At 67.1% G+C, this 56968-nt stretch carries 49 protein-coding genes and 1 riboswitch (2 of these 50 only partly in view); of the genes, 16 read left to right on the top strand and 33 right to left on the bottom strand.

The annotated features are described in order from the left end of the window. Both L0976_RS07835 and araD read right to left on the bottom strand, forming a co-directional pair. A protein-coding gene (locus L0976_RS07835) for a DUF2793 domain-containing protein (protein ID WP_234186830.1) crosses the window boundary here: on the bottom strand, positions 1-1320 show its 5' portion. 78 nt of this gene lie to the left of the window's left edge; the window shows 1320 of its 1398 coding nt (coding positions 1-1320); its start codon is at positions 1318-1320; its stop codon lies beyond the left edge, outside the window. A gap of 168 nt (positions 1321-1488) precedes the next feature. Beyond that, positions 1489-3231, bottom strand: a complete 1743-nt coding sequence (gene araD / locus L0976_RS07830) for an L-arabinonate dehydratase (RefSeq protein WP_234186829.1) — start codon at positions 3229-3231, stop codon at positions 1489-1491. Positions 3232-3404: 173 nt separating this feature from the next. Between araD and L0976_RS07825 the strand changes: the two genes are divergently transcribed. After that, entirely contained in the window at positions 3405-4334 is a 930-nt protein-coding gene (locus L0976_RS07825; RefSeq protein ID WP_234186828.1) for a LysR family transcriptional regulator, read from the top strand. A gap of 141 nt (positions 4335-4475) precedes the next feature. Here L0976_RS07825 and L0976_RS07820 read toward each other — a convergent pair whose 3' ends face one another. The 8 genes from L0976_RS07820 to L0976_RS07785 all read right to left on the bottom strand — a co-directional run bounded on the left by L0976_RS07820 (position 4476) and on the right by L0976_RS07785 (position 13662). After that, positions 4476-6446, bottom strand: a complete 1971-nt coding sequence (locus L0976_RS07820; RefSeq protein WP_234186827.1) for a 3-hydroxyacyl-CoA dehydrogenase NAD-binding domain-containing protein — start codon at positions 6444-6446, stop codon at positions 4476-4478. 11 nt (positions 6447-6457) lie between these two features. After that, positions 6458-6853, bottom strand: coding sequence for a RidA family protein (locus L0976_RS07815; protein ID WP_203317078.1), 396 nt, complete (start codon positions 6851-6853; stop codon positions 6458-6460). Positions 6854-6962: 109 nt separating this feature from the next. After that, complete coding sequence (locus L0976_RS07810) at positions 6963-8150, bottom strand: acyl-CoA dehydrogenase family protein (protein ID WP_234186826.1); 1188 nt, start codon at positions 8148-8150, stop codon at positions 6963-6965. Between the two features lie 2 nt (positions 8151-8152). Then, the gene (locus L0976_RS07805) at positions 8153-8995 is read right to left on the bottom strand and encodes an enoyl-CoA hydratase family protein (protein WP_234186825.1); all 843 of its coding nucleotides are present in this window, start codon (positions 8993-8995) and stop codon (positions 8153-8155) included. An 11-nt stretch (positions 8996-9006) separates the two neighbouring features. Then, the gene (locus L0976_RS07800) at positions 9007-9777 is read right to left on the bottom strand and encodes an SDR family NAD(P)-dependent oxidoreductase (RefSeq protein ID WP_234186824.1); all 771 of its coding nucleotides are present in this window, start codon (positions 9775-9777) and stop codon (positions 9007-9009) included. Continuing rightward, a complete protein-coding gene (locus tag L0976_RS07795; protein ID WP_234186823.1) occupies positions 9774-12092 on the bottom strand; it encodes a bifunctional salicylyl-CoA 5-hydroxylase/oxidoreductase in 2319 nt (772 codons plus the stop codon). The genes L0976_RS07800 and L0976_RS07795 overlap by 4 nt, the downstream gene beginning before the upstream one ends. A gap of 178 nt (positions 12093-12270) precedes the next feature. Beyond that, positions 12271-12795: a MarR family winged helix-turn-helix transcriptional regulator gene (locus L0976_RS07790; protein ID WP_203317073.1), complete on the bottom strand. Its 525-nt coding sequence runs from the start codon at positions 12793-12795 to the stop codon at positions 12271-12273. Between the two features lie 102 nt (positions 12796-12897). Further along, positions 12898-13662: a GntR family transcriptional regulator gene (locus L0976_RS07785; RefSeq protein ID WP_234186822.1), complete on the bottom strand. Its 765-nt coding sequence runs from the start codon at positions 13660-13662 to the stop codon at positions 12898-12900. A gap of 159 nt (positions 13663-13821) precedes the next feature. Here L0976_RS07785 and L0976_RS07780 point away from each other — a divergent pair, with 159 nt between their 5' ends. From L0976_RS07780 to kynU, 4 genes are all read left to right on the top strand, one after another. After that, positions 13822-14808: an ABC transporter substrate-binding protein gene (locus tag L0976_RS07780; RefSeq protein WP_234186821.1), complete on the top strand. Its 987-nt coding sequence runs from the start codon at positions 13822-13824 to the stop codon at positions 14806-14808. 64 nt (positions 14809-14872) lie between these two features. After that, positions 14873-15652, top strand: a complete 780-nt coding sequence (locus L0976_RS07775) for an ABC transporter ATP-binding protein (RefSeq protein WP_234186820.1) — start codon at positions 14873-14875, stop codon at positions 15650-15652. A gap of 5 nt (positions 15653-15657) precedes the next feature. Further along, complete coding sequence (locus L0976_RS07770) at positions 15658-16581, top strand: ABC transporter permease (protein WP_234186819.1); 924 nt, start codon at positions 15658-15660, stop codon at positions 16579-16581. 14 nt (positions 16582-16595) lie between these two features. Then, positions 16596-17843, top strand: coding sequence for a kynureninase (gene kynU, locus L0976_RS07765; protein WP_234186818.1), 1248 nt, complete (start codon positions 16596-16598; stop codon positions 17841-17843). Between the two features lie 14 nt (positions 17844-17857). On the opposite strand, the gene L0976_RS07760 is transcribed toward kynU, so the two are convergent. The 7 genes from L0976_RS07760 to L0976_RS07730 all read right to left on the bottom strand — a co-directional run bounded on the left by L0976_RS07760 (position 17858) and on the right by L0976_RS07730 (position 24912). Continuing rightward, entirely contained in the window at positions 17858-18544 is a 687-nt protein-coding gene (locus L0976_RS07760; protein ID WP_203317067.1) for an ABC transporter ATP-binding protein, read from the bottom strand. Further along, a complete protein-coding gene (locus L0976_RS07755; RefSeq protein WP_234186817.1) occupies positions 18541-19290 on the bottom strand; it encodes an ABC transporter ATP-binding protein in 750 nt (249 codons plus the stop codon). Before L0976_RS07755 ends, L0976_RS07760 begins: the two co-directional genes overlap by 4 nt. Then, on the bottom strand, positions 19283-20254 hold the full coding sequence (locus L0976_RS07750; RefSeq protein ID WP_234186816.1) for a branched-chain amino acid ABC transporter permease: 972 nt from the start codon (positions 20252-20254) through the stop codon (positions 19283-19285). The genes L0976_RS07755 and L0976_RS07750 overlap by 8 nt, the downstream gene beginning before the upstream one ends. A 7-nt stretch (positions 20255-20261) precedes the next feature. Next, entirely contained in the window at positions 20262-21182 is a 921-nt protein-coding gene (locus L0976_RS07745; protein ID WP_234186815.1) for a branched-chain amino acid ABC transporter permease, read from the bottom strand. 95 nt (positions 21183-21277) lie between these two features. Next, the gene (locus tag L0976_RS07740; protein WP_234186814.1) at positions 21278-22414 is read right to left on the bottom strand and encodes an ABC transporter substrate-binding protein; all 1137 of its coding nucleotides are present in this window, start codon (positions 22412-22414) and stop codon (positions 21278-21280) included. 40 nt (positions 22415-22454) lie between these two features. Then, positions 22455-23291: a tryptophan 2,3-dioxygenase gene (gene kynA / locus L0976_RS07735; RefSeq protein ID WP_234186813.1), complete on the bottom strand. Its 837-nt coding sequence runs from the start codon at positions 23289-23291 to the stop codon at positions 22455-22457. Position 23292: 1 nt separating this feature from the next. Continuing rightward, positions 23293-24912: a benzoate-CoA ligase family protein gene (locus tag L0976_RS07730; protein ID WP_234186812.1), complete on the bottom strand. Its 1620-nt coding sequence runs from the start codon at positions 24910-24912 to the stop codon at positions 23293-23295. A 310-nt stretch (positions 24913-25222) separates the two neighbouring features. Here L0976_RS07730 and L0976_RS07725 point away from each other — a divergent pair, with 310 nt between their 5' ends. Then, positions 25223-26053 (top strand): alpha/beta hydrolase, encoded by an 831-nt coding sequence (locus L0976_RS07725; RefSeq protein ID WP_234186811.1) that lies wholly within the window; start codon positions 25223-25225, stop codon positions 26051-26053. 46 nt (positions 26054-26099) lie between these two features. On the opposite strand, the gene L0976_RS07720 is transcribed toward L0976_RS07725, so the two are convergent. From L0976_RS07720 to L0976_RS07690, 7 genes are all read right to left on the bottom strand, one after another. Continuing rightward, the gene (locus L0976_RS07720) at positions 26100-27542 is read right to left on the bottom strand and encodes an APC family permease (protein WP_234186810.1); all 1443 of its coding nucleotides are present in this window, start codon (positions 27540-27542) and stop codon (positions 26100-26102) included. Positions 27543-27618: 76 nt separating this feature from the next. Continuing rightward, complete coding sequence (locus L0976_RS07715; protein ID WP_234186809.1) at positions 27619-28107, bottom strand: flavin reductase family protein; 489 nt, start codon at positions 28105-28107, stop codon at positions 27619-27621. A 22-nt stretch (positions 28108-28129) separates the two neighbouring features. Further along, positions 28130-29473: a glutamine synthetase family protein gene (locus L0976_RS07710; RefSeq protein WP_234186808.1), complete on the bottom strand. Its 1344-nt coding sequence runs from the start codon at positions 29471-29473 to the stop codon at positions 28130-28132. Between the two features lie 2 nt (positions 29474-29475). Continuing rightward, the gene (locus L0976_RS07705; protein WP_234186807.1) at positions 29476-30153 is read right to left on the bottom strand and encodes a TetR/AcrR family transcriptional regulator; all 678 of its coding nucleotides are present in this window, start codon (positions 30151-30153) and stop codon (positions 29476-29478) included. Further along, positions 30150-31442 (bottom strand): alpha/beta fold hydrolase, encoded by a 1293-nt coding sequence (locus L0976_RS07700; protein ID WP_234186806.1) that lies wholly within the window; start codon positions 31440-31442, stop codon positions 30150-30152. The genes L0976_RS07705 and L0976_RS07700 overlap by 4 nt, the downstream gene beginning before the upstream one ends. Positions 31443-31445: 3 nt before the next feature. Next, a complete protein-coding gene (locus tag L0976_RS07695; RefSeq protein ID WP_234186805.1) occupies positions 31446-32756 on the bottom strand; it encodes an acyl-CoA dehydrogenase family protein in 1311 nt (436 codons plus the stop codon). 22 nt (positions 32757-32778) lie between these two features. Further along, positions 32779-33828 carry a peptidase M29 gene (locus L0976_RS07690; RefSeq protein WP_234186804.1) on the bottom strand — a complete coding sequence of 350 codons (1050 nt, stop codon included), beginning with the start codon at positions 33826-33828 and terminating at the stop codon, positions 32779-32781. Between the two features lie 311 nt (positions 33829-34139). On the opposite strand from L0976_RS07690, the gene L0976_RS07685 reads away from it, so the two are divergent. The 5 genes from L0976_RS07685 to ppk2 all read left to right on the top strand — a co-directional run bounded on the left by L0976_RS07685 (position 34140) and on the right by ppk2 (position 40492). Next, entirely contained in the window at positions 34140-35081 is a 942-nt protein-coding gene (locus L0976_RS07685; RefSeq protein ID WP_234186803.1) for an HD-GYP domain-containing protein, read from the top strand. Positions 35082-35344: 263 nt separating this feature from the next. After that, positions 35345-36718: a diguanylate cyclase domain-containing protein gene (locus L0976_RS07680; protein ID WP_203317052.1), complete on the top strand. Its 1374-nt coding sequence runs from the start codon at positions 35345-35347 to the stop codon at positions 36716-36718. Between the two features lie 80 nt (positions 36719-36798). Then, a complete protein-coding gene (locus L0976_RS07675; protein WP_234186802.1) occupies positions 36799-38355 on the top strand; it encodes a globin-coupled sensor protein in 1557 nt (518 codons plus the stop codon). Positions 38356-38365: 10 nt separating this feature from the next. Beyond that, positions 38366-39289 (top strand): sensor domain-containing diguanylate cyclase, encoded by a 924-nt coding sequence (locus L0976_RS07670; protein WP_234186801.1) that lies wholly within the window; start codon positions 38366-38368, stop codon positions 39287-39289. 102 nt (positions 39290-39391) lie between these two features. Then, positions 39392-40492 carry a polyphosphate kinase 2 gene (gene ppk2 / locus L0976_RS07665; protein WP_203317049.1) on the top strand — a complete coding sequence of 367 codons (1101 nt, stop codon included), beginning with the start codon at positions 39392-39394 and terminating at the stop codon, positions 40490-40492. 50 nt (positions 40493-40542) lie between these two features. Here the strand turns inward: ppk2 and L0976_RS07660 are convergent, their stop codons facing one another. The 8 genes from L0976_RS07660 to L0976_RS07625 all read right to left on the bottom strand — a co-directional run bounded on the left by L0976_RS07660 (position 40543) and on the right by L0976_RS07625 (position 50305). Then, a complete protein-coding gene (locus L0976_RS07660; protein WP_234186800.1) occupies positions 40543-41793 on the bottom strand; it encodes a M20 family metallo-hydrolase in 1251 nt (416 codons plus the stop codon). Positions 41794-41809: 16 nt separating this feature from the next. Next, positions 41810-43246 carry a dihydropyrimidinase gene (hydA, locus tag L0976_RS07655; RefSeq protein WP_234186799.1) on the bottom strand — a complete coding sequence of 479 codons (1437 nt, stop codon included), beginning with the start codon at positions 43244-43246 and terminating at the stop codon, positions 41810-41812. Positions 43247-43374: 128 nt separating this feature from the next. Continuing rightward, positions 43375-44145, bottom strand: coding sequence for an SDR family NAD(P)-dependent oxidoreductase (locus L0976_RS07650; protein ID WP_234186798.1), 771 nt, complete (start codon positions 44143-44145; stop codon positions 43375-43377). Further along, the gene (locus L0976_RS07645; protein ID WP_203317045.1) at positions 44142-45059 is read right to left on the bottom strand and encodes an NAD(P)-dependent oxidoreductase; all 918 of its coding nucleotides are present in this window, start codon (positions 45057-45059) and stop codon (positions 44142-44144) included. The genes L0976_RS07650 and L0976_RS07645 overlap by 4 nt, the downstream gene beginning before the upstream one ends. Then, positions 45056-46711 (bottom strand): ABC transporter ATP-binding protein, encoded by a 1656-nt coding sequence (locus L0976_RS07640; protein WP_234186797.1) that lies wholly within the window; start codon positions 46709-46711, stop codon positions 45056-45058. The genes L0976_RS07645 and L0976_RS07640 overlap by 4 nt, the downstream gene beginning before the upstream one ends. Then, complete coding sequence (locus tag L0976_RS07635; protein ID WP_234186796.1) at positions 46708-47553, bottom strand: ABC transporter permease; 846 nt, start codon at positions 47551-47553, stop codon at positions 46708-46710. The genes L0976_RS07640 and L0976_RS07635 overlap by 4 nt, the downstream gene beginning before the upstream one ends. A gap of 8 nt (positions 47554-47561) precedes the next feature. Continuing rightward, on the bottom strand, positions 47562-48602 hold the full coding sequence (locus L0976_RS07630) for an ABC transporter permease (protein ID WP_234186795.1): 1041 nt from the start codon (positions 48600-48602) through the stop codon (positions 47562-47564). Between the two features lie 71 nt (positions 48603-48673). Further along, positions 48674-50305, bottom strand: coding sequence for an ABC transporter substrate-binding protein (locus L0976_RS07625; protein ID WP_234186794.1), 1632 nt, complete (start codon positions 50303-50305; stop codon positions 48674-48676). 226 nt (positions 50306-50531) lie between these two features. Here L0976_RS07625 and L0976_RS07620 point away from each other — a divergent pair, with 226 nt between their 5' ends. Both L0976_RS07620 and L0976_RS07615 read left to right on the top strand, forming a co-directional pair. After that, the gene (locus L0976_RS07620; protein WP_234186793.1) at positions 50532-51281 is read left to right on the top strand and encodes a GntR family transcriptional regulator; all 750 of its coding nucleotides are present in this window, start codon (positions 50532-50534) and stop codon (positions 51279-51281) included. 237 nt (positions 51282-51518) lie between these two features. Continuing rightward, entirely contained in the window at positions 51519-52499 is a 981-nt protein-coding gene (locus L0976_RS07615) for an asparaginase (protein ID WP_234186792.1), read from the top strand. A 98-nt stretch (positions 52500-52597) separates the two neighbouring features. Here L0976_RS07615 and fdhA read toward each other — a convergent pair whose 3' ends face one another. Further along, on the bottom strand, positions 52598-53788 hold the full coding sequence (gene fdhA / locus L0976_RS07610; protein ID WP_234186791.1) for a formaldehyde dehydrogenase, glutathione-independent: 1191 nt from the start codon (positions 53786-53788) through the stop codon (positions 52598-52600). A 181-nt stretch (positions 53789-53969) separates the two neighbouring features. Continuing rightward, a riboswitch (cobalamin riboswitch) is annotated at positions 53970-54172 on the bottom strand. Positions 54173-54391: 219 nt separating this feature from the next. Between fdhA and L0976_RS07605 the strand changes: the two genes are divergently transcribed. The 3 genes in view from L0976_RS07605 to L0976_RS07595 are tightly spaced (at most 9 nt apart) and all read left to right on the top strand, a layout consistent with a single transcriptional unit that may run on beyond the window. Then, positions 54392-54907: a (2Fe-2S)-binding protein gene (locus tag L0976_RS07605; protein ID WP_234186790.1), complete on the top strand. Its 516-nt coding sequence runs from the start codon at positions 54392-54394 to the stop codon at positions 54905-54907. Further along, positions 54904-55920 carry a xanthine dehydrogenase family protein subunit M gene (locus L0976_RS07600; protein WP_234186789.1) on the top strand — a complete coding sequence of 339 codons (1017 nt, stop codon included), beginning with the start codon at positions 54904-54906 and terminating at the stop codon, positions 55918-55920. The genes L0976_RS07605 and L0976_RS07600 overlap by 4 nt, the downstream gene beginning before the upstream one ends. A 9-nt stretch (positions 55921-55929) precedes the next feature. Then, on the top strand, positions 55930-56968 hold the 5' end (the start) of the coding sequence (locus L0976_RS07595) for a xanthine dehydrogenase family protein molybdopterin-binding subunit (RefSeq protein WP_234186788.1). It continues 1214 nt past the right edge of the window; the window shows 1039 of its 2253 coding nt (coding positions 1-1039); the start codon lies at positions 55930-55932; the stop codon falls past the right edge of the window.

Genomic DNA, 56968 nt, shown 5'->3' with positions numbered 1-56968 from the left:
GATGACGCCGTTGGTCTCGGCGATGTAGCGGCTGCCGGTGGCGCTGCCGACGATCACCGGATTGAGCAGCGAGACGGTTCCCGAATTGCGGGCCGCGATGAACTGGGTGAAGGCCGGCGTGCCGGTCAGCGTGAAGGTGCGGCCCTCCCCGACCAGCAGGCCGGCCCCGATATTCATGTGCCGGCGCGCGCCGCCGGTGATGGCGTAATTCTCCTCCAGCACGATCCGGCAGGGATTGTCGGAGAAGATGTGGTCGGCATTCGCGCCGACGGCGCCGAATTCCATCTTGCCGAGCCTGAGGCTCACGCCGTTGCCGACGGAAAGTGCGTGCACGAGGTCCGATGCAATGGCGATGCGGATGCCGGAGACGCGCAGCTGCGCGCCGTTGGAAAGGACGAGGCCGCCCGTGAGCACCACGGAGGCCGGCGTCGTCTCGTTGCCCTTGATGAAGAGCGTGCCGCCGCCGAGGAGCGGGCGGGCGACCGTCGCGCCGGCGTAGCTGCCGTCGGCAAGCTGGATCGTCACGTCGTGGCTGGCGCAATCGAGCCCGTGCGCCTCGTCCACCGCCTTTTGCAGGGTGGCGAAGGGCGTGGCCGCCGTCAGGCCGTCATTGCCGTTGCTGCCGCCGGCGGCGACGTAGTAGGTGCGGCTTGCGGAAAGCTGCGGCCGCAGGCCCACCACGCCCGCGGGGAAGCTGACGCGCCCGGTCGCCGGATCCGCCACCATGGCGTCCACGAAGGACGAACCGTTCGCGCTCACCTTGACGCGGAAGGCATCGCTGCCGGCAAGGCCCATCTCGGCGCGGCCGGACCAGCCGGTCTGGAAGAGCAGCGAGGCGGTATCGCCGGCACTCGCCTTGTTGACCTTGATCTGGTGCCCCGCGCCGTCGTTGGTGAAGAGGGAGGCCGGCGAGGCGACGGCCAGCCGGTTCGTCGCATCCGCCGTCGCGTTGATGCCGATCCTGTCGGGCAGGGTGATGTCGAAGCTGGCGGGCGCCCAGGCGCCGCCCTTGAAGGCCAGCATGACGTTCTCGTCGAGCACATAGGCAAGCCAGCCGGCGCGCGGCGGATAGAAGGTCCAGGCATCGTCCTGAAAGGCGGCGACCGCCTTCGCCTGGCCGGTCCAGGCGCCGCCCGCGCCGGCCGGCACGATATAGCGATCCCCGCCGGCCGGACTTGCCGGCGGGCTCGAAAGGGTGCGGCTGAGGACGGCGAGATGCAGGATCGCATCCAGCGCCTTGATCGCCTCGTTATGGGTGACGTGCTTCTGTGCCTGCGCGGGCAGGATATAGGGAAGGTTGAGGTTTTCGGTCGCGTCCATTTCGTCAGGCTCCTGTCTTGTCGGTTCCCGACGAGTATAGGAGGCTGGCTGGAGGCGGGGAAAACGCGGCTTCGAAAAGCCTGTCCGTCGGCGGGAACAGATGCGCGGCGGCCGGATGGACGGCCGCCGCATTTCCCGAAGGGCGATCCCGGGGGACCGCCTTGCCGGTCAGTGCGAATCCTTCGGCACCGCGTTGCCGCGGGCGCCACGCAGGAAGTCGAAATCGGCCCCGGTATCGGCCCCGGTGACGTGGTCGTGGTAGAGCATGCCGTAGCCGCTGGCGGGGCGCTCGACCGGGCTCTTCCATTCGGCAAGGCGGCGCTCGATCTCGCCCTCCGGAAGGTCGAGATGCAGGCGCCGGTTCGGCACGTCGAGCTCGATGAAATCCCCGTCGCGCACGATGGCGAGCGGCCCCCCGGCAGCGGCTTCCGGGCTGGTGTGCAGCACGACGGTGCCGTAGGCGGTGCCGGACATGCGGGCATCGGAAATGCGCACCATGTCGGTGATGCCCTTCTTCAGCACCTTGGGCGGCAGGCCCATATTGCCGACCTCGGCCATGCCCGGATAGCCGCGCGGGCCACAGTTCTTCAGCACCATCACGCAGGTCTCGTCGATGTCGAGATCGGGATCGTCGATCTTGCGCTTGTAGTCGTCGATGTCCTCGAAGACGACGGCGCGGCCGCGATGCACCATCAGCGAGGCGGTTGCGGCGGAGGGCTTCAGCACCGCGCCCTTCGGCGCGAGGTTCCCCTTGAGCACGGCGATGCCGCCCTGCCGCGCCAGCGCCTTCTCCGCCGGCAGGATGACGTCCTCGTTCCAGTTGGCGACGTCCTTGACCTCGTCCCAGATCTTCTCGCCGGAAACGGTGAGCGCCTCCTTGTGGAGGAGACCCGCCTCGCCGAGGCGCTTCAGCACCACCGGCAGGCCGCCGGCATAGAAGAACTCCTCCATGAGGTACTTGCCCGACGGCATGAGGTTGACGATGGTCGGCACGTCGCGGCCGAGGCGGTCCCAGTCGTCGAGCGTCAGATCGATGCCGACCCGGCCGGCGAGCGCCAGGAGGTGCACGACGGCATTGGTCGAGCCGCCGATGGCGCCGTTGGTGCGGATGGCGTTCTCGAAGGCTTCGCGGGTGAGGATGTCGGACGGCTTCAGGTCGTCCTTGACCATCTGCACGATCCTGCGGCCGGTGAGCTGCGCCATCACGCGGCGGCGGCTGTCGACGGCGGGGATGGCGGCATTGCCGGACAGCGCCATGCCGAGGGCTTCCGCCATGGAGGCCATGGTGGAGGCCGTGCCCATCGTGTTGCAGGTGCCCGACGAGCGGCTCATCGCCTGCTCGGCGTCGAGGAAGTCCTCCTTGCTCATCGTGCCGGCCTTGATCGCCTCCGACATCTGCCAGAGCGCCGTGCCGGAGCCGACGCGCTCGCCGCGGAACCAGCCGTTCAGCATCGGCCCGCCGGTGACGACGATGGAGGGGATGTCGGTGGAGGCCGCGCCCATCAGAAGCGAGGGCGTGGTCTTGTCACAGCCGACGAGCAGCACCGCGCCGTCGATCGGCTGGGCGCGCATCGTCTCCTCCACCGCGAGCGCGGCGAGGTTGCGGTACATCATGGCCGTCGGCCGGTAGGTGTTTTCCGAGGCCGAGAAGACCGGAACCTCCAGCGGAAAGCCGCCCGCCTCCCATACGCCGGCCTTGACCTTCTCGGCAAGCTCGCGAAGGTGGCCGTTGCAGGGGGTGAGGTCCGACCAGGTGTTGAGGATGCCGATCACCGGGCGTCCGTCGAACAGGTCGTGCGGGTAACCCTGGTTCTTCAGCCAGCCGCGGTGATAGATGTTGTCGCGCGAGGTGCCGCCGTACCACTCCTGCGAACGCAGCCTGCGCGGCCAGGGGGAGGGTTTGAATGTCATTGTCGTGCCTTGCTTTCTGTTCTGCGGGCGATGCGGAACGCGCGCTCGCGCGCAAATCGCCATCCTCCCTGTGACCTACAGGGAAACGCGGAACTCACATAACAGTCAAATCATCAATCCGGATCATTGCATATCAATTGCGTCATGATAACGCCGCCGCTAGACTGGCCGCGATGAAAGCGCACTTCCTCAAGCTCAACCAGCTCCGGTTCATCGATGCCCTCAAGCGCAAGGGCAAGCTCAGCCTTGCCGCCGAGGAGATGAACATCTCGCAGCCGGCCGCCTCGCGCACGCTCGCCGACATCGAGGCGCTCGTCGGCCAGCAGATCTGCACGCGCAACGCGCACGGCTTCGTCTTCAACGAGTTCGGCGACGTGCTGGCGGCCCGCGCGAGCCGCGTTGTCGCGGAGGTGGAGAATATCGGCCGCGACATCCGCGAGGTGGCGGACGGCCTGCGCGGCCGGGTGCGGATCGGCGCGGTGACGGCGGCGGCCATCGCCTATGTGCTGCCCGCCTCGGTGGCGCTGCGCGCGCAGGCGCCGCAGGCCCAGCTCCAGGTGGATGTCGAGCCGAGCCTCACGCTGATGCAGCGCATGCGCGCCGGCGAATACGATTTCGTGCTGGCGCGCCTCAGCGCAACCGACGACCCCGCGGCCTACGACGTGCGCCCGATCGGCGAGGAGGTGCTGAGCTTCGCCGTGCGGAAAAGCCATCCGCTCGCCGGGCGCGGCAGGCTCGCCTTCCGGGACCTGTCACCCTATGACTGGATCATCCAGCCGGCCGGCTCGCCGATCTGGTCGACGGTGGTCGACGCCTTCAGGGCCGAAGGGGCCGACTTTCCCGAACGGGTGACCTATTCCGCCTCGGCGCTGCTGACGCTGGCGACCGTCGCGCGGACCGATGCCATCGCTCCCTTCGCGCGCGAGGTCGCCGGCCTGCTGATGGCCGAGGACCTCGGCATGCGCATCGTCACGCTCGACATGGCCCGGCCGGCCAGCGTGCCCGCCTACAACCTCATCCTCGACAAGGGCGCGCTGCTTTCCCCGCTCGCCCACCGCTTCCTGTCGCTGATCGAGGCGGAAATGCCGCGTGCCATCCGCTGATCCTCACACCCGCAGAAGAGCCCGTCAGGGGTGATGGAGGACGCGCCGTCGACCGTCAGGCAGGCGGCATTCATGGCGGGGAATTCGTCCGAGATCGTGAACAGGACGAAGCGGAAGACCTGCTTTCGTCCGCCCGCACGATCAGGCGTGCACCTTCCCGGCGGCGAACATCGGACCGCCCTTGTGCGCGGGGAAGCCGTAGCCATTGATCATCACGAGATCGATGTCGCCGGGGCGAGCCGCGACGGCCTCGGCAAGGAGCGCCGTTCCCTCGTCGACCATCACCTTGAGAAGGCGGTCGATGATCTCCCTTTCGGTGAAGTGGCGCGGGGCGATGTTCTTCGCCGCCCGCGCCGCTTCGATCACCGCCGTCACGGCGGGATCGACGGTGCGCTCCCCGCCCGGATAGGCATACCAGCCAAGCCCGCTCTTGCGGCCGAGGCGGCCCGCCTCGCAGAGCCTGTCGGCGATCTCGACATAGCGCTCCAGGGGGTCGCGGGTGGCGGCCTGCCGCTTGCGGCGCGCCCAGGCGATCTCGAGGCCCGCCATGTCGTTGACGGCGAAGATGCCCATCGGGAAGCCGTAGGCCTCCAGGGCGGCATCGATCTGGTGCGGCAGGGCGCCGTCCTCCAGCATGAATTCCGCCTCGCGCCGGTAGGCGGAGAAGACGCGGTTGCCGATGAAGCCTTCCGTGGCGCCGCAGACGACCGGAAGCTTGCCGAGGCGCCTGGCGAAGGCAAGCGCGCTCGCCAGCACGTCCGGCGCGGTCGCCGCGCAATCGACGACCTCCACGAGCCGCATGACATTGGCAGGCGAGAAGAAGTGCAGGCCCACCACGCGGGAGGGATCGGCCGTCGCCGCGGCGATGGCATCGGGGTCTAGATAGCTCGTGTTGGTCGCCAGAATGGCCTGCGGCCCGACGATGCCGTCGAGTTCCCGAAACAGGTCCGTCTTGACCGAAAGGTCATCGAAGACGGCCTCGACGACGAGATCGGCCGCGGCGACATCGGCGGGCGCGGCGGTCGTTTCGAGCCGGGCGAGGCATTCATCGCGCCCCTCCCCGGTCAGACGCCGGGCCTGCACGGCCTTGTCGAGAAGCCCGACGATGCGGGCGCGTCCGGCATCGGCGGCCTCCCGCGTCCGCTCCAGCGCGATCACGCGGTAGCCGCCCGCAAGCGCGCAGACCGCGATGCCGGAGCCCATCAGCCCGGTGCCGACGATCGCAACGGTATCGATCCGCCGCGGCGTAGTGCCGGTGAGCCTTTCGACCTTGCCGGCGGCGCGCTCGGCCAGGAAGACGTGACGCAGGGCAGTGGATTGGGCGGAATCGCGCAGCCGCAGGAACGTGGCACGCTCCTCGGCCAGTCCCTCCGCAAGGCCGAGCCCGCCGGCCGCCTTCACGAGGCGAACGGCCTCCGCGGGGGCGGCCTGGCCGCGGCTCCTTGCGATGATCCTGGCTTCCGCCGCGTCGAGGGCGGCGGCATCCGCGGGGGCGACGCCGAGCATGCCGGTCCGGCGGAGCGGCCGTCCGGCAAGGTCGCGCACGGCCGCAATCGCCACGGCGAGAGGATCGGCGGCGATGCGGTCGGCAAGGCCGAGGGCGACGGCTTCCTCCACCTTGACCGTGCGTCCCGTTCCGATGAGATCGACGGCCGCGACGGTGCCGATCAGACGCGGCAGGCGCTGCGTCCCGCCGGCGCCGGGGACGAGGCCGAGCTTGACTTCCGGCAGGCCGAAGGCGGCGTTCTTCCCGGCGATGCGCCCGTGGCAGGCGAGCGCGACCTCGCAGCCGCCACCCAGCGCGGCCCCCTCCACGGCGCAGGCCACCGGCTTGCCGAAGGCCTCGATACGGCTGACGACGTCGGGAAGCGCGGGCTCGACCTGCGGCTTGCCGAACTCCGTGATGTCAGCCCCGCCGATGAAAATGCGGCCCGCGCCCGAAAGGACGAGCCCGGCGATGTCCGGCTGGCCGGCGGCGTGATCCAGCGCCGCGACGAGGCCGGAGCGGACATGCGCCGACAGGGCGTTGACCGGCGGGTTGTCGATGACGACGACGAGGACACCGTCCTTTCGGCGGGCGGAAACGCTCTGCGAAAATCGCATCTCGGACATGCCGGCAAGCCTCATTCGGGAAGGACGGCCGTGGCCTGGATCTCGATCTTGGCGCGGTCCTCGACCAGCGCGACCACCTGCATCGCCGCCATGGCGGGATAGTGCCGGCCGATGATGTCGCGATAGGCCTGGCCGATGCCGCGCAGGTTGCCGAGATATTCCTGCTTGTCGGTGAAGTACCAGGTCATCGAGGTGATGTGGCGGGGTTCGGCGCCGCCCGCGGCGAGCACGGCCACTACGTTCTTCAGTGTCTGGCGCACCTGCTCGACGAAATCGTCGGTCTCGAATTCCAGGCGTTCGTTCCAGCCGATCTGGCCGCCGACGAAAAGCGTGCGGCCCGTCGCCGCCACGCCGTTGGCGTAGCCGATGGGCTGTGCCCAGCCTTCAGGTTGCAGGATGGTGTGCATGAGGCGTCTCCAGATGATGGGTCGGTGCGGCGCGGACAGAATCCGGCCGGGCAGGAAGGGCGTGGGTGTCGCGTGAAACGCGGCGGGCGGGGTCCTGCATGGCGGGCACCTATCGCGCCGCGCCCTTCATCAGCTCGCGGCCGATGATGAGCTTCTGGACTTCCGTCGCCCCCTCGTAGATGCGCAGCGCGCGGATTTCGCGGTAGAGCCGTTCGGTGATCTCGCCGGCGCGTACGCCCCGGCCGCCGAAGAGCTGCAGGGCCTGGTCGATGACCCATTGCGCATTCTCCGTCGCCGTCATCTTCGCCATGGCGGCTTCGCGCGTCGTCGGCCGTTTCTGCACGTCGCGCCGCCAGGCGGTGCGGCAGGTGAGGAGCGCGGCGGCGTCGATGGCGGTCGCCATCTCGCCGAGCGTGCCCTGGGCGGTCGGCAGGTCGGCGAGCGTGGCGCCGAACATCCTTCGGCTTTTCGCATGCGCCACCGCCTCGTCGAGCGCGCGGCGGGCAAAACCGGTCGCGGCGGCCGCGACGGAAGGGCGGAAGATGTCGAGCGTGCGCATCGCGATCTTGAACCCCTCGCCCGGGCTTCCGAGAAGCTGCGAGGCGGGGATGCGGCAGGCCTCGAAGCGGATGCGGGCGAGCGGATGGGGCGCGATCGTCTCGATCCGCTCGGCGACGGTGAAGCCGGGCGTATCGGCGAAGACGACGAAGGCGGAGATGCCGCGCGTGCCGGGCGCCTCGCCGGTGCGGGCGAAGAGCGTGTAGACGTCGGCGATGCCGCCGTTCGAGATCCAGGTCTTCTCGCCGTCGAGCACGAACTCGTCCCCCTCGCGCCGGGCCGCACAGGCCATGGCGGCGACATCGGAACCGGCATCGGGCTCGGAAAGCGCGAAGGCGGAAAGCCATTCGCCGCGGGCAACCCTCGGCAGGACCTGTTCCTTCAGCGCCGGCGACCCGGAAAGACTGATTGCCCCCGTTCCGAGGCCCTGCATGGCGAAGGCGAAGTCGGCAAGCCCGTCGACATAGGCGAGCGTCTCGCGGACCAGGCAAAGCGCGCGGCTGTCGATCTCCTCGCTCGCCCCGCCAAATGCCTTCGGTACGCAATGGCGCAGAAGGCCCGCGGCGCCCAGCGCCGCGACCAGGTGCCGGCACGCGGCGTCGACGTCGCCGTGGTCGATGCCGTCCAGCCCCCCGCGGCCGACGAAGCCGTCCAGCTCGGCGGCAAGGGCGCGGTGGCCGTCATCGAAGAACGGCCAGTCGAGATGCTCGCGCGTCGGCGCCTTTGCCTCCGGAGCCATGTTCAGTTTCCCTCGAAGGCGGGCCGCGCCTTGGCGGCGAAGGCCTTGAAGGCGCGGGTGAAGTCGCCCGTCGCCATGCAGATCGCCTGCGCCTGCGCTTCCGCCTCGATCATCTGGTCGATGCCCATCGCCCATTCCTGGTCGAGCATCTTCTTCGTCATGGCATGGGCGAACCAGGGGCCGTCGGCGATGGTGCGGGCGAAGCGCTGCGCCTCGCCAAGCAGCGAAGGGCGCTCGTGAAGGGCATTGTAGAAGCCCCAGGCCAGGCCCTCCGCCGCCGTCATGGCGCGGCCGGTGAAGAGGAGCTCGGCGGCGCGGCCCTGCCCGACGATGCGCGGGAGGATGCCGCAGGCCCCCATGTCGGCGCCTGCGAGCCCGACGCGGGTGAAGAGGAACGCCGTCTTCGCCTCCGGCGTCGCGATGCGGAAGTCGGCGGCCATCGCAAGTATAGCGCCGGCCCCGGCGCAGATGCCGTCGACGGCGGCGACGATCGGCTGGGGGCAGGCGCGCATCTGGCGCACCACCTCGCCCGTCATGCGGGTGAAGGCGAGAAGGTCGGGCATCGCCATGCGCGTCAGGGGTTCGATGATCTCGAAGACGTCGCCGCCGGAGGAGAAATTGTCCTTCGCGCCGGTCAGCACCACCGCACGCACATCGCTCGCCCGGGCGAGCGAGCGGAAGAGATCGCCGAGCTCCTCGTAGCTCTCGAAGGTCAGCGGGTTCTTCTTGTCCGGGCGGTTGAGCGTGATCGTCGCGACGCGACCGTCGGCATCCGTCTCGAACAGGAAGTGCCTTGCCGCATGATTCCTGAAGGGGCGCTGCCGGGCCTGCATGGGGTTCGTCATGTCGTCTTCCTTCACAGTATTTCGCCGCCGGCAACCGCGATGGCCTGCCCGGTGATGGCGCTCGCCCCCTTCGAGGCGAGCCAGGAAACGGTGTGGGCCACCTCGAACGGCGTCACCAGGCGGCCCTGCGGATTGGCGCGTGCGAGGCCGGCGCGCGCCTCCTCGCGCGAGCGGCCGGTCTTCCGGCTGATCGTATCGAGCGCGTTGTCGACGAGCGGCGTATCGGTGAAGCCGGGGCAGACGGCGTTGACGGTGACGTCGGTGCGCGCCAGTTCCAGCGCGAGGGCCCGCGTCAGGCCGATGACGCCATGCTTCGACGCGCAATAGGCCGAGACATAGGCGTATCCGGTGAGGCCCGCCGTGCTTGCCACATTGACGATGCGGCCATTGCCGGCGCGGCGCACGGAGGCGAGGGCCGCCTGGGTCACCAGATAGACGCCCGTCAGGTTGACGGAGAGCACGCGCTGCCAGAGCGCGAAATCGGTCTTCTCGAAGGGCGCCGAGGGTGCCTCGCCGGCGCAATTGACGAGCACGGCGATGTCGCCGGCCGTTTCGATCGCGGCCGCGATGCCGCTTTCGACGGTCCCGGCATCGGTGACATCGAAACCGTCCTGCACGAAAGCCTCGCCGCCCGCCGCGCGGATCTCATCGCGCACCGCTTCGAGCGGGCCGGCACGGCGTCCGGCGAGGCTGACGACGTGGCCGCCGGCAGCGAGCTCCAGCGCGATGGCCCTACCGATGCCGCTGCCCGCACCCGTAACGAAGGCATGCCGCCTGCTCATGGCTTGCCCGCCGTCGCCGCACGCGCGAGGTTGTTCACATATTGCGCGCGGGCGGAATGATATTGCTTCAGCCAGGGCTGGCCGTCATAGCCGATCTTCGCCGCCTCGTGCATGACGAAGGACGGGTCGGCCAGATGCGGCCGGGCGATGGCGCAGAGGTCGGCGCGGCCGGCCGCGATGATCGAATTGGCGTGGTCGGCTTCCGAGATCGCCCCGACGGCGATGGTGGGGACCTGGATCTCGTTGCGGATCTTGTCGGAGAAGGGCGTCTGGAACAGGCGGCCGTAGACCGGTTTCTCCTCCTTGACCACCTGGCCGGACGAGCAGTCGATCATGTCCGCGCCGGCCTCCTTGAAGAGACGCGCGAAGATGGCGGCATCCTCCGGGGTGTTGCCGCCCTCGTGCCAGTCATGCGTCGACAGGCGCACGGAGATCGGCCTGTCCTCGGGCCAGACGGCGCGGATCGCCTGGAACACTTCGAGCGGAAAGCGGGCGCGCGCCGCATGGTCGCCGCCATAGAGGTCGGTGCGCCGGTTGGTCAGCGGCGACAGGAAGCTCGACAGCAGATAGCCGTGCGCCACATGCAGCTCCAGCATGTCGAAGCCGATGTCGCGCGCCCGTTCGGCCGCCTTGACGAAATCCCCGGTGACGCGATCCATGTCGGCGCGGGTCATTTCGCGCGGCGTCTGGGAATGGGGGAGATACGGCAGGGCCGAGGCCGAGAGAAGCGGCCAGGCGCCCTCGGCGAGCGGCTGGTCGATCCCCTCCCAGGCCAGCTTCGTCGCGCCCTTCCGCCCCGCATGGCCGAGCTGGATGCCGATCTTCGCGGGCGTCTGGCGATGGACGAAATCGACGATGCGCGCGAAGGCCTGCTGCTGCTCGTCGTTCCACAGGCCGAGGCAGCCGGGCGTGATGCGCGCATCGGGCGAGACGCAGGTCATTTCGGGAAAGACCAGCGCCGCACCGCCCATGGCGCGCGCGCCGAGATGCACGAGATGGAAATCGTTCGGAATGCCGTCCGTCGCCGAATACATCGCCATGGGCGAGACCACGATGCGGTTCGCCAGCGTCAGGCCGCGCAGCGTGAAGGGCGTGAACATCGGCGGCGGCACCGCGCCGTTTTCCCCGGGCTCAACCCCTGCCCGGGCGGCGAACCAGCGCTCGAAGCCTTCGAGCCAGTCCCTGTCGCGCAGGCGAAGGTTCTCGTGGCTGATGCGCTGCGAGCGGGTCAGCATCGAATACATGAACTGCTCGGGCTCCAGCGTGTCGGCATAGCGCGTGCCGACGACCTCGAACCACTCCATGGCATTGCGCGCGGCGTTCTGGATGCGCGCGACATCCACGCGGCGCACCTCCTCGTAGGCGGCGAGCACGGCGGGGATGTGCGCCGTGTCATGGCCGAGAAGGTCGAACTGCCGGGTCAGCTCGATCGCATCGTCGATGGCGAGCTTGGTGCCGGAACCGATGGCGAAATGGGCCGTATGCGCGCTGTCGCCCATCAGGACCACATGGCTCCGGCCGTTGAAATGGCTCCACTTCCCGCAGATCAGCCGGCCGAAGTTCAGCCAGGCCGAACCGCGCAGGTGCCGCGCATTGGTCATCAGCCGGTGGCCGTCCAGCGTGCCGGCGAAGAGGTCTTCGCAGAAGGCGATGGACTGTTCCTGGTCCATCCGGTCGAGCCCGTGGGCCTTGTAGACCTCGTCCGTGGTCTCGACGATGAAGGTCGAGGTCGTCTCGTCGAAACGGTAGATATGCGCCTGGAACCAGCCGTGCCCGGTGCGCTGGAAATCGAAGGTGAAGGCGTCGAAGAGCTTGTCCGTGCCGAGCCAGATGTAGCGGTTCGGCCGCATGACCATCTCGGGCCGGAAGACGTCGGCATATTCGTTGCGGATGCGCGAATTGACCCCATCGGCGGCGATCACGAGGTCCGCGTCGGGAAACTCCTTATCGCTTTCCACGTCGCGCTCGAAGGCGAGTTCGACACCCAGTTCCAGGCAGCGGTCCTGTAGGATATTGAGCATCTTGCGGCGGCCGATGCCGACGAAGCCGTGGCCGGTCGTGCGGATCTTGCGGCCCTTGAAAACCAGCTCGATGTCGTCCCAATGGTTGAAGGAGACCTCGATGGCCTCCGCCGTCTGCGGATCCCATTGGCGCATCGACTGCATGGTCGCATCCGAGAAGACCACGCCCCAGCCGAAAGTGTCGAAGGGCCGGTTGCGCTCGACGACCGTGATGTGGTGCTCCGGGTGCTGTCGCTTCATCAGAAGCGCGAAATAAAGCCCTGCCGGCCCACCACCGATACAGACGATCCGCATGTCGTTCTCCTCCCGAGGTCCGGCCGCGCGCGGCGCCGGATACCGTCTGCCGGCAACCCGCACCGCGAAAGGTAGCGTGGACTCGTTCGGAATAAATTTCAAGCTTAAAATTGTTTTCGGCGCGACGACGCCCCGTCAATCCGGCATAGACCGCAGCGGCGATGAAGGAGGAGGCGCCTCAGGCGCCCCGGGCAAGGGACGCGACGATGGACCGTTTGAGCTTGGCGAGCTCGTCCATCAGCACGCCGCCCTCCTTCGCGGCAAGGCCCGCGAAAAGCTCGGAGATCCAGTCGGCATGCCGCGCCGCCATCTTCTCGAATTCGGCGCGGCCGAACGGCGTCAGGGCGATCACCTGCACGCGCCGGTCCGTCTGCAGGGTCGTGCGGCTGATATGGCCGCTCTCCGTCAGCCGCTCCACCAGGACCGTGATGTTGCCCGGCGAGACCATCATGCGCTTGGAGACCTCGCCGAGCACCATGCCGTCAGGCGCGCGCTCGAGCTGGGCCATCAGGTCGAAACGCGGCAGCGTCGAATCGAATTCCTCGCGGAGCCGGCGCCGGACCTCGCTCTCGACAAGGGTCGTGCAGGTCAGCAGGCGCAGCCAGAGGCGAAGCTCGGCGCGATGATCGTTCGGCGCCTCGAGAGCCTTGGTTTCGCCATCCACCCAGCCCGGCGCGATGTCGAACGTGTCGTTACCCGTCATTCCAAACGTCCGCTTCCTATCCTTCGCGACAGGCGAAAGTCGCTGCGCTCCCTCGTCTTTTAGAGATGTTTGCCGCGCTTGGACAGGCCGCATGCCCTGCCGTCATTTCGACGCACGGGCCTTCGGTGCCGCAGGCGCGGCATGGCCGCCATCCTCGGACCGAGCGTAGACGTCGATCGTGAAGCCGATATGGGCCTCCATCAGCGTCCGGGCGCGCGCGGCATCCCGGTCGAGCGCCGCCTCCATCAGTTCGGTATGGTGCGCGATCGCCATGGCGTCGTGCAGGGCCGCGACGGCTTCGCGGTAGCCTTCGTGCATGCCCTCGGCCGCGCGCAGCGTCGGCGCGAGGCTGAGGAAGCGGTGGTGGCGGCGCATCTGGTCGGAAATCGTCTGCTGGAAACGGGCAAGCCAGCTCGACCGCGCCGCGCCCACCAGCGCCGCATGGAAGACGGCGTGCTTTTCGTCCCATTCGTCGATCTGGCTTTCGGTGGCGCTTTCGACGGACAGGGTACAGCGCGACAGCCGGTAATGCGCTGTCACGACCGCCGATTCCCATTCGCTGCCGCCGTTCTCGATGGATTCGAGCAGAAGCGGGATCTCGACGGCCATGCGGGCGCGGGTAAGGTCCTCCAGCGCCGCGCGCGAGACGGGGGCGACCGCGAAGCCGCGATTGCTGACGGCGGTGACGAGCCCCTCGGCCTCCAGCCGCGACAGCGCCTCGCGCAGCGGCGTCCAGCCGATCTCGTACCGGTCGCGCAGCGCGCCCAGCTTCATCGGCGCGCCCGGCCTCAGCCGCGTCGCGAGAATGTCGCGCCGCAGGAGCCGGTAGGCGGATTCGGTTTTGGTCGACTGCCCTTGATCTTGCATCGAGTTTCCTTAGCGCCTGCATCTGATCGAGACAAATATATATACTTCAGCCATCTTGAGTGAAATATATATATTAGTTTGACAAGATTTCCGAGCACCGTCATGATCCGGGTACGCCGCCGGAGGACGGCGGGCGCTTGTCAGATCTGGGAGGGATTCATGAGCAGGCTTGAGAAGACGTGGCTTTCGGGACTGGTCGTCGCCGGGGCCCTCGCATGGGGTGCGGCAACGGCGGCTGCGGAGCCGATCCGCATCGGCATCGCCAATTTCGGCGAGCACCCGCAGCTCAGCGCATCGATCACCGGCTTCAAGAAGGCGCTGTCGGAGAACGGCTTCGTCGAGGGAACCGACGTCGTCTATACCGAAAGCCATACCAATTTCGACGCATCGCTCGTTCCGCAGATGATCGCCAAGCTGCAGGCCGAGCAGCCGAAGCTGATCTACACGATCACCACGCCGGTCTCGCAGATCGCCAAGAAGGCCCTTGCCGGCTCCGGCATCCCCGTCGTCTTTTCCGCCGTCACCGATCCGGTGGCCGCCAAGCTGGTGCCCTCCTGGGAGGCCGGCGACGACGGCATGACCGGGGCGACGGACCTTCAGGACGTGGCCGCCGTCATGGCCTTCACCCGCAAGCTCCTGCCCGAGGCCAAGCGCTTCGGCGTGCCCTACAATCCCGGCGAGGCGAACGACACGGCGCTGCTCGACAAGATCAGGGAGGCCGCGCCCGCGGCCGGCTTCGAGGTCGTGGCCGTCGGCGTCGACAATGTCAACGACATCCAGCAGCGCATCGCCTCCTTCGCCGGCAAGGCCGACGTGATCTACACGCCGGCCTCCAACCTGCTCCAGCCGGCGATCGCCGCCGTCTCGGCCGCCGCCCGCCAGGCGCAGATCCCGATCGTCAATTCCGACGACGGCGCCGTCCGCGACGGTGTCGTGCCGGCCAGCTTCGCCGTGAACTACGAGCAGGTCGGCCTCCATGCCGGCCGCATCGCCGCGGAAATCCTCAAGGGCAAGGACCCGAAGTCCATCGCCCCGTGGCGCCCGGCCTATGAGGATCACCAGCCGCTGATCTCGAAGAAGACCCTGGCCGCCTTCGGCGTCGAAGTCCCAGGCTCGCTCGCCGATTGCGGCTGCGTGATCGACTGACCGACGCGGGGTCCAACAGACGGCGGCGCCGAAAGCGCCGCCGTCCATAAAAAGGGGGGAGCCAATGCTGGAAATCAGGTCGGCCCGCAAGGTGTTCTACAAGGGACAGGCGGATGAGAAGATCGCGCTCGACGGTCTCAGCCTGCGTCTCGAAACAGGTGAATTCGGCGTCGTCATCGGCTCGAACGGCGCGGGCAAGAGCAGCATGCTCAATGCGATTTCCGGGGCGCTGGTGCTCGATGCCGGGACGGTGCTCATCAACGGCGACGACGTGACGGCCATGCCCGTCCACAAGCGTGCCGTGCGGCTCGCCCGCGTGTTCCAGGACCCGATGCGCGGCACCGCCGCCAGCATGACGGTGGCGGAGAACATGCTGCTGGCTGAGCTCCGGAGCAAGAGGCGGACCCTCGCCCGCGGGCTCAACCCGGCGCGGCTCGCGTCCTACAGGGAGCGCCTCTCGCTCCTCGGGCTCGGCCTGGAAAACCGTCTCGACACGCGGGTGGAGCTGCTGTCCGGCGGACAGCGGCAATCGCTCTCGCTGATCATGGCGGTCGGCGGCTCGCCGGAGCTGCTGCTGCTCGACGAGCACACGGCGGCCCTCGATCCGCGCACGGCCGACATCGTCATGCAGGCGACCGTCCGCACCGTCGAGGCGCTCAGGCTGACGACGCTGATGGTGACGCACAACATGCAGCACGCCGTGGACTTCGGCCACCGGGTCGTCATGCTCGATGCCGGCCGCGTGCGCCTGGAGATCGCCGGCAGGGACAAGGCCGAAATCACCGTCCCGGACCTGATCGGCCATTTCTCCGTCAAGACCGACCGCATGTTTCTGGCGAGCTGACGACCATGGATCTTCTTCAGAACACCGTCGCGAGCTTCCTCTCGCTCATCCCCGTCACGCTGGCGCAGAGCCTCATCCTCGCCTTCGTCGTCCTCGGCATCATGATCCCGTTCCGCATGCTGAGCTTCCCGGACCTGACCAGCGAGGGCGCGTTCCCGCTCGGCGGCTGCGTCTGCGGCGTCCTCATGGCGGCCGGCATGTCGCCGCTTGCGGCAATCGCCGTCGCCCTTCTGGCGGGTTTCGCGGCCGGCTGCTGCACGGCCTTCATCCATCTGCGCTTCCGCATCCACACGCTGCTTGCGGGTATCCTGATGATGACGATGCTCTATTCGATCAACCTGCGCATCATGGGGCGCTCCAATCTCTCGGTCTTCGGGTCGGCCACCGTCTTCGACTGGGCGCCGTTCCTGCAGCCGGGCTTTCCCGCCAGCAAGATCGCCGTCGCCGGCGGGATCGGCCTCCTCGTCTTCCTGCTGCTGCTTTATTTCTTCCGCACGGAGAAGGGCACGGCGGTGCGCGCGGTCGGGGCCAACCCGGACATGGCCGAGGCGCAGGGCATCAATGTCTGGCTCGCCACGATCGGCGGCGTCGGGCTTGCCGGCGCCTTCTCGGCGGCCGGCGGCGCGCTGATGGTGCAGTCGCAGGGCTTTGCCGACGTCAATATGGGCCTCGGCATCCTGATCAACGGGCTTGCCGCGCTGATGATCGGCGAAGCCATCGTCGGCAAGGGCAGCGTGCCGCGCCAGCTCGCCGCGCCCTTCGTCGGCGCCGTCGTCTATTACCAGCTCGTCTCCTTCTGCCTTGCCGCCGGCATGCCGCCGCCGGACCTGAAGCTGGCGACCGGTCTCTTCGTCCTCGCCATGCTGGCCCTGCCGAGCCTCAAGCGGAGCCGCGGGCCGGCGCCCGCCCGCGAAACCGTCCGTGAATAAAGCAAGGACCGCCGATGACCGCACTTCCTGATTTCGCCGCCATCGAGGCCATGGATGCCGCCGATGCGCTGCGCCCGCTTCGCGACCGCTTCATCCTGCCGCCCGATCTCATCTATCTCGACGGCAACTCCCTCGGCGTCGCCTCGACCGCCGCCTTCGCCGAGCTTCGCAGGGCGGCGGAGGAGGAATGGGGCCAGGATCTCATCCGGAGCTGGAACACGGCGGGCTGGTTCGACATGCCGCTGGACCTCGGCGACCGGGTCGGGCGGCTGGTCGGGGCGGCGGCCGGCCAGACGGTCGTCTGCGACACCACGTCGATCAACATCTACAAGGCCCTGCACGCTGCCATGGCGCTGCGGCCGGACCGCTCCGTCATCGTCACGGAGGGCAGCAGCTTCCCGACCGACATCTACATGGCCGAGGGCGTGGTCTCGACCCGGCCGGGCGCTTCGCTGCGGCTCGAAGGCGTCGACGCGCCCGCCATCGAGGCGCTGATCGACGGCGACGTCGCCGTGGTGCTCGTCAACCATGTCAACTACAAGACCGGCGAACTGCGCGACATGGCGGCGCTGACGCGCAAGGCGCACGACAACGGCGCGCTGGTCATCTGGGACCTCTGCCACACGGCCGGCGCCCTGCCGGTCGACCTCGACGGGGCAAGCGTCGATTTCGCCGTCGGCTGCACCTACAAGTACCTGAACGGCGGCCCGGGCTCGCCGGCCTTCATCTATGCCGCCGCGCGGCATCATGGCGGCATCCGGCAGCCGCTCACCGGCTGGTGGGGCCATGCGCGGCCCTTCGCCTTCGAGACACGCTATGCGGCGGGCGACGGCATCCGCCGCTTTTTGTGCGGCACGCAGCCGATCCTCTCGCTTCGCGCGCTGAAGGGCGCGCTCGACATCTGGGACGAGGTCGACATGACCGCGTTGCGCGAGAAGAGCCTCCGACTCACGGACCTCTTCATCACGCTCGTCGAGGAAAAATGCGCCGGCCACGGCCTCGAACTGGAAAGCCCGCGCGATCCGGCACGGCGCGGCAGCCAGGTCTCGTTCCGCCACCCGAACAGCTACGAGATCATGCAGGCGCTGATCGCCCGCGGCGTCATCGGCGATTTCCGCGCGCCCTCGACCATGCGCTTCGGCTTCACGCCGCTCTATGTCGGCTATGCCGACGTGTGGCGGGCGGTCGAGATCCTGGAGGACATCCTGCGCACGGGAACATGGCGGGACGCCCGCTTCGCCGTCCGGGCCGCGGTGACCTGATCGGCGGGAACCGGTCAGACGCCGAGATAGCGGTCCTGCAGCGCCGGCGTCAGCGCCGCCGGCGGGCCTTCGAAGACCGTCGCACCCTTTTCCAGCACGAAGCACCGGTCGGCCACGGGCAGGAGTTCCGCGAGCGTCTTGTCGACGACGAGGATAGACTGGCCGGCGGCCTTCAGCGTGCGGATCGCCGACCAGATATCCTGCCGGATCACCGGGGCGAGGCCTTCCGTTGCCTCGTCGAGGACGAGCAGGCGGGGATTGGTCATCAGCGCGCGGCCGATGGCGAGCATCTGCTGCTCGCCGCCCGAGAGCGTGCTGGCATACTGGTCGCGCCGCTCGCCGAGGCGCGGGAAAAGATCGACGACCTTGCCGAAGGTCCACTCGCTGCCGCGGGCCGTGGCCACGAGGTTCTCCAGAACCGTCAGGTTGGGAAAGCAGCGCCGCCCCTCGGGAACGAGGCCGAGGCCGAGCCGTGCGATACGGTGCGGCCGCATGCCCGCGATCGCCCGGCCCGAAAAGCCTATGGAGCCGGCGCGCGGGCGCAGGAGGCCGATGATCGAGTTGATCGTCGTCGTCTTGCCCATGCCGTTGCGCCCCATGAGGGCGACAACCTCGCCTTCGCGCACATCGAGATCAACGCCGAAGAGCGCCTGCGAGGCGCCGTAGAACGTTTCGAGGCCCTTGATTTCGAGGAGGCTCATGCGGCGTCTCCGAGATAGGCGCGGCGCACGTCGGGATCGCGGCGGATCTCGTCCACCGTGCCCGTCGCGATGATCCGGCCGTAGACGAGGACGGAGACGCGGTCGGCCAGCGCGAAGACCGCGTCCATGTCGTGCTCGACCAGCAGCATCGGCGCCTCGTGGCGCAGGCCGTCGAGGAACGACGTCAGTTGCCGGGAGCCTTCCGGCCCCATGCCCGCCATCGGCTCGTCGAAGAGGAAGGTCTTCGGCGAAAGCGCGAGTGCGATGGCGATTTCGAGCTGCCGTCGCTCGCCATGGGAGAGCTCCGCCGCCGGCACATGGGCGCGGGCGGCAAGGCCGGCGCGCTCCAGCATGGCCATTGCCGGCCCGGTCAGATCCCCGTCGCCCGCCACCTGCCTGAAGAAGCGGAAACTGCTGCCCTGCCGCGCCTGCACCGCCAGCATGACATTGCGCAGGGCGGAGAATTCCTGGGCGAGCGAAGAGATCTGGAAGCTGCGCGCAAGGCCCATTCGCGCCCGCGCGGCCATGTCGAGCCCGCCGATGTCCTTGTCGAGGAAGCGGATCGTGCCGCTGTCGGCCTTCAGCGAGCCGGCGATCTGGTGGATGAGCGTGCTCTTGCCCGCGCCGTTCGGGCCGATCAGCGCATGGATCTGGCCGGGATGGAGATCAAGGCTCACCCCGTCGGTCGCCTTCAGCGCGTCGAAGGACTTGCGCAGGTCGCGGATTTCGAGAACGGGCTCAGACATGGCGCGGCCTTCCCGAAAGGAGGCCGAGCAGCCCGCCGCGCGCGAAAAGCACGATGCCGAGCAGGATGAGGCCGAGGAAGAACTGCCAGCGCTCGGTGATGCCGCCGAGAACGTATTCGAGGCAGACGAAGATCATCGCCCCCGCGACCGGCCCGAAGAGCCGGCCCTTGCCGCCGAGGACGATGAGGACGATGAGCTCGCCCGACATGTGCCAGGACAGCATGGACGGGCCGACGAACCGGTTGAGGTCGGCGTAGAGCGCGCCGGCAAGCCCGGTGACCATGGCGGAAAGGATGAAGGCGACGAGCCGGATGCGGAACGGCTGGATGCCGACGGCGGCAAGGCGCGTGCCGTTCTGCCGTGCGGCCGCAAGCGCGCTGCCGAAGCGCGAGCCGGCGACGAGGCGGAACAGCAGGAGCATTGCCATGAGAACGGCGTAGCAGACCAGGAAATAGGGCAGCGGCTGCGCCGTATTGATGCCGGGAAAGGCATTGCGCACATAGATCGACAGGCCGTCCTCGCCGCCATAGGCCGGCCAGGAGATCGCGAAATAATAGATCATCTGCGCGAAGGCGAGCGTGATCATGATGAAGTAGGCGCCTGTCGTGCGCAGGCTGATCGCGCCGATCGGCAGGGCGACGAGCCCGGCGACCGCGACGGCGACCAGCCAGATGAGCGGCATCGACGTCGTTGCGGGAATGCCCGCGACCAGCGGCTCGGCATTGAAGGCGTGCGTCGCCAGAATCCCCGCGGCATAGCCGCCGAGGCCGAAGAAGGCGGCATGCCCGAAGGAGAGCAGGCCACCGAGGCCCAGCGCCAGGTTGAGGCCGGTAGCGGCGAGCGCGAGCACGGCGACACGGGTGGCGAGCGTCACGTAGAAGGGCTCGCCCATCCCGGCCGCGACGAGCGGGAAGCCGAGGAGAAGGAAGGCGAGCATGAGGTTGACGGCGGTTTCGCGGCTCATGAGCACCTCACGACTGCGCCGCGAACAGGCCGCTCGGCCGGAAGGCGAGGATGAGGGCCATGACGACATAGATCAGCATCGAGGCAAGCGCCGCGCCGATCGTCGTGGCCTGCGAGGCCGGCATCGCCAGCGCGAGCAGCGAGGGAAGCAGGAAACGGCCCATCGTGTCGATGACGCCGACGATGACGGCGCCGACAAGGGCGCCCTTGATGGAGCCGATGCCGCCGATCACGATGACGACGAAGGCGAGGATCAGCACCGGCTCGCCCATGCCGACCTGCACCGACTGGAGCGCGCCGACGAGGGCGCCGGCAAGGCCCGCCAGCGCCGCGCCGAGCGCGAAGACGACGGTATAGAGCGTGCCGATGTCGACGCCGAGGGCGGCGATCATCTCGCGGTCGGATTCGCCCGCGCGGATTCGCATGCCGAGCCGGGTCCGGGAAATGAGGAGATAGAGCCCGGCGGCGACCGCGATGCCGACGGCGATGATCGCCAGCCGGTAGAGCTGGTACCGGCCGCCGCCCGGCAGCGGCACCGCCCCCTGGAGCTGCCCTGGAATGTCGAGATAGAGCGGAAAGGAGCCGAAGAGCCAGCGCGTGCCTTCCGACAGGATCAGGATCAGGGCGAAGGTGGCGAGCACCTGGTCGAGATGGTCGCGGTCGTAGAGCCGGCGGATGACGGCGACCTCGATGAGCGCGCCGACGCCGGCGGCGGCCGTGAGGCTGGCTATGAGGCCCAGCCAGAAGGAACCGGTGGCCGCCGCGACCGTCGCGCAGGCGAAGGCGCCGACCATGTAGAGCGAACCGTGCGCGAGGTTGATGAGGCCCATGACGCCGAAGATCAGCGTCAGGCCGGCGGCCATCAGAAACAGCATCACGCCGAGCTGAAGTCCGTTGAGCAGTTGTTCGATCAGGAGTGCGGTGAACACGGCGTCGGTCCAGGCTTCGGGTCGGGATCGCGTCAGGGCCGCCGCCCGGGCATCGGCGAAGCGCCGGGGCCCGGACGGTCAGGCATGCAAGGGCGTTACAGGCCGCACTGCTCGGCGTAGGCGTCCTTGTGATGCTCGAAGGCGGTTCCGATGATCCTGTTGGTCAGGACATCGCCATCCTTCACCACTTCGCGGACATAGATGTTCTGGATCGGATGGTTGTTGTTGTTGAAGGCGAATTCGCCGCGCACGGACTTGAAGTCCGCGGCCTTGAGCGCCGCGCGGAAGGCGTCCTTGTCCTTGACGCTCGCCTTGGATAGCGCGGAAAGGATGAGGTTCGCCGTGTCCCAGCTCTGCGCCGCGTAGATCGACGGCAGGCGGTCGTATTCGGCCTTGAAGCTTTCGACGAACGCCTTGCTGGCCGCGTTGTCGAGGTCCGGCGACCAGCTCGCGGAATTCTTCACGCCGAGGGCCGCGTCGCCGACGGCGGGCAGAACGTCCTGGTCGAAGGAGAAGCTCGGGCCCATGACCGGAATGCCGACGCCCGACTGGGCATATTGCTTCATGAAGGCGATGCCCATGCCGCCGGGCAGGAAGAAATAGACGGAATCGGCCCCCGAGGCGCGGATCTGCGCGATCTCGGCCGCATAGTCCGTCTGGCCGACCTGGGTATAGACCTCGCCGGAAAGGGTGCCCTTGTAGAAGCGCTTGAAGCCGGTCAGCGCATCCTTGCCGGCCGGATAGTTGGGCGCGAGGATGAAGGTGTTCTTGTAGTCCGTGTTGGCGTACTGGCCCATCGCCTCGTGGAAATTGTCGTTCTGGTAGGCGACGTTGAAGTAGTTGGCATTGCAGTTCGCCCCGGCCAGCGCCGACGGGCCGGCATTGGGCGAGAGATAGATCACGTCCTGCGCCACCGCGTTCGGCACGACGGCCATGGCGAGGTTGGACCAGATGATCCCCGTCATGAGGTCGACCTTGTCGCCCTGGATCATCTTCTCGGCGATCTGCACCGCAAGTTCCGGCTTCTGGGCATCGTCCTCGATCACCAGCTCGACATCGGTGTTGCCCGACTGCTTGATGGCGAGCGCAAAGGCGTCGCGCGTGTCGATGCCGAGTCCCGCGCCGCCGCCCGAAAGCGTGGTGATCACGCCGATCTTCACCGGCTCGGCATGGGCAAGGCCCGACGTCGAGAGCGCGAGGCCGAAGAGGCTGGCTGCCAGAATGCGGTTCATGCTGTTCTCCTCCTTATGGTTCCATTATTATTTCGTTCTATCAAAGGTCTGTACGTACATGCCATAGCTCGGGGAAGAGTTCCACTTCCAGCATCTTCCTGAGATAGGATGCGCCCGACGTGCCGCCCGTCCCGCGCTTCATGCCGATGATGCGCTCGACGGTGGTGACGTGGTTGAACCGCCACCGGCGGAAATAGTCCTCGAAGTCGACCAGCTTCTCGGCAAGCTCGTAGAGCATCCAGTGGCGTTCGGGATTGCGGTAGACGGCCTGCCAGGCGGAAAAGACCTTGTCGTTCTCGCTGCGCGTTTCGCGCCAGTCGCCGCGTTCCGCCTCGCCGCCGACATCGAAGCCGCTGCGCGCCAGAAGCCGGATCGCCTCGTCGTAGAGGGAGGGAGCGGCAAGGATCGCCTCCAGCTTCTCCATGATGTCGGGACGGTGCGCGTGCGGGCGCAGCATGGCGAGGTTCCGGTTGCCGGCGAGGAACTCGATCGCCCGGTACTGCCAGGACTGGAAGCCCGAGGACTGGCCGAGCGATTCGCGGAACTGCGTGTATTCGCTCGGCGTCATCGTGCGCAGCACGTCCCAGGCGCTGTTGAGCTGCTCGAAGATGCGGGCGACCCGCGTCAGCATCTTGAAGGCCGGCTCCAGCCTGTCCTGCCGGATCGAGCGGATCGCCGCCTCGATCTCGTGGAGGGCAAGCTTCATCCAGAGTTCGGACGTCTGGTGCTGGATGATGAAGAGCATCTCGTCATGCGCCGTCGAGAGCGGCGCCTGCGCCGTCAGGACGGTCTCCAGCCGGAGATAGTCGCTATAGGACATGCGTCCCTCGAACGACATCTGCGCGCCTTCCTTCGAGGGGTCGTAGGGTTTGCTCATCTCAGTTTCCCGACCGCAGGCGGAACCGCTGGATCTTGCCTGTCGCGGTCTTGGGCAGGGCATCCAGGAACCTGATCGAGCGCGGATACTTGTAGGGCGCGATCGTCGCCTTCACATGGTCCTGCAGGCGCCGGACCGTCGCCTCGTCCGCCGCGACGCCCGCCACCAGCACGACATGGGCCTCGATGATCTGGCCGCGCTCGCTGTCCGGCGCGCCGACAACGGCGCATTCGGAGACGTCGGGATGCGCGATCAGCGCGGCCTCGACCTCGGGACCGGCGACATTGTAGCCCGACGTCACGATCATGTCGTCCGAGCGGGCGGCGAAATGGAAGAAGCCGTCCTCGTCCTGCAGGAAGGCGTCGCCGGTGAGATTCCAGCCGTCGCGGACATATTCGCGCTGGCGGGCATCCGCCATGTAGCGGCAGCCGGTCGGGCCGCGCACCGCGAGCCGGCCGATCGTGCCGCGCGGCACCTCGCGCATCTCCTCGTCGACGATCCTCGCCTCGTAGCCGCCGACGGGCTTTCCCGTCGAGGCGGGCTTCAAGTCCTCGAAGCGGTTGGAGATGAAGATGTGCAGCATTTCCGTCGAGCCGATCCCGTCGAGGATCGGCTTGCCCGTCTTCCCGATCCATTCGTCGAAGACCGGGCCGGGCAGCGTCTCGCCGGCGGAGACCGCGACGCGGAGCGACGACAGGTCCGCGCCGGCATACATCGCCTTCAGCATGGCGCGATAGGCTGTCGGGGCCGTGAACGAGATCGTCGCCTTGTAGGTCTCGATGATCTCCACCATCAGCGCGGGCGTCGCCTGCTCGAGCAGCGTCGCCGTCGCGCCGAAACGCAGCGGGAAGATCGCAAGGCCGCCGAGGCCGAAGGTGAAGGCGAGCGGCGGCGAGCCGACGAAGACGTCGTCGGGCGTCACGTTGAGGACTTCCCGGGCATAGCTGTCGGCGACCGCCATCAGGTCGCGGTGGAAATGCATGGTCGCCTTCGGCACGCCGGTCGTGCCGGAGGTGAAGCCGAGCAGCGCCACGTCGTCCCGTCCCGTCTGCACGGCCTCGAAGACGACCGGCTTGTCGAGCGCGGCCCGGTCGAGCTCGGCATCGTGGTTCGCGGTCCCGTCGAAGCCGACGACCTGCCTGAGGTGGCGGCTGTCCTTGGCGCAGGCGATCATCTCGTCCATGAGGCGCGTATCGCAGAGCGCAAGCGCGATCTCGGCCTTGTCGACGATCTTGCCCAGTTCCCCGGCGCGCAGCATCGGCATCGTGTTGACGACGACGGCGCCGGCCTTTGTGGCGGCGAGCCAGCAGGCGACCATGGCCGGATTGTTGGCCGAGCGGATCAGGACGCGATTGCCCGGCCTCACGCCGTAGTTCTCGACGAGCGCATGCGCCAGCCGGTTCGTCCAGTCGGACAGTTCCTTGTAGGTGCGGCGCCGTCCGTTGCCGATCAGTGCGATCCGGTCGCCGAAGCCCTTGGCCACCAAAGCGTCCGTCAGTTCGACGGCGGCGTTGAGGCGGTCGGGATAGTCGAAGCCCTCAAGCAGGAAATCCGGCCATTCCCCGGGCGGCGGAAGGTTGTCGCGGGTGAACGTATCGACATGTGCGGTCGGTCCAAGCATGTGGCGGCTATTCCCCTGTTCATGTCCTGCCTGTCGCGCAGGCTTTTTCGACTGGATATGCGTGGTCGCGCGGATCCCTCCGGCCGGGCGCGCTTTCGCCGGGCCGTCGCCGACGGACCGGGTCGTCGCGCGGGAAGCGTCATCGATGGTGATGGGCACAGCGAAGACCTCCACTTCTGCGCTGAACATGGAGCAGCATCGCATCTGCCAAAAATCATTTCAAGCCTAAAGTTTTTTCGGATTGCCCTTGCCTTTGCCCGCCGTCCGGGGGATTCCTTCGTCCGGGCTGCATCAAGGGAGAATGGAAGCGATGCTGGAATACCGCATTTCGGACTGGGACGAGGCCTATGCCAACGGCTCGAACATCGCGCGCGGCGAGCGATGGCCGGCGGCGTGGGCCGGACCTGCCGAAGCCTTCCGAAGCGCGCTTTCGGCGGCGGGACGGGCAAGGCTGGACCTTGCCTACGGCGCGCGGCCGCGAAACCGCACGGACCTCTTCCTGCCGGAAGGCGCGGCACGGGGGCTCGTCGTCTTCGTGCACGGCGGCTACTGGTTGCAGCTCGACAAGAGCTATTGGTCGCATCTGGCCGCAGGCGCCCTCGCCCATGGCTACGCCGTCGCCATGCCGTCCTACACGCTCTGCCCGGACGTGCGCATCGCCGAGATCGTCAGGGAAGTCGCGACGGCGATCGGGGAGGCGGCGAAAATCGTCGACGGCCCGCTGATGCTGACGGGGCATTCGGCCGGCGGGCACCTGGTCAGCCGGATGGTCACGGCGACGTCGCCGCTCGTGCCCGAGGTCCGGCGGCGCATCCGCAACGTCGTCTCCATTTCGGGCCTGCACGACCTGCGCCCGCTCCTGTCGACCGCGATGAACGGGAAGCTCGCCATCGACGAAGCGGAGGCGCTTGCGGAAAGCCCGGCGCTGCTGCGCCCCATGCCGGATGCCCGCATCACCTGCTGGGCCGGCGGCAACGAGCGCACGGAATTCCTGCGCCAGAACGCCCTGCTCGCCAATATCTGGACGGGACTGGGTGCCACCACCGCCGCGGTCGTCGAGCCGGACAGGCACCATTTCACCATCGTCGACGGGCTCGGCGAGGCCAAGCATCCGCTGACGCGGACGCTGCTGTCGGATTGAGCGGCCGTGACGGCCGGCCGTTCACGGACCGGCCGTCACATGAGGATCAGCCGCGGTTCTGGCCCATCCGGGCATAGGCGTCCGGGTTCCTCGCCTTGAGGCGGCTCGCCATGGCGAAGCCGACGACGCCCGCGGCCGGGATCAGCGCCGGCAGGATGATGCCGAGCGCCCCGCCGGCGGTCTGGGTGAGATCGCCGAAGTTGACGAAAATGTAGACGAACAGCGCGGCCATGATCAGGCCCGACAGGGCGGGCAGGACGAGTGTCGTCAAGGCCGGCTGGTTGCCGCCCGCCCTTCGGAAGAAGACGATGACCGAGAGCGACGTGATGGTCATCATGCCGAGGACGCCGAGCGTGCCGATCTGGCTGATCCAGGTGAACATGTTGAGGACCGGATCGAGGCCGAGGCCCGCGAAGACCGCAAGCACGGCAAGCGCCATCACCGTCTGCACGACCGAGCCGATATGCGGGCTCTGGTGGGCGTCGTGGGTGCGGCCGAAGGCGGCCGGCAGCAGGCCTTCGCGGCCGGCCACGTAGCTGTAGCGGGCGATGTAGTTGTGGAAGGCGCTGATCGCGGCAAACAGGCTCGACACCAGCAGGAGGCCGGCAATGGCCGGGATCGGCCCGCCGACATAGGCGCCGGCGAGGTCGAAGAAGAACGATGTCGGGTCCGGCAGGGCGCCGACGGTCGCCACGAGGTTTTCGGCGCCCACGCCCACGATCATCAGCCAGGTCGTGAAGACGAAGAACAGCCCGATCATCAGCACCGACAGGTAGGTCGCCCGCGGGATGGTCCTTTCGGGATCGCGCGCCTCCTCGGCGTAGATCGTCGTCGCCTCGAAGCCGATGAACGAGCCGAGGCAGAAGAGGATCGCCGCCGTGAGCGAGCCCGAGAAGATCGCCGTCGTATCGAAGAAGTTGAAGGAAAGCCCGCTCGCGCCGCCCTTGGCGAGGATCGCGAAATCGACCAGCAGCACGACGAGATATTCCAGCAGCACCAGCACGATCATGACCTTGGCGGACAGATCGACCTGCCGGTAACCGAGGATGCCGACAAGCGCGATGGCGATGAAGCTCCACAGATACCACGGCAGGTTCACGCCGAAGCCGGCGAAGACGCCGCTGGCGATGCCGCCGAGCAGGCCGACCAGGCCGAACTGCATGGCATTGTAGGCGACGACCGCGATGATGGCGACGGCGCCGGCCATGCGCCCGCCGAGGCCCCGGGCGGCATAGGCGTAGAAGGCGCCGGCATTCGTCACATGGCGCGACATCGCCACATAGCCGACCGAGAAGGCCAGCATGACCAGCGTCATCGCGAGAAAGGTGGCGGGGACGCCCGTCCCGTTGCCGATCAGGAAGGCGATCGGCACGGCGCCGGCGACGCCCGTCAGCGGCGCTGCGGCCGAGATCACCATGAAGGTCACGGCGATCAGGCCCAGCGAATTTCTGCGGAGCCGGTTCATCCCCGCCGTTGTCACGTCTGTCATTGTTCTCTCCAGTTCTGGTTCCCCATTGCGCCGGCGCACCGCACCGGCATCCGCAGCGTCGATTTTTTCTAGTTCGCTACGGCAGTTGCACTGCCCGGTGATAGGCCCGGTGGCCGTAGAGCAGGGAGGCAGGGCTTTCCGACAAGCGGACGTCCACGACACGTCCGACGATGATGTGATGCGTCTCCCACAGCACGGAGGTCGCGACCTGGCACTGGAAGCTCGCCGTCGCCCCTTCGAGGTCCGGCTGGCCCAGCGTGCCGGACGACCAGCCGGTGCGCTCGAAGCGCGCCGCATGCTCGCCCGCCGCCAGCCGGCCGGCGAAAAGGTCGGACACCTGGTGCTGGTCCTCGTGCAGGAGATTGGCGCAGAAGCAGCGGTTCTTAAGGATGGCCGCGGCGACGGGGCTCATGTGGTGCAGGCAGGCCAGCAGCGAGGGATGCTCGCCATCGGCCGAGACGGAGGTGAGGGAACTGATCGTGACGCCGAAGCGCCCCGCCTCGCCATCGGTCGTCACGACGGCGACGAAGGTGGCCGCGCGGCTCATGCCTTCGAGGAATTGCATGCGCAGATCCGGTTTCATGGCGCTACCCCAGGTCAAAGAAGCGTTGCAGTTCTACATCGGGTACTTTCCTGCAGAATTCGTCGTGCTGGCTCTGGCGGCTTGCGGCGAAGGCCTCGACGAAGCGCTCGCCGAGCCAGTTCCGGGCGAAGTCGGACGCGCGCAGCCGCGCGATCGCCTCGGGCATGGAGCGGGCGAAGTCGGGGCCATCGCCCGCCTGCGCATAGCCGTTGCCGATCACCTCCGGCTCGGGCTCGATGCCTTCCACGATGCCGGCGACGCCGGCCGCGACGGTTGCGGCGACCGTCAGGTAGGGATTGGTGTCGGCGCCCGGCAGGCGGTTTTCGACGCGCAGCGAGCCAGCATCGTGGCCGACGACGCGGAAGCAGGTCGTGCGGTTCTCGAAGCCCCAGGTCAGGCCGGGCGGCGCGAAGGTGCCGGGCGCGAAACGGCGATAGGAATTGACCGTCGGCTGGAAGATCAGCGTCATGTCGCCGATGTAGCGCTGCAGCCCGCCGATGAAGTGGCGGAAGGCCTGCGACATGCCGTTCCTGCCGGAGGGATCGTGGAAGATCTTCCGGCCTTCTCGGTCCTCAAGGCTGACATGGAGATGGATCGACTGGCTGTCGGCATTCTCCGTCCAGCGCGGCATGAAGGTGACGCATTTGCCCTGCCGCTGCGCGAGGGCCCGCAGGAAGTTCTTCAGGAGCACGAGCTGGTCGGCCGGCTCCAGGCCGGTGCCCGCCGCGATGCAGGCCTCCAGGAAACCGCCGCCGATCTCCTCGTGCATCTTGGCAAGGTCGATCCTCAGCGGCTCGCAGATTCCGGCCAGCGCCTCGTACCATTCGGTCTGCTGCACCTGGTAGAGCACGAGGTCGTGGCTCTTGTGCATCGTCGCCGTCCTGAGGTCGCGGTAGCCCTTCTCGCGGGCGCTCTCCGGCGTCTCGTCGAACAGGGTATATTCGAGTTCCATGCCGTAGCGGGGCGCGAAGCCTGCTTCCCCGGCACGGCCGAGAACGCGCTTGAGGAGCGCACGGGGGCACAGCTCCGCCGTGGCGCCCGCGTAATTCGAGAGCACGAGAAGGTCGTGGCCGGGTTTCGACCAGGGCAGGCGGCGCACGGTCGAGGGATCGAGGACCAGCGAGTCGTCGTGGAAATCCGAGGTGTCGTCGGAGACGCCGGGAATGTCGAGGAAGACGTCGGTCGGATCGAGCGCGAAGGTGACGGGAGACATGCCCATGCCGCTGCGGGCGATGCCGGCAAGCGAGCGGACCGACACCATCTGCCCCCGAAGGAGGCCGTTCGTGTCGGTCATCGCGACGGTCGCGAAACGGCTTGCAGGATCGGCGAGGTAGGCGTCGAGGGTCATGGTCACTCCGTTTCGGTGGCCGGCGGCGGCTTGAGGGATGAGAGGGCGGCAAGGTCTTTTTCCGGCGCGGCGGAATAGGCGCGCAGGAAGACGCGAAGGCCGTTGCGGATGTAGCGCTCGATGGTCGCGCGGTCGGGCAGCGCATCGGGAATGTGCAGCGCCCTGTTGCGCGGCGCCGAAAGGATGAGGCCCCACAGGTCCTCCGCCGCAAGCTCGGCATCGTCGAAGACGAGCCGGCCGGCCGCGCGCTGGCGTTCGAGATACTGGATCATGCCGGCGAGCACCCGGTCGGGGCCCGAGGCCTGGTAGGCGCGGCCGACATCCGGCAGCCGCTGGGCTTCGCCGATGATCAGCCGGGCGAGGTTGAGCATCTCCGGCCGCAGCACGGTATCGGCATAGTGCCAGGAAAACGCATGGAGCTCCGCCACCATGCCCGAGGCGGAGGGATACTCGAAGGATTCGAGCATGTGGTCCCGCTCCTGGGTCATCATCGCCGTGAACAGCTCGTCCTTGGAGGGGAAATACTGGTAGAGCGTGGGCTTGGTCAGGCCCGCCCCGGCCGCGATGTCGTCCATCGACGCGCCGACGAACCCCTTCTGCGAGAAGACCTCGAGCGCGGCATCGAGAATGCGGCGTTCGCGCAGGAGGCGGTTCTGCTGGCGCTTGGGAAGGGCGGTCATCGGGCGAGCTCCGACAGGAATTCGCCCAGCACCCTGTTGTAGGCGGCGGGACGTTCGACATTGCAGACATGGCCCGCATCCTCGATGACCTCGAAGCGGACCGAGGCGCGCGGCGCCGTTTCGGCGATCCGGTTCGCGACGGCGCGGATCTCCCCGACGGGCGCGAGCCGGTCGTGCCGGCCCGTCATCATCAGGACAGGCATGGTCAGCCGGGTAAAATCGAAGCGTTCCGGGGGATGGGTGAAACAACGCAGCGCATCGCGGTAGGTCGCCGCCGGAATGGCGGCCATGGACGTGAGCAGCCTATGCCGCACCGCCTCGTCCGCGCCGGGGCCGGCAAGGACCTCGACGACGGCCGGGGCGAAATCGGCCGGCGTCCGGCCCGCGTCGAGCGGCACCTCGCGGGCCGTCCGGAACGCCTCGCGCTCCGCCGCCCCGGCCTCCGACATGCCCGTGCAGCCGCCGGAAAGGACGAGGCCCGCCAGCATTTCCGGATGGCGCATGGCGAAGGAGGTGGCAAGCCACGAGCCGTAGGACAGGCCACAGAGGACGAGCCGCCTGGCACCCAATTCCTCGGCAACGCGCAGGATGTCGCCGCAATAGTCCTCGACCGTGCTCTGCGACGGGCCGAGCCGGCTCTCGCCATAGCCGCGCAGGTCGAGAGCGGCGGCGCGCATGATGGGCTCCGCCGCATCGAGCTGCGCCAGCCAGTTGGTGCGGGCGCCGCCGATGCCGTGCAGGAAAAGCACGAGCGGGCCGGGCCTTTGCGGCGTGACCGTCAGCGCCAGCCGCGGATCGCCCGCGATGAAGACGGTTTCCCGTGCAGCCTTCCCCGCGCACGCGGCGGGGGCAACCTCGTGCGGGACCTTTCCCGCGAGGTCGCCGAGCGCGGCGATGCCCATCTCGAAGATCGCCTTCGTGCCGGCGGCGATCGCCGGGGCACGCCCGGAAGACGCGGAAAGCCGGGCCGACCATTCGATCCGGCTGCCGCCACCCTCATCGGCAAGCACCTGCAGGCGGGCGTCGTAGCGCTCGGCGCCGGCGATGCCTTCGAGATGCGTGTAGGACAGGACCCGGTCGCTGTCGGACCGGTAGACGAGCTGCTCGCGGTAGAGCGTGTCCTCGCCTTTGGCGGTGAAGGCGCGGATCAGCGCGCCGCGCCCGTCGCGCTCGGCCCGGATCGTCGCGATCGCCGGATGCCAGGCGGCGCAGAAGTCGCCGGCGACGGACCAGACCGCGGCAGGTTCCGCCGCGGCATGCCCGGTGACGTGAACCTGCTCCTCGGCCATCTCTCAGCGAAGCCCCTTGAGCGTGCCGGCCGTGCCGCGCCAGAGCGAGGAGCGCGCGCCGCCCTCGTCGCCGGGCGCCTTGTCGAGCTCGTCCATGTCGTAGAGGGTCAGGACGGAAAGGTAGTCCTCCATGATCTCGGACGTATAGGGCAGCATCAGCGCGCCGCAGCGGCTGTCGCGATACATGCGCTCGAGCGGCAGGGATTTCAGCATCGACTGGCCGCCGCAGGTGCGGATGGCGAGCGCCGCGATCTCCTGCACGCCTTCCATCACGTTGTACTGGGCCGCATACATGCGCATGACCTGCGCCTTGGTGGGGAAGCCCTGCGCTTCCATGAACGCCTGCCACCACAGCGCGCGCATGGCGGCGAGCTGGGCATACATCCTGCCGACGGTGATGCGCTTGGTGCCGAACATGCGCCGGTCGGCCGGCGGCTGGCCGGGCACCTCGCCGCGCAGATAGGCGACCGTGAAGTCGAACGCGCCCTGCGCCACGCCCATATAGGTCGGCGAGAGCGTCGCCATCATGTGCGGCCAGTGCGGCAGGGTCTTTATGAAGATGCCGCGCGGCATCATCAGGTCGTCCTCGGTGACGAAGACGTCCTTGAGCACGAGGTCGCGGCTGTTGGTGCCGCGCATCCCGAGCGGGTCCCAGCTCCCGGTGACGGAGAGGCCCGGCGCCTCCTTGTGGACGACGAAGATCATCGTGTCCTCGTGCCGCGGCTCGACGCCCTCGAAATGCTCGGTGCAGACGATCGAATAGTAGTCGCAATAGCCGGCGAGCGAGGCGAACTTCTTGAACCCGTTGATGACCCAGCCGCCATCGACCTTGCGGCAGGCGGTCTGCGCGGGCTTCGAGGTCCAGTTCTGGCCGGCTTCGGAGATGGGCTGCGAATAGATGCCCTGCTCCCTGACGGCGCGGCGGAACTGGCGCTCGCGCAAGGGGGCGAAGGCGGCGCGGTCCTCGTCCGTCAGGCTCGGCAGCTCATACATGAACCGCGACCACATCATCGAGGAATTGTGCATGTTGAACGTCAGCGCGGTGGCGCCGCAATACTTGCCGATCTCCGCCCCGACCATCGCATATTCGCCCAGGCTGAAGCCGTGCCCGCCGAATTCCTTCGGAACGGTCAGGGTCAGAAAACCCTCGGCGGCGAGGTCCCTGTAGTTCTCGACGGGGAAGGACGCCTCGTCGTCTATGCCCCTGGCGCGCGGGGCGAAGCGCTCGCGGCCGAGCTCGTTGATCCGTGCCAGCACATCGAGCACCTCGGGCCGGATGCGGGAGAGGTCGTAGTAGTCTGCGGGTTCGCTCATGATCAGTCCTTCTCAAATCCGTTCAGGAGGCGAGGTCGCCCTGGAGCCGGCCGTCCTTCACCACGACAAGGCCGTCCAGCGTGATCGTGCATTTGCGCATCGGCAGGTCGAAATGCCCTTCGGTGAAGCGGCCGGCATACTGGTTGGCACCCGTCGACCAGAGGAAATTGCCGGCCCAGGCGCGAAACTCGACGGCCTGCATGTCGCGCTTGTCGTAGAGCGCGCCGGAGATCCAGCGGGCGCCGGGATTCATGCCCCAGCCGACATGCGAGAAGCCGTAGGCGAGCGGGTCTTCCCAGGCGTCCATGTATTCCCGGAAGAGTTCCGCATCCAAACCGTCGCCCCTGATCTGGGTGACGAAATCGTTCTCGACCGTGAAGTCGATGCGGCTGGTCAGGTAGCTCTTGAAGGTCAGGTTCATGTCGCCGACATCCATGACGATCCGGCCGTTCACCGTGCTGGTGCCCGGGAAGGCGAGGCAAAGGCCGCCCGGCCAGTGGGCGACGGCGCCCGGCGTCGTGCCGAAACCCGGCGTTCCCCCGCAGGGGGCGTCCGTGAGGTCGATGACGAGGTCCGTGCCGGCGGCCGACGTGACGCGCATTTCCCGGGCTTCGCGCAGCATCTGGATGCCGAGCGCCACCTTGGGGCCGAGCTCTGCCTTCGGCTCGCAGCGTTCGAGGATTTCCGGGTGCTCGTTGCAGACGACGAGGATGCGGGCGCCGGCCGCCTCGATCTCCGGCCATTCGGCGGCATGGATCATGCCTTCCACGGTGCAGTCGACGATGATCTCGCACTGCTTCATGGCTTCGATCGCCGCGCGATTGCCCTGGATGGCGAGCGACGTGCCGGTGGACTTGACCGGCACGGGCGCCGTCTGGCGCGGCGTCGGCATGGTGATCATGCAGTAGTCCGCGCCGAGGTCGTGGCAGGCAAGGTCGGCAAGCTGCACCAGAACGGGCCGCGACTGGGTCTCCGCAACGATCGCCACCCGCGTCGCGGGTCCTATTCCATTGAGCACGAATACGCGCCGGAAGCAGGCAAGCCACTTCCCTTCAATGCGCTCCTGCAACATTGAATTCTCCCAGGTCTGGATCGCCCCTCAGCGATTTCTTTACTTATGAGTTAAGAAACTGTTTGAAGTCTAAAGTTTTGTCAAGTGGTAATTCTGAGGGCGGCGAAGTGCCGGAAAACGCCTGTTTCCAGCGCCTGCGCGGCTTGGGAACAGGCGGCACGTAGCACTTGCTTAACGGATATTAGGATTCGTGAACAAATCCTCGCCGGGTTTTTCCCGACGGCTTATCGAATTCCCCACCGGATCTATCGAAAATAGGCCTGCCCGCACTTTTAGCCGCGCGGGAGGTACGATCGCCGTCCGGAGATGACATGAGAAAACGCATCCGCACCCACCAGGCCCGACTGGGCATGTTCGTGGAAGAGGTGGAAGGCCATGGCGAAGGCAAATCCTATCGGCGGGGCTTCCTCATCGCCTCGCCCCAAGAACTGGCCGACATCCACAAGAGCAAGATCATCAGCCTCGTCATCGACACGGCGCAGGGGGCCGACGTCGCCGACGACGGAACGGCGGCGCGGGTGGAGGCGGCGCTGCTGAGCAGGTTCTCCTCCAACGAGATCCACACCGCAAGGGCGCTGATACAGGAGACCAAGCCGGTCATCCACCAGCTTTTCAGCGAAGCCCGGCTGTCGGGCCTGCCCGACCTCAACCGCGCCCATCAGGTGGCCGATCATATCGTCGAAACGGCACAGACCAGCATCGTGGCCATCATCGGCGTTTCCCGGCTCAAGACCCGGGACGAAACGACCTACCTGCATTCCCTCGCCGTCAGCGCGCTCATGGTTTCCTTCGGCCGATCCCTCGGACTGCCGGACGAAACCATTCGCGCCCTCTCCGTCGGCGGGCTCCTGCACGACATCGGCAAGATGGCCGTGCCGGTGGAGATCCTCTCCAGCGCGCGCAAGCTGAGCGTCAGGGAGCTGGCGATCATCAAGGCCCATCCCGTTCGCGGTCACCAGATGCTGCGGCAGTTCGACGAGCTTCCGCCGCTCGTGCTCGACGTCTGCCTGCACCACCACGAACGCTATGACGGGGCCGGATACCCTGCCGGCCTCGAGGGCGAGCGCATTCCGTTCGCCGCAAGGCTCGCGGCGATCTGCGATGTCTACGAGGCGATGACGACGATCCGTCCCTACAAGCGGGCCTGGTCTTCGGCGCAGACGATCGAGCTGATGCTCCAGGCACACGGACAGTTCGATCCCGCGCTCCTGCGCAGGTTCGTATCCATGATCCTTTCGGGCGAGACCGTCTAGGATAGATTCAGGTCAAGGCGGAATGCATGAAGAACGCCCATACTTGCCACCCCTTTGGATATGTGGCGGACGGCGCGGCGCACCGGGCCTCCCGCCGTCGCAACGGCAGTCTCCGAGCGAAAAATCGTCGTGCGGCAAGGAGGATTAATGGAAATCAATAAAGGTTACCCAACCCTTATTTACAATAAAAAATTGCAATTAACGTATTTTAATATTGGCGTGGAACAAGTGCGAATGTCAAAATTATTTGGCGAGACAGGTAAATGCTGAGACAAAATTCGCTTGACGAAGAATATCTTGCGGCGTTGAAACAGGAGCTGACGGTCCTCGACGACAGCGTTGCACCGCAGTCGCGCAAGGCGGTGTCCGAGGTCGTCCGCGTCTCCGCGCGCGCGCATGCTGCGCGCTTCTACGACGTCATGCTGGAGCAGCCCAACGCCCGGTTCTACCTCGACCAGGAGACGGTGAGCCGGCGGCTGCATTCCGCGCTCGAGCGCTGGCTCGTCAGCATCTTCCCTGCCGAACCGCTCGACATCGAGCGAGCCTTCGCCACGCTTCTCGACATCGGCGCGATCCACGCGCGCATCCAGATTCCCGTGCTCCTGATCATGAAGGGGTTCCGGGAGATCAAGGCCGCCATCATCGAGCGTCTGCGCCATGTCAGGCTCGCGCAGATCGATACCGCCGACGCCTACCGCTTCGTCTCCAGCCTGATGGACCTGGCGCTGGCGGTGATGATGGTCGCCTACATGCAGGCCTCCGAGCGATCCGTGCGTTCGGACGAGGCCTTCCGCCTCTTCGCGCTCGGCAAGGATCTGGCGGCCGAGCGGGAGCGCCAGCGGGCCGCGCTCGCCGAATGGGCGCAGCAGATCTTCTTCGAGATGCAGACCTCGCACGAAATGTCGAAGGTGGCTCCGCTCGGCCAGTCGGAGTTCGGCCTGTGGTTCCTTCACCGCGCCAACCTCTTCTTCTCCCATTCCGGCGAATACGGCGCCATCGCGGGCGCCATCAACATGGTGGATTCGCTGATAGAGCGGCTGAGAACGGGAATGCCGCCCGCCGAGCGGGTCGCGTCGATGCTGTCGATCAAGGTCGCGGTCGACCGGATCGGCAGTCTCCTCGCCATGCTCTTCGACCAGAGCGCGGAGACCGACAGAACACGCGATCCGCTCACCCGGCTGCTCAACAAGCGCTTCCTGGCGACGGTGCTCCTGCGCGAGATCGAGATCCAGAAGGTCTCGCGCCGGCCGTTCTCGCTCGTCCTGTTCGAGATCAACAAGCTCGACCAGATAACCCGCGATCTCGGCCTGGCCGGTGCCGATTCGGTCATCCAGCAGACGGCGAGCATGCTCTTCAACTTCGCCCGCACCAGCGATTCCGTCTTCCGGATGGGGCAAGGCACCTTCCTCGTCATCCGCGTCGAGGCTGACGCGGCGCGGGCGACCACCTTCGCCACCTCGGTCGCCGACCGGTATTCGGCCACGCATTTCACCGTGGAAGGCAATCCCTTCTTCGACAACAGCCTCACCTTCGCCGTCGTCGAGCATGACGGCCACCCCGACCCCAGGCATCTCATCATGCGGGCGGAACGGGCGCTACGCGAGCGCAATTCCGGCGGCAGCGCATCCGTCGCGTGAGGATGGCGCATGCCGCCGGCCTTGCCCGAGATGACCGACCTTTCAAAGACATCCATCGTTTCCGCAAACAAGAGAAGCCCATGAACAGCATAGCCAACACATCCGGCGCGGCAGACACAAAGGGACTTGAAGAGCGCCTCGCCTTCATGCAGATCTCGCCCGAGACCTGCGCGGCCCTGCGCTCGTTGAAAGCGGTGGTCGAAAGGGAGCTTCCCGTCGCCCTCGACCGGTTCTATGCGCAGGTGCGCGTGACCGCCGAAGTCTCCGGCATCTTCGCCTCCGAAGAGCATATGGCGCGCGCGAAGGGGGCACAGACCGGCCACTGGAAGAACATCGCGAACGGCGATTTCAGCGACGACTATGCCGCCAAGGTCAGAAGGATCGGCGCGACCCATGCGCGGCTCGGACTGGAGCCGCGCTGGTATATCGGCGGCTATTCCATCGTGCTCGATCACCTGATCGCCTCGGCAGTCCGGGAGTTCGCCCCCAAAGGCGGGCTGTTCTCGCGGCCGGCGATCGACTCGGAGGGCCTTGCGCGGGCGCTCGGCAGCCTCGCCAAGGCCGTCTTCCTCGACATGGACCTTGCCATCTCCGTCTATATCGACGAGGCCGAGCGCGCCAAGCAGGCGGCGCAGGCCGCGGCCATCGCCGAGGAGCGCGGGCTGGTGAACAAGGTGTTCGGCGCGGCGATGGCCGCCGTCGCCGCCGGCAATCTCGGCTATCGCATCGACAGCGACCTGCCGGAGGCCTACCACGCGCTGCGCGACGACTTCAACGCCGCCTTCGAGCAACTCTCGGGAACGATCGAGCAGATCAGCACCGGCGCGGGGCAGATGAGCGCCAGCACGCGGGAGCTGAGCACATCGGCCGACGACCTTGCCCGCCGCACGCAGCAGCAGGCCTCGACGCTCGAAGAGGCCGCCGCGGCCCTGGAGCAGATCTCCACCACCGTGGCCGACACCAGCCAGCGCGCCTGCGAGGCGGGAGAACTGGTCGGACGGGCGCGGGCGGATGCCGAGCGGTCGGGCACGGTGATGACGAAGACGGCCGAGGCCATGGGCGGAATCGAGGCGACGTCGCGGCAGATGGGCGACATCATCGCCACGATCGACGAGATCGCCTTCCAGACCAACCTCCTGGCGCTGAATGCGGGCGTGGAGGCGGCGCGGGCCGGGGAAGCCGGCAAGGGCTTTGCCGTCGTGGCGCAGGAGGTGCGCGAACTCGCGCAGCGCTCCGCGCGCTCCGCCAAGGAGATCAAGGCGCTGATCGGCGCCTCCGCCGACCAGGTGCACAAGGGCGTCGCACTCGTCGGCGAGACGGCGGTCGTGCTTTCGGACATTTCCGGCCGCGTGCAGGAGATCGAGCGCCATGTCGGGGCGATCGTCGTCGCCGCGCGCGAGCAGTCCACCGCCCTGCACGAGATCAACGGCTCCCTTCACGTCCTCGACCGGACCACGCAGCGGAACGCCGCCATGGTGGAGGAGGCCAATGCCGCGACCCAGGCCCTGACGCTGGACATAGGCCGCATCGCCACGATGCTCCAGGCCTTCGTGACGGACAGAAGCGCACCGGCGCGCGTCCCGCGGCGTATCACCCTCACGCCTTCCGGCGATGGCGCCCTGCTGCGTTGCGCATGAGGGCATGACCATGGCGCTTGGACTGCAGACACGGGAAAGCACGGAGGCGGCGCCGCAGCCCGGCCTTTTCAGGACGATCGTCGAAAGCATCACGGACGGTATCGTCGTCATCGACGAGCGCTCGACGATCCTCTACTGCAATCCCGCCGCCGAGCGGCTGTTCGGCTGGCCCGACGGAGAGCTCGCCGGCCGGCCGATCGACGTCCTGGTCCCCGAGGAGTATCGCCCCCGCCACCAGTTCCGCGTGCGCGCCTTCGCGCATGGCGAGGCACAGTCGCGCCGCATGGGGAGCCGGCAGGCGCATATCCTCGGCCAGCGCTACGACGGCAGCGAGATTTCCCTCGGCATCACCATCCTGCGCAGCGGATCGATGATGATGGCCGTGATCCGCGACCTTTCGGACTGGATCCGCGAAAACCGGGAGCTCGAACGGCTGGCGAACACCGACCCGCTTTCCGGCCTGCAGAACCGGCGGGGATTTTCCGAGGCGGCCGAACGGGCGATCCGCAAGGGTCCCGGCGAGGATTGCCGCTTCTTCCTGCTGATGCTGGACATCGACTTCTTCAAGCAGGTCAACGACCGCCACGGCCATGACGCAGGCGATGCCGCGATCCGCAACGTCGCCGTGGTCATGCGCGAGGCGCTCCGGTCGAAGGACCTGGTCGCCCGCTGGGGCGGGGAGGAATTCGTCGCGCTCCTGTCGCTGAACGGCCGAAAGGAGGCGCTGATGGTGGCCGAGCGGCTGCGCATGCGCATCGCCTCGACCACCTTTTCCGGCGGGCCGGGCGTCGCCCTCGGCATGACGGCAAGCATCGGCCTGGTCGACGGCCCCGGCGAGGGGGAAGGCCTCGATGCCTTCGTGCGGCGCGCCGATCTCGCGCTCTATGAAGCAAAGGCCAAGGGACGAAACCGCGTCGTCTTCCTTTCACCGTGAGGCGCGGCAGGGCAAGCCCCGAAGACTTGATTCTCATCAAGGCGATCCCGGGAAAGGCGCTTACGATCCTTGCAAGGATCAAGATCGTTGGGGGAGAACGTCATGACGGAAAAGCATGATCGCGAAGAAACATCGGCGCAGGCGGCCCTTCCGCAAGCCGCGCTCACCGGCCTTGCGGACGAACGGGCCGTCGCGGCGCAGGAGAACGGAATAACCGCGGTCCAGGCGATCGCTGCGCAGGACGGCGGCATCGCCGAAGGGATAGACGCGATCCTCGACGGCGCCTCGCCGGACGATGCCGGCCGCATGCGGGAGGCGCTCGGATTGCCCAAACCGGCAGGCAAGCCGCGCCGCACCAGCGACGAGCTTTCGCGCGACTGGCGCGAGGGCGGCTATCCCTACAAATACAAGATGCTGCGCCGCGACTACGAGCGCGAGAAATTCGCCCTCCAGACGGAGCTTCTGAAGCTGCAATCCTGGGTGAAGGAAGCCCGCCAGCGCGTGATCATCCTCTTCGAGGGCCGCGACGCGGCCGGCAAGGGCGGCGCGATCAAGCGCTTCATGGAGCATCTCAACCCGCGCGGGGCGAGGGTCGTCGCGCTGGAAAAGCCGAACGACGTCGAGCGCGGCCAATGGTATTTCCAGCGCTACGTCCAGCATCTGCCGACGCTCGGGGAGGTCGTGATGTTCGACCGGAGCTGGTACAACCGGGCAGGCGTCGAGCGCGTCATGGGTTTCTGCAGCGACGCGGAATATCGGGAATTTCTCGGCCAGGTGCCGAATTTCGAGCGCAACCTGACGCGCAGCGGAATCCATCTGATCAAGTTCTGGTTCTCCGTCAGCCGCGACGAACAGAACCGCCGCTTCAAGGAGCGCAAGGTTCATCCGCTGAAGCAATGGAAGCTTTCACCCGTCGACCTTGCCTCCCTCGACAAATGGGACGACTACACCCAGGCCAAGGAGGCGATGTTCTTCCACACCGACACCGCCGATACGCCCTGGACGGTCATCAAGTCGGACGACAAGAAGCGGGCGCGCCTGAACGCCATGCGCTACGTGCTGCACGCCATGCCCTATACCGGCAAGAGCGCCGACAATATCGGCAGGGTGGACGACCTCCTCGTCGGCCGGGCGAACGTCATCCACGAGCGGGGAGAATACAGCTCGCGCGAAGGCTGGAGCAATTCCGACCAGCTTCGGTGACATCCTGGTGCGGCCGGAAGGATCGCCAGCCCGCCTCTCGGCAGGTCCTGTCAGCTTTCGCATGCGTGGGAAAGCACAGCCCGCGCCAGCACCTCGCAGGCGGTTGCCACATGGGCAGGTGAGGACCATTCCGCGGGATTGTGGCTGATCCCGTCCCGCGACTGGACGAACACCATCGCCGTGGGCGCGATCCGCGCCATGTTGCTGGCGTCATGCATCGCCCCGCTCGGAAGCCTTTGCGGCACGACCCCGACCTGAAGGGCCGCCTCCACAAGGCGTTCCTGCATGGCAGGGTCGAACGTGACGGGCGGCACCGTCATCGTTCGCGTGAAGGCGCAATCCACCCCCTCCTGCGCGGCACCGCGCTTCACGGCCGCAGCGATGATGTCCTCGAAACGGTCGAGAACGCAGTCGTCCCCGTGACGCAGGTCGATGAGCAGCTCGGCATGCCCGGGAACGGTGTTGACCGAGTTCGGCTCGACCGTGACCTTACCGACCGTGAATCGCAGATCGGGATCGTGCTTCAGCGCCGTGGCACGCAGGTCGAGCGCAATCGCCGCTGCCGCCATGAAACTGTCCTTCCGGCTGTCCATCGGCGTGGTTCCCGCATGGGCATCCCGGCCGGCCAGCGAAACCTTGTACCAGCGCACGCCCTGGATCCCTTCGACCACACCGACAGCGGCATCGGCGCGTTCGAGAACGGGTCCCTGCTCGATGTGAAGCTCGTAATAGGCGAGGATATCGAAGCCTTCCCGGGCGGTGCCGGCATAGCCCGTGCGCCGGAGTTCCGCGAAGAAATCCTCGCCGTCGCTGCCCGTCACCGCCGCCGGGTCCAGATAGCCGGCAAATCCCGCCGAGCCGGTCAGGCCGGGCTTGAAGCGGACCCCTTCCTCGTTGGTCCAGTTGACGACGACGACGGGCCGCTCCGTCGCGATCCCGCGGTCGTTCAGCGTCCGGACGATCTCCAGGCCGGCAAGGACGCCGAGAACGCCGTCGAACCGGCCGCCATGCGGCTGCGTGTCGAGGTGGCTGCCGATGAGGATGGACGGCTGCCCGGCGCCTTTTCCTGCCCGCACCGCGAACATGTTTCCATAGGGGTCCACCCGCACGTCGCAGCCCGCTTCCCGGCACCAGGATGCGAAAAGATCCCGCGCCTGCCTGTCCTCGTCGCTGAGGGACAGCCTGCACGATCCCCCGCCCGGTATCGCCCCGATCCGGGCGATCTCCATGATCGTCGACCAGAGCCGTTGCGGATCGATCAGCCGGTCCGCTCCGGCTGGCTGCTCCGATAGGCTGTCCATCGCGTGCCCCTTCCGATCAGCCCGCCGCCCGGATTTCGCCACCGGCGGCGAAGGGCGAGATTTCCCGCGGCAGGAACCGGCCGTCGCCGGGAGCGCCGAGGATGCGCCCCTCTTCGCAGACCTTCCGGCCGCGCAGCAGCGTCATGACGGGCCAGCCGGTGACCTGCATGCCTTCATAGGGCGTGTAGTCGGCGCCGTGATGCATGAGCTCCTGGCGGATGGTTTCCTTGCGGTTCGGGTCCCAGAGCACGATGTCCGCATCGAAGCCCGGCGCGATCGAGCCCTTCTTCGGATAGAGGCCGTACATCTTCGCGTGGTTGGTGGATGTCAGGGCGACGAACTCGTTGAGGGTGATCCGGCCTTCGGCCACGCCCTTTGAAAAGAGGATCTGCAGCCGCGTCTCGACCCCGGGGATACCGTTGGGCACCCATTTGAACGAGGTGCGCGCCTTGGGATTGAGCTTGCCGAGGGTGCCCTCGTAGAAGAACGGGCAATGGTCGGACGAGAAGGTCTGGAAGACGCCCGTGCGGATGCCCTCCCAGATGGCCTCCCAGCTCGCATGGTCGCGCGGCGGAGGCGAGCAGACATATTTTCCGCCGACCTCGTCCATGTTCAGTCCCTTGAGATCGTCCGCCGTCAGCGCGATATATTGCGGGCAGGTCTCGCCGTAGACCTTGAGGCCCTTCTGCTGGGCCCAGCGCAACTGCTCCATCGGTTCGCGGCCCGAGACATGGACGATCATGATCGGTACATCCGTCAACTCGGCATGGCTGATCGCCCGGTGGGTCGCCTCGCGCTCGACGGACTGCGGGCGCGAAACGGCATGGTAATAGGGCGCCGTCTTTCCGGCCCGCTCGAGCTTCTCCGTCATGAAGCGGATCGCGTCGTATCCCTCGCAATGGACCATGACCAGCGCGCGGCAATCGCGGGCGCAATCGAAGACGTCGAGGATCTGGCGGTCGTTCAGGACCAGGTCCTCGTAGGTCATGAAGACCTTGAACGAGGTGTATCCCTCCGCCACCAGCGAGGGGAGCTCCTGGCCAAGGACGGTCGGCGTCGGATCCGAGACGATGAGGTGGAAACCGTAGTCGCAGTAGCTCTGCCCGTCGGCCTCCTTGTGATATTCCTTGACGCTTTCCCGCAGCGACGTGCCGCGCGGCTGCAAGGCGAAGGGGATGAGCGTGGTGTTGCCGCCGGCAATCGCGGAGCGCGTTCCCGTCTCGAAGCCGTCGGCCATGGCGGGACCGCCGAATGCCGGCTGCGCGAGATGCACGTGGCTGTCGATGCCGCCCGGCATGACGAGCAGGCCACCGGCGTCGATCACCTCGGGCGCGTCGGTCAGCCTGCTGCCGACAGCGACGATCCGCCCGGCCTTGACGGCGACATCGGCGACGACCGTGTCGGCGGCCGTCACCACGGTTCCTCCGCGGATGACCAAGTCGTATTCGCTCATTGGGATTCCTCCATGAAATTCATTGATGCTGGAAATCCGGGCAGCCCCTTCCCTGCGGCGCCCCATGGGAGAGGGCGCCGCCCGGCGCATGCTCGAACGGTTGCTTGCAGGAGCGGGCCTTCGCCCGCTCAGATCATCACGTCTCCGCCGTTCGGCGAAAGCGTCTGCCCGCTGTAGAAGGCACCGCCCTTCTCCGAGGCGAGCAGCAGCGCGGTGGGGGCTATCTCGTCGGGCTGGCCGAACCGGCCGACCGGAAGCTGCCCCTTCTTCATCGCGAGCCATGCATCGGAATGCCCCGCCAGAAGCGGCGTCTCCACCGGGCCGGGCGCGATCCCGTTCACCATCACGTTGTGCGCCGCCCCTTCATAGGAGAGCGCCCGCGTCAAACCCACCACGCCCGCCTTGGCGGCGACATAGGGCGCAAGGCCCGGGGCGCCCTTGTAGGCGAGCTGGGAGGCGATGTTGACGATCCGCCCGTAGCCTCGCTCGACCATGCCCGGGAAATATTGCCGGGTGACGAGGAAGACGCCGCGCAGGTTGACGCCCAGCATCCTGTCCCAGTCGGCGACGGAAACGGACTGGAATGGCTTGTCGGCACCGCCAATGCCGGCGCAGTTGACGAGAATGTCGGCCGGGCCGAGCGTTTCGCCGGTCCAGCGGGCGAAGGCCTCGACCGACACCTCGTCGGCCACGTCGCATTCGCGCACGAGAAGCTTACCGCCCATGGCCGCGAAGCTTTCGGAAAGGTACTCGGCGCCCGCCGCGTCGCCGAGATGGCATATGGCGACCTTTGCGCCGGCCTGCGCGAACAGCGTGGCGATCGCGCCGCCGATGCCCCGGCTGCCACCGGTGATCACGGCCCGCCGGCCGGACAGCGAAAGGGGGTTCGTATCATTCATGCCGCAGTTCCCTTCGCCTTCAGCCAGGAAAGATAGGACTTCACGCCGTCCTCAAGCGAGATTTTCGGCGTGTATCCGAGGTCTCGCGCGGCCGCCGAGATGTCGAAGCGCTCCTGGCGGATGTCGCCGGGATCGTCGCCGGCGGCGACCTCGACCTTCGCGCCCGGAACCGCCCGCATCACGGTCTCGGCGACCTCCGACAGCGTCAGCCAGTTCCCGCCGGAGATGTTGTAGGCCTGCTGCGGCAGGTTCGGGCGATCGAGCGCCGCCACCATCGAGTCGGCCGCGTCGTCGAGATGGATATACTGGCGCGGGAAGTCGCGCCCGTAGGGAATGCGGGTCGTGCGGCCGGCGAGCGCGTCGGTCAGCATCTGCCGGATCAGGCAGGCCGTGGTGCGGCGCGGACCATAGACCCAGGTGAGGCGCAGGCTGACGGTATCGACGCCGAACTGCCGCTTGTAGGCATTGAGGATCTGCTCGCTCGCCGCCTTGGACGCGCCGTACATGGAGTCCGGCTCCATGGCGACGTCCTCGCGAACCGGGCCGCCGGGCGTCACGCCATAGGCCGTCGCGGTGGAGGCGAAGACGAGCCTGATGCCGCCGAGGATGCGGGCAAGCTCCCCGACATTGGCGGTGCCGCCGATATTGACGCGGATCATCTGCATCGGATGGTCGGGCGAGACCATCGGCCCGGAAAAGGCGCCGCAATGGACGATGGCGCGGATCGGATAGCGGCGCGCGATGGCGTGCAGGCCGTGCGCATCCGTGACGTCGCACTCGATCACCTCGCGGCCGTCGATCGTCGCGGCCACCCGGTCGATCGCGACGACCTTGTCGCCGCGATCCTCGAGGCGCCGGCGCACGGCGTTGCCGATCAGCCCGATGCCGCCCGTTACAAGGACATAGTCGCTCACGCTTGTCTCCCCTGCTGCTTGTGTTCGGGTACGAATTCCTCGATGGGCAGTTCCGCACCGAGCAACATCCTGGTGTAGTCGTGCTCCGGCGCGGAGAAGATGCGTTCCGTCTCGCCCATCTCGACGATCTTGCCGTAGCGCATGACGGCGACATTATGGGCCAGCGAGCGGACCGAGTTGAGGTCGTGGGTGATGAAGAGCGTCGCCAGCGCCATGTCGCGCTGGAGGTCGCGCACCAGGTCGATGATCTGGGCGCGGACGCGGATGTCGAGCGCCGTCGTCGGTTCGTCGAAAACGACGAATTCCGGCCGCGTGGCCAGCGCACGCGCCATGCCGACGCGCTTCTGCTCGCCCGCCGTGAGCTGGTGCGGATAGGCGGCGGCCAGCCTTGCCGGCAGCCTCACGAGATCGAGCATCTCCAGGACCCGCTTGCGCCGCAGCGCCGCGCTGGTGATCGTGCGGTCGAGGGCCAGCGGCTCGCCGACGAGATCCTCCACCCGCCAGCGCGGATTGAGCGCGACATAGGGCTCCTGGAAGACCATCTGGATGTTCCTGCGCACCGGCCGGAACGCGGCGTCCGACAGCGCCAGGATATCGGTTCCGCCGAAATTCACCCGGCCGGCATCGGCGCCCAGGAGCCGCACCAGGCACTGGCCGACGGTCGTCTTGCCCGAGCCGCTCTCGCCGACGAGCGCGAGCGTTTCTCCCCGCGGAATGGTGAAGCTCACATCGTCCACCGCGCGCACGACATGGCCGGAGGGCGTTTGGAAGTGCTTGCGCAGATCGAAGACCTCGATGGCCGGCCGCTCGACCGCGGCCGACGGCCCCGCGGCCACCGGCTCGGCCTTCGCCATCGGCGCGGGCCGGGCCCTGGCTGCCGCCAGGAGCTCGATCCCATAGGCGGTCGACGGGCCTTCGAGGAAGGCGGCCGTGGTCGTCTCCTCCTCGATCCGGCCGTTGCGCATGATCGCGACGCGGTCGCAATAGCGCGCGACGATGCCGAGGTCGTGGGTGATGATCAGCGCACCCATGCCGAGTTCGCGGCAGCGCGCCACGAGGAGGTCGAGGACCTGTACCTGGATCGTCGCGTCGAGGCCGAGCGTCGCGTCGTCCGCGAGGATGACCTTCGGCCCGGCGATCAGCGCCATGGCGATGATGATGCGCTGTGCCATGCCGCCGGAGAGCTGGTGCGGATAGGCGCTGGCGCGCTGCGCCGGATCGACGATGCCGACCTTGGTGAAGAGGTCGACCGCCGCGGCGAGCGCTTCCTTGCGCCCCATGCGCCTGTGCGCCTGCAGGACGTCGGCGACCTGCTCGCCGACGGGGCGGACCGGGTCGAGAAGCGCCTTGGCATCCGTGCCGATCAGGGCGACCTCGCCGCCGCGCAGGCGGCGAAGCTCCTCGTCGGAAAGGCCGGCAATCGACTGTCCGGCGACCTTTATGTCGCCGGCGACGATCTCGGCATTTGCCGGCAGCAGGCGGATCAGCGCCCTGGCGAGCACGGACTTGCCCGCACCCGTCTCGCCGACGATGCCGAGCACCTGGTCGGAGCGCAGGGTGATGTCGACGCCGTGGAGGGCGGGGACGCCGTTGAAGGCGACGGTCAGCCCCTTGACGTCGATGAGCGGCGTTGTCTGCGGCTGAACCATCATGCTCTCTCCCTCCGGGGATCGAAGTATTCGCGGATCGCATCCCCCAGAAGGGCGAAGCTCAGGACGGAGAAGACGATCGCAAGGCCGGGGAAGAGCGAGACCCACCAGATCCCGAGGATCATCTGTTGCGAACCGACGGAGACCATCAGCCCCCATTCGGGCACGGGCATGCGCACGCCGGCGCCGATGAAGGACAGGCCCGCGGTCAGAAGGATCGCCATGCCGATGCTGATCGAGACCTGCACGATCGACGGCGTCAGCGCGTTGGGCAGGATATGCCGGAACATGATCGTCGCATCGGTGGCCCCGCTGCACCGTGCGGCGGCGATGAAGGGACGCTCGCGCAGCGACAGCACCTCGGCCCGGATGAGGCGGGCGAAGACCGGGATGAACAGTACCGCCAGCACGATCGCGACGTTCCAGATCTCCTGCCCCATGACCGAGACGAGCGCCATGCCGAGGACGAAGACCGGGAAGGACTGGATGAAGTCGAAGACACGCATGGTCAGCGAGCTCAGCCAGTTGCGGTAGTAGCCGACGAGCAGGCCGATCGGCACGCCGATGACGAAGGCGACCGCGACGGCGGTGACCGAGATCAGCAGGTTGATGCGCGTGGCGAAGATGATGCGCGAATAGATGTCCATGCCCGAGACGTCCGTGCCCAGCCAGTGCTCGACCGAGGGCGGCTGGAGCGAGGCGATCGGATCGGCCGTCGTCGGCGAATGCGTGGCGAGCCACGGCGCGAAGACGATGGCGAGGAGTTGGAGGACGAACAGCACGACGCCGATGAGGGCCGCCGGATTGCGGGAGGTGAAGCGGAAGAAGTCGAGGATCTTTGTCATGCCGCCCCTCATACCCGGATGCGCGGATCGGCGAGTTCGTAGAGAATGTCGACGACCAGATAGACGAGAAGGATGAAGGCGGAGGCGAGCAGCACGAAGCCCTGCAATGCCGGATAATCGGAGTTGATGACCGACTGGACCGCATATTGCCCGAGCCCGCCCCAGGAGAAGATCGTCTCCACCAGGACGGCAGCGCCCAGAAGGAAGCCGATCAGGAAGCCGACCAGCGTGATGATGGGCGGCAGGCTGTTGCGCAGGGCGTTGCGGACGATGACCCGTTCGGGAAGGCCGCTTGCCCGCTGGTGGCGGATGAAGTCGCTGCGCCAGATGTCGGCGAAGGTGGTCTTGGTCATCTTCATCAGCGCGCCGGCATTGACGAGCGTCAGCGTCAGGACCGGCAGCGCCAGACGGCCGAAGGAGGAGACGAGCGCGTCGAAATCACCCGCCAGCAGGCTATCGAAGGTGTAGAAGCCGGTGATGGCGGGCGGGGCCTCGAGAAGCGGATCGATGCGGCCGAACGGCGCGGGGGCGATGCCGGCGAGGGAGAACAGGAAGAAGATCAGGAGCAGGCCGACCCAGAAATCGGGGATCGCGCCGGCCGCCAGTCCATAGAAGCGGCTGACATAGTCCATGATACCGCCGGGCCGCACGACGGCGATGACCGCCACGACGACGGCGACCGCCAGCGTCAGCAGCATGGAGTAGAAGATCAGTTCGAGCGTCGCCGGGGCGCGGTCCATGAGGTCGGTGGCGACGGGGTTGGAGGTGAACAGCGAAATGCCGAGATCGCCGTGCATGACATTGCCCATGTAGCTGAGAAACTGCTCCCAGAGCGTTCCGTTCAGGCCGAGCTGTTCGCGAAGGTTGGCGATGCTTTCGGGCGTTGCCATGTTGCCGAGCATCAGCAGCGTGGGGTCGCCGGGCAGAAGGCGCACAAGCATGAATGTGACGAAGATCACGCCCAGCATCTGCGGCACGATCATCGGCAGACGCGAAAGGACGATCCGCAACGGCCTCGGAAGGCGTTGCCAGGCACCGGAAACAGACATTCCGACCTCTCCTGTTCTCGGGAAAAGGGAGGCGGACGGGATTGCTCCCGCCCGCCGGTTGCCGGACCGGCCTATTCCTTGTGGAAGTCGAACCAGGCGTTGCCGTTCGGCGTGTACCAGGAATAGCCCTTCACGTTGGAGCGCGTGGCGAGCTGGTAGCCGGGGTTGAACAGGAACACCCAGGGAGCGCCCTCCATGGTGATCTGCTGCACGCGCTTCATGTCGGCGAGGCGCTTTTCCTCGTCGACGCCCGTCAGGGCCGAGTTGATGAGGCTATCGACCTCCTCGCTCTTGAAGCGCGAGTAGTTGATGAGCGAGTTGCTGTTCAGCCAGAGGTTCGCGACATAGGCGGCATCCGGAACGATCGCCATGTCCCGGAAGAAGTACATCGGGATCTCGCCCTTGGTGTACCGCTCGACGAGCGTGGAGGCCGGCAGCTTCGACAGCTTCACGTTCACGCCCGCCTTCGCGAAGGCCGTCTGCAGGATGACGGCGATCTCCTCTTCGAGCTGATCGCCCGTGCGGTAGCCGAGCTCCGTCTCGAACCCGTCGGCATGGCCGGCCTCGGCGAGCAGCGCCTTGGCCTTCTCGACATCGTGCGAATAGGTGAAGTATTCGTCGGTGAAGGCCGGGTAGATTTCGGAGATGGGGCTCTTCGTCGGACGCGCCGTGCCGTAATAGACGGCCTTCGATATCTCGTCGCGCGGCACGAGATAGTTGAGGGCCTGGCGAACGCGCGGATCGTCGAAGGGCTTCATCTCGTTCTGCATCTCGACGCGGTGGATGTAGTTGCCGAAGACCTTGTCGACGGTCACGCCCGGAATCTTCTCGACCTGGGAAAGCTCGCGCGGCGACAGGTACTCGGCCACGTCGATGGCGCCGCCCTGCAGGGCCGCGACGCGGTTCGCCGCGGTCGGCATCTCCTTGAAGATGATCCGCTTCAGCTTCGGCGCGCCGCGATAGTAGTTCTCGTTGGCCTGGTAGACGACCTCCTGGCCGGGCGCATATTTGGTGACGACATAGGGACCGAACGAGGCCGAGGCGGTGGCGAGGTAGCGCTGGCCCCACTTGTCATCGTCCGTGATCTTCTCCTTCATCACCTTGGAATCGAGGATCCCGAGGTCGCTGTTGGTCCACAGCTTGGCGATCAGCGGGGACGGGTTGGGTATCTTGACCTTCACCGTCATGTCGTCGACCTTCTCGAAGGCCGCGCCGAAGTCCTCGATCTTGAGGATCTGCGTCATGTACCAGTGGAAGTTCGACTTGAGGTTCCAGCCGCGCTCGAACGACCACATGACGTCGTCGGCGGTGAGCGTATTGCCCGCGCCGCTGACGACGCCGGGACGCAGGTGGAACGTGATCGACTTGAAGTCGTCCGCGACCTCGTATTTTTCGGCCAGCGCGCCGGTGATCTTCGCGAAGTCCTCGTAGAGAACGCCGTCGTCGCCGGTCTTCATCTCGTAGGTCAGCAGACGCTCGTAGACGTTGCGGCGCATTTCATGAACGGCCTCCGTCGGCGGATATTCCTGGTCGAGCGACTCGGGCGTGCGCGGGCCGCCGACGAGGAGGGTTTCCTTCGCGGCCTGCGCGAAGGCCGGCACCGGATTGGCGAGGGTGCCGGCTACGGCAAACGCAACGGTTGCGCCGAGCAGTGCCCGGCGGCTTACGGGTCCCAGCGTGATGAATTTCAGCATGTCTTTCATATTGTTCCCCTTTTTCGGTTCATTTTCCACAGGAGGGCGATCGCCGGCACCGGTCCGGACGGTCATAGATGCTTTTCCCGTTCTGTTTTTATTATTGGATACAATAGAGTGTTCAATAATGTCGCTTGTCAATTGCTTTTTCCCGGGCCGCATGAGAAAAGTGCAGCACGATTGAAACCGTGGCGTTTATTTGGGGGAGGCTGCGGCCTCGCGGAGGAAGTGATCGATGGAAGGAACAGGCCGGAAGGCTGCGGCGGATCCCGGTAAAGACGCAGGCAGCCTGAAGAGGATCCACGGCTACACGGAAATGGAGGTCACCCGGAAACTGATCCTGGCGATCTTCGAGCAGCGCCTGCCCCCGGGGCTGCGGATCACCGAGGCGCAGCTCTCGGAAGCCTTCGACGTCAGCCGCACCGTGGTGCGCCAGTCGATCGCCAAGCTCTCGGAGATCGGCGTCTTCAAGAAGACCCCGAACCAGGGATGCACCATCGCCTCTCCCAACCGCGACGAGGCCCGCAAGATGCTTCACGTCCGGGAGATGGTCGAGCCCGCGATGGTGCGCGGCATTGCCGAGACCCGGACGCCGGAGCACCTGGCGGCGCTGCACGAGCATATCGCCATGGAAGGCGAAGCCCGCCTGCGGCAGGACCGCTCCACCCTCGTCCGGCTGAGCGGGGAGTTCCATCTCAAGCTCGCGGAAATGACGGGCAATCCGTATCTCATCCGCCTCATGACGGAGCTCCAGGTGCTGACCTGCCTTGCCATCCTCGTGCATGCCGAGGCGGAAACCGGCTGCCCGCGCGACGAGCATAGCGCCATCGTCGCGGCGATCGAGCGGGGCGACGGCGAGGCGGCCAGCCACGAGATGGCGCACCACCTCAAGCACATCACCGCCGACCTCAAGCTCGACCGCGCCGAGCCGGAGCCGAACCTGGAGAACGCCATGCTCTGGCTGCGGGGCGCGGCCGGTGCGTGACGCGCTTCGGCCCGCCTCGTCGCGGTTCCTCGCCACGAAGGCACAGGCGCGCCAGCCATCGCAGACCGTTTTCGTCTTCGCCGGTGGGCCGGTCGCTGAGGCAATCCGGTTCGAGTAAGCCTTGCCTTACGTTTTGACCGCGGCGAGGAATGCCGGCCTTTGATCTCGGCGGGTCGCTGCCGAATGCCTTGATGCTCAACCGCCGGATCCGAGCGGCAGCCCGGGAAGAGGTGCAACATGCCCAGAATCGCTCTCATAACCACCGGCGGGACGATCGCCTCGCGGGCGGATTCCGCCACGGGGCATGTCACCGCGCAGCTTCGCGGCGAGGCGCTCCGCACGGGACTGCACGATCCCCTGGACGGCTTCGATCTGGTGGTGGACGACTTAATGACAACCGGCAGCTATGCCCTGACGCTTGGCGATGCGTTCAGGCTCGCCCGAAGAATCTCGTCCCACCTCGCCGATCCCGCGGTGGATGGCGTCGTGGTCACCCACGGGACGGACACGATGGAGGAGAGCGCCTATATGGCCGACCTGCTCGTTGACGGCGACAAGCCCGTCGTGTTCACCGGCGCCCAGCGCGCCGCCGACGCGCCGGACAGCGACGGCCCGCGCAACATCGCGGACGCCGTGCGGGTGGCCGGCGCTCCGGGCACGCGCGGCCTCGGCACGCTCCTGTGCTTCGAGCAGGAATTCCACGCCGCGCGCGACGTGACGAAGTCTCACACATCGCGCGTCGACACGTTCGTGTCCGGCGAGCACGGCAAGCTCGGCGAGGTCGACGGGGACACCGTGATCGTGCACCGACGCCCCAACCTCGCCGGCACGATCTCAACGGACCGCGTCGAGGAAGACGTCGAGATCGTCAAGCTGGGGATCGGGACCACGGACCGCTCCATCCGCCTTGCCGCCGCAGCCGGCGTGAAGGGGATCGTCATCGAGGGTTTCGGCCGGGGGAATGCGACCCCGCCGGTGACCGCAGCGGCGATAGAGCTCGTCGGCCAGGGCATTCCGGTCGTCATGACCAGCCGTTGCCAGCGGGGGCGCGTGAAGCCGATCTACGGCAATGGCGGCGGACGGACGCTCGCCGAAGGCGGCGTCATCTTCGCGGGTGACCTCAGCGCCCAGAAGGCCCGCATCCTCCTGTCCGTGCTGCTAGGCAGCGGCATGCCGATGGCGGAGATCCGGCGGCAGGTCGAACGGTTCGGGATGTAAGAAGCTCCGCAGCCTGCTGGCGATGAAACGCCGCCTTCGACTGCGGAGCGGTAAGGAAGGCACCGGCCAGCCTTGCCGGCCGGTGCCCGATCATGCCGTCAGGCTGCCTTCAGCAGGTCGCCATGCGGGTCGAGCACGAACTTCGTCGCCGCTCCCTGGTCGAAGCTCTCGTAGCCCTGGACCGCGTCGTCGAGCGCGATGATCTTCGCGTTGACGATGTCGGCGATCGGCAGGCGGTCGTGCAGGATCGCCTGCATGAGCTGGCGATTGTACTTCAGCACGGGCGTCTGGCCGGTGTGGAAGGACTGCGCCTTCGCCCAGCCGAGGCCGAAGCGCAGCGCCAAGCTGCCGTGCTTGGCCGCGTCGTCCACGGCACCCGGATCCTCGGTGACATAGAGGCCGGGGATGCCGATGGAGCCCGCGGCGCGGGTGATCTCCATCATCTGGTTGAGGACGATGGCCGGCTGCTCGCCGCCGGCATGGCCGCGCGCCTCGAAACCGACGGCATCGATGGCGCTGTCGACCTCGTTGGTGCCGATAACATCGGCGATCATGTCGCCGAGCCGGTCGCTCCTGGAAAGGTCGATCGGCTCGAAGCCGACCCTGGCGGCATGCGCCAGGCGGTCCTTGTTGAAATCGCCGATCATGACGACCGCCGCGCCGAGGATGCGGGCGGAAGCGGCAGCCGCGAGGCCGACCGGACCGGCACCGGCCACATAGACCGTCGAGCCGACGCCGACGCCCGCCCTGACCGCGCCGTGGAAGCCGGTCGGCAGGATGTCCGACAGCATGGTGAGGTCGCGGATCTTCGCCATCGCCTTGTCGCGGTCGGGGAACTTCAGCAGGTTGAAGTCGGCATAGGGGATCGTCACGTAGCGCGCCTGCCCGCCGATCCAGCCGCCCATGTCGACATAGCCGTAGGCGCCGCCGGCGCGCGACGGGTTCACGGTGAGGCAGACGCCGGTATCCTGCGACTTGCAGCAGCGGCAGCGCCCGCAGGCCACGTTGAATGGCACCGAGACGATGTCGCCGACCTCCAGCATCTCGACGTCGATGCCCTTTTCGATGACCTCGCCCGTGATCTCGTGCCCGAGCACGAGACCCGGCATCGCCGTCGTGCGCCCGCGCACCATGTGCTGGTCGGAGCCGCAGATGTTGGTCGAGATCACCTTGAGGATGACCCCGTGCTCGATGCGCCGGCCATCCGGCGCCTCCAGCTTCGGGTCGTCGATGTCGCGCACCTCGACCTTGCCGGGCCGCATGTAGACGACGCCTCTGTTCCTGCTCATAGTCTGTCTCCTCCTGGGTTGAAGCCGTCCTGCCCGCTCCTCGGCAGGCAGGATCGCGATCGCAACGTTTGCGAGCCGCCGGACGGCGGTGCGCATCGTTTCCCGACGACGGGTGGAGAGAGGAAGGAACGGAGCGATTGCAAGACAACGCCGTTCGCCTCTCGATCGCCCACCGCAATCGGCCGAGTCTTTGCTTCAAGGCTGGTTTCCGGGCTTCGGAACCGTCCCTCGAGGACACTCTCGACGCCTTCCCGGCCGGGCGGCCAGTGGCATTCGTCGAGATTTCGTTCCGCTACCGTTGCGGGGGCAGCGCCGGCATCGCACCGGCTTCCCAATTATCCATGCCGAGGCTTTCGGCATGGCACCCTGAATGGCCCAGCATTCCACTTATCGTCCGCAATGACCCGCGAGATAACGACATCGCCGGCACCCTGAACGACAGCTTCCATCCGCTGCATCGACGCATTCGCGCAGCCTGGCGAAGCCGGACTGCGATATTCCCGGGCTTGCGGGCGACATGGCCGGCGTCCATCACCGCCCCGGCAGGAACAAAGCCCAGCGCCTCTCGTTAGCGATCCATCCTCGCAATGAAAGACAGAACCGATGGACACCGTTCCTGCAAGCCGTCTACCCACCTGTCCCCTCTCCGTTACGATCAACGGCACGCCCTATACGCTGGATGTCCATCCCTGGACGACACTCCTCGACCTCCTGCGCAGCGACCTCGAACTGACCGGTACCAAGAAGGGATGCGACCATGGCCAGTGCGGCGCCTGCACCGTCGTCATCGACGGGCAGCGCATGAATGCCTGCCTCAAGCTTGCCGTCACCCTTTCCGGGGCTGCGATCACCACCGTGGAAGGTCTTGGCACGCCGGAAAGGATGCATCCGGTGCAGAAGGCATTCGTCGAGCATGATGCCTTCCAGTGCGGCTACTGCACGCCGGGCCAGATCTGTTCCACCATCGGGCTCCTGAATGAAGGCCATGCCCACACGCGCGACGACATCCGCGAATTGATGAGCGGCAATCTCTGTCGGTGCGGCGCCTATACCAACATCGCCGACGCCATCGAGGATGTGCTTTCGAGCCGGGCTTCCTGGCGGGAGGCGGCGGAATGAAACCCTTTGCCTATACCCGCGCCGAAACCGTCGCGGATGCCGTGGCCGCGCTTGCCGCCAGCCCGCAGGCGCAGTTCCTGGCCGGCGGCACCAACCTTGTCGACCTCATGAAATACGACGTGGCGCACCCGGACGCGATCGTCGATATCAATTCCCTTCCCCTGAAGGAGATCGAGGCGCTTGCCGATGGCGGCCTGCGCATCGGCGCGCTGGCGAGCAATTCCGCCGTCGCCTACGATGCCCGGATCGAGGCGCGCTTTCCCCTGCTTGCAAGCGCCATCCTCGCCGGCGCCTCGCCGCAGTTGCGCAACGCCGCGACGACCGGCGGCAACCTGCTGCAGCGGACCCGCTGCCCCTATTTCTACGACCCGTCCACCCCCTGCAACAAGCGCGAGCCGGGCAGCGACTGCGCGGCCATCGGCGGCCTTACCCGCATGCACGCCATCCTCGGGGCCAGCGACAAATGCATTGCCGTGCATCCCTCCGACATGTGCGTGGCGCTCGCGGCGCTGGACGCCACGGTGGAAGTGGTAGGGCCCGACAGCGCACGGGACATCGCCTTTACCGATTTCCATCGGTTGCCGGGGGATGAGCCGCACCGCGACAATATTCTTGAGCGCGGCGAACTCGTCACGGGCATCCGTCTGGAGGCCAACCATTTTGCCGGTCACTACTCCTATCTGAAGCTGCGCGATCGCCTGTCCTATGCCTTCGCGCTGGTATCGGTCGCCGCTGCGATGGAAATCGCCGACCGACGCATCATCGACCTGCGCGTCGCGCTCGGCGGCGTGGCGCACAAGCCCTGGCGCGATCCGCTCGCCGAGGCGGAATTTGCAGGCGCGCCGGCGGCGGACGAGACATTCCGGCAGGTGGCCGACCGCCTGCTCCTCGATGCCCGGGGCCAGGGCGGCAACGACTTCAAGATTCCCCTCGCCCGACGGGCGATCGTCCGCGCCTTGCGGCAGGCGGCCAGCGGCATGCCGCAGAGCCAGACGACCAAGGCAATCCAATAGGAGGCAAGAATGCTCGACCGTTCCAGAATCGTCGGCCTGCCGATCTCCCGCATCGATGGACCGCTCAAGGTGACCGGGCAGGCCAGATATGCGGCGGAGCATTTCGAGCCCGGAATGCTCTTCGGCCACGCGGCGCTCGCCACCGTTGCCACCGGCCGCATCATCGCGCTCGACGTGCGCGCGGCGGAGCGCGTGCCGGGCGTGGTCAAGATCTATACCCACGAGAACCGGCCGAAAACCGCCTATCGGGACAGCAAGTGGAAGGATGCCGTGGCGCTGCCCGGCCATCCGTTCCGCCCGCTGGAGAACGACCGCGTGCTGTTCGACGGCCAGCCTGTCGCCTTCGTGGTCGCAGAGACGCCGGAGGCCGCGCGTGACGCCGCCGCCCTGATCCACGCGCACTACGCGGCCGAAAGGCCGCACACGGACATCCTCGCCGAACGGCACGACAGCTACGAGCCGCCGGTCGCCCGCATGAAGCAGCTCCTGCCTCCGCCCCCGCGCGGCGACGCCGAGGCCGCCTTTGCCGCGGCACCGCACAAGGTCTCCGCCGATTATCTGCTCTCGGGCGAGCATCACAACCCGATGGAGCTGTTCGCGGCCACCGTGCGCTTCGAGGATGACGGCGTGCTGACGATCCACGACAAGACGCAGGGCTCGCAGAACAGCCGCGACTATGTCTGCGGCGTATTCGGCCTCGACCCCGACAAGGTGATCGTGAAGAACGACTTCGTCGGCGGCGCCTTCGGCCAGGCGCTGCGGCCGAAGCATCACCTCTTCCTGGCCGTGATGGCGAGCCTCGACCTCAGCCGGTCGATGAAGGTGGAGATGACCCGGCGGGAAATGTTCTACCTCTCCTGGCGCCCTTCCTGCGTGCAGACCGTCTCGCTGGCGGCGGATGCGGATGGCCGTCTAAAGGCCGTCCTGCACCATGCCGTGCATGCCACCTCCCGCCATGAAGACTATCAGGAGAACGTCGCGAACTGGTCCGGCCTCGCCTACAAATGCGATAATGTGAAAATCTCCTACGAACTCGTCAAGCTCGACC

Source organism: Shinella sp. NM-101, assembly GCF_021401195.1.
In the GTDB taxonomy this organism is placed as follows: Bacteria; Pseudomonadota; Alphaproteobacteria; order Rhizobiales; family Rhizobiaceae; genus Shinella.
Note: the sequence above shows the minus strand (reverse complement) of the source record. Positions and strands in the feature narration are given on the sequence as shown.

Bases quoted from the DNA above. Each gene is read 5' to 3' on its own strand.
- L0976_RS07700 (WP_234186806.1), bottom strand. From the start codon at position 31,442: ATGGCCGAGGAGCAGGTTCACGTCACCGGGCATGCCGCGGCGGAACCT.
- L0976_RS07680 (WP_203317052.1), top strand. From the start codon at position 35,345: ATGCTGAGACAAAATTCGCTTGACGAAGAATATCTTGCGGCGTTGAAA.
- L0976_RS07805 (WP_234186825.1), bottom strand. From the start codon at position 8,995: ATGACGAACCCCATGCAGGCCCGGCAGCGCCCCTTCAGGAATCATGCG.
- kynA (WP_234186813.1), bottom strand. From the start codon at position 23,291: ATGAGCAAACCCTACGACCCCTCGAAGGAAGGCGCGCAGATGTCGTTC.
- L0976_RS07695 (WP_234186805.1), bottom strand. From the start codon at position 32,756: ATGAGCGAACCCGCAGACTACTACGACCTCTCCCGCATCCGGCCCGAG.
- L0976_RS07620 (WP_234186793.1), top strand. From the start codon at position 50,532: ATGGAAGGAACAGGCCGGAAGGCTGCGGCGGATCCCGGTAAAGACGCA.
- L0976_RS07750 (WP_234186816.1), bottom strand. From the start codon at position 20,254: ATGAGCCGCGAAACCGCCGTCAACCTCATGCTCGCCTTCCTTCTCCTC.
- L0976_RS07635 (WP_234186796.1), bottom strand. From the start codon at position 47,553: ATGACAAAGATCCTCGACTTCTTCCGCTTCACCTCCCGCAATCCGGCG.
- hydA (WP_234186799.1), bottom strand. From the start codon at position 43,246: ATGAGCGAATACGACTTGGTCATCCGCGGAGGAACCGTGGTGACGGCC.
- L0976_RS07795 (WP_234186823.1), bottom strand. From the start codon at position 12,092: ATGCGGATCGTCTGTATCGGTGGTGGGCCGGCAGGGCTTTATTTCGCG.
- L0976_RS07650 (WP_234186798.1), bottom strand. From the start codon at position 44,145: ATGAATGATACGAACCCCCTTTCGCTGTCCGGCCGGCGGGCCGTGATC.
- L0976_RS07730 (WP_234186812.1), bottom strand. From the start codon at position 24,912: ATGCTTGGACCGACCGCACATGTCGATACGTTCACCCGCGACAACCTT.
- L0976_RS07790 (WP_203317073.1), bottom strand. From the start codon at position 12,795: ATGACGGGTAACGACACGTTCGACATCGCGCCGGGCTGGGTGGATGGC.
- L0976_RS07720 (WP_234186810.1), bottom strand. From the start codon at position 27,542: ATGACAGACGTGACAACGGCGGGGATGAACCGGCTCCGCAGAAATTCG.
- L0976_RS07615 (WP_234186792.1), top strand. From the start codon at position 51,519: ATGCCCAGAATCGCTCTCATAACCACCGGCGGGACGATCGCCTCGCGG.
- araD (WP_234186829.1), bottom strand. From the start codon at position 3,231: ATGACATTCAAACCCTCCCCCTGGCCGCGCAGGCTGCGTTCGCAGGAG.
- L0976_RS07760 (WP_203317067.1), bottom strand. From the start codon at position 18,544: ATGAGCCTCCTCGAAATCAAGGGCCTCGAAACGTTCTACGGCGCCTCG.
- L0976_RS07725 (WP_234186811.1), top strand. From the start codon at position 25,223: ATGCTGGAATACCGCATTTCGGACTGGGACGAGGCCTATGCCAACGGC.
- L0976_RS07675 (WP_234186802.1), top strand. From the start codon at position 36,799: ATGAACAGCATAGCCAACACATCCGGCGCGGCAGACACAAAGGGACTT.
- L0976_RS07810 (WP_234186826.1), bottom strand. From the start codon at position 8,150: ATGGCTCCGGAGGCAAAGGCGCCGACGCGCGAGCATCTCGACTGGCCG.
- fdhA (WP_234186791.1), bottom strand. From the start codon at position 53,788: ATGAGCAGGAACAGAGGCGTCGTCTACATGCGGCCCGGCAAGGTCGAG.
- L0976_RS07660 (WP_234186800.1), bottom strand. From the start codon at position 41,793: ATGGACAGCCTATCGGAGCAGCCAGCCGGAGCGGACCGGCTGATCGAT.
- L0976_RS07640 (WP_234186797.1), bottom strand. From the start codon at position 46,711: ATGATGGTTCAGCCGCAGACAACGCCGCTCATCGACGTCAAGGGGCTG.
- L0976_RS07800 (WP_234186824.1), bottom strand. From the start codon at position 9,777: ATGAGCAGGCGGCATGCCTTCGTTACGGGTGCGGGCAGCGGCATCGGT.
- L0976_RS07705 (WP_234186807.1), bottom strand. From the start codon at position 30,153: ATGACCGCCCTTCCCAAGCGCCAGCAGAACCGCCTCCTGCGCGAACGC.
- L0976_RS07630 (WP_234186795.1), bottom strand. From the start codon at position 48,602: ATGTCTGTTTCCGGTGCCTGGCAACGCCTTCCGAGGCCGTTGCGGATC.
- L0976_RS07775 (WP_234186820.1), top strand. From the start codon at position 14,873: ATGCTGGAAATCAGGTCGGCCCGCAAGGTGTTCTACAAGGGACAGGCG.
- L0976_RS07690 (WP_234186804.1), bottom strand. From the start codon at position 33,828: ATGTTGCAGGAGCGCATTGAAGGGAAGTGGCTTGCCTGCTTCCGGCGC.
- L0976_RS07770 (WP_234186819.1), top strand. From the start codon at position 15,658: ATGGATCTTCTTCAGAACACCGTCGCGAGCTTCCTCTCGCTCATCCCC.
- L0976_RS07820 (WP_234186827.1), bottom strand. From the start codon at position 6,446: ATGTCCGAGATGCGATTTTCGCAGAGCGTTTCCGCCCGCCGAAAGGAC.
- L0976_RS07755 (WP_234186817.1), bottom strand. From the start codon at position 19,290: ATGTCTGAGCCCGTTCTCGAAATCCGCGACCTGCGCAAGTCCTTCGAC.
- L0976_RS07605 (WP_234186790.1), top strand. From the start codon at position 54,392: ATGGACACCGTTCCTGCAAGCCGTCTACCCACCTGTCCCCTCTCCGTT.
- L0976_RS07685 (WP_234186803.1), top strand. From the start codon at position 34,140: ATGAGAAAACGCATCCGCACCCACCAGGCCCGACTGGGCATGTTCGTG.
- L0976_RS07600 (WP_234186789.1), top strand. From the start codon at position 54,904: ATGAAACCCTTTGCCTATACCCGCGCCGAAACCGTCGCGGATGCCGTG.
- kynU (WP_234186818.1), top strand. From the start codon at position 16,596: ATGACCGCACTTCCTGATTTCGCCGCCATCGAGGCCATGGATGCCGCC.
- L0976_RS07815 (WP_203317078.1), bottom strand. From the start codon at position 6,853: ATGCACACCATCCTGCAACCTGAAGGCTGGGCACAGCCCATCGGCTAC.
- L0976_RS07780 (WP_234186821.1), top strand. From the start codon at position 13,822: ATGAGCAGGCTTGAGAAGACGTGGCTTTCGGGACTGGTCGTCGCCGGG.
- L0976_RS07825 (WP_234186828.1), top strand. From the start codon at position 3,405: ATGAAAGCGCACTTCCTCAAGCTCAACCAGCTCCGGTTCATCGATGCC.
- L0976_RS07670 (WP_234186801.1), top strand. From the start codon at position 38,366: ATGGCGCTTGGACTGCAGACACGGGAAAGCACGGAGGCGGCGCCGCAG.
- L0976_RS07785 (WP_234186822.1), bottom strand. From the start codon at position 13,662: ATGCAAGATCAAGGGCAGTCGACCAAAACCGAATCCGCCTACCGGCTC.
- L0976_RS07710 (WP_234186808.1), bottom strand. From the start codon at position 29,473: ATGACCCTCGACGCCTACCTCGCCGATCCTGCAAGCCGTTTCGCGACC.
- ppk2 (WP_203317049.1), top strand. From the start codon at position 39,392: ATGACGGAAAAGCATGATCGCGAAGAAACATCGGCGCAGGCGGCCCTT.
- L0976_RS07625 (WP_234186794.1), bottom strand. From the start codon at position 50,305: ATGAAAGACATGCTGAAATTCATCACGCTGGGACCCGTAAGCCGCCGG.
- L0976_RS07740 (WP_234186814.1), bottom strand. From the start codon at position 22,414: ATGAACCGCATTCTGGCAGCCAGCCTCTTCGGCCTCGCGCTCTCGACG.
- L0976_RS07715 (WP_234186809.1), bottom strand. From the start codon at position 28,107: ATGCAATTCCTCGAAGGCATGAGCCGCGCGGCCACCTTCGTCGCCGTC.